Genomic DNA, 57,671 nt, shown 5'->3' on the forward strand with positions numbered 1-57,671 from the left:
AAAGCAAAATACACAACACCATAATATCATCCCCGACACAAGTAAACACCCGCAACATCCACGTCCTGATCGAAGAAGCTGGCCAGGCTGACCGTGGCACCTTCGTGATCAACCCTGAAGGCCAGATCAAAATCGTTGAACTGAACGATGGCGGCGTTGGCCGTGACGCTTCCGAGCTGCTGCGCAAGATCAAGGCTGCTCAATACGTTGCTGCTCACCCAGGCGAAGTTTGCCCGGCCAAGTGGAAAGAAGGCGAGGCCACTCTGGCTCCGTCCCTGGACCTGGTCGGCAAGATCTGAGTCTGTGAGACACGCAACACAGGGCGGGACTCCGCACCTACTTCAGTAAGCTGCACCGCCCATTGAAAAAGCCCGGGCGAGATTCGCTCGGGCTTTTTTTCGCCTCGAATAAAGACACAGGAGATCGCCCGTATGTTGGACGCCAATCTTAAAGCCCAGTTGAAATCGTACCTGGAACGGGTTACCCAGCCGATCGAGATCGTTGCTTCCCTCGACGACGGTGCGAAATCCCGGGAAATGCTTGACCTGCTGAAAGACGTTGCCAGTCTTTCGAGCCAAATTACCCTGATCGACAGCGGCACCGATGCGCGTAAACCGTCGTTCTCGATCAATCGCCCGGGTGCCGACATCAGCCTGCGTTTCGCCGGCATCCCGATGGGCCACGAATTCACCTCGCTGGTGCTGGCCCTGTTGCAAGTCGGCGGCCACCCATCGAAAGCCAGTGCTGAAGTGATCGAACAGATCCGCTCGCTCAAAGGTGAGTTCAGCTTCGAAACCTACTTCTCGCTGTCGTGCCAGAACTGCCCGGACGTGGTCCAGGCGCTGAACCTGATGGCCGTGCTAAACCCGAACATCCGTCACGTCGCCATCGACGGCGCGCTGTTCCAGGACGAAGTCAACGATCGCAAGATCATGGCCGTGCCGAGCATCTACCTCAACGGTGAGAACTTTGGCCAGGGCCGCATGGGCCTGGAAGAAATCCTCGCCAAACTCGACACCGGCGCCAGCGAGCGTCAGGCCGAGAAAATCAGCGCCAAAGACGCTTTTGACGTGCTGGTGGTCGGCGGTGGCCCGGCCGGTGCTTCGGCCGCGATCTATGCCGCCCGTAAAGGCATCCGCACCGGTGTCGCGGCCGAGCGCTTCGGCGGTCAGGTGCTGGACACCATGGCCATCGAAAACTTCATTTCCGTGCAGGAAACCGAAGGCCCGAAACTGGCGACTGCGCTGGAAGAACACGTCAAGCAGTACGACGTCGATATCATGAACCTGCAACGCGCCGACAAGCTGATCCCGGGCAAGAACGGCGAACTGCACGAGGTCCACTTCGCCAGTGGCGCGACGCTGAAAGCCAAGAGCGTGATTCTGGCGACCGGCGCGCGCTGGCGTGAAATGAACGTGCCGGGCGAACAGGAATACCGCAACAAGGGCGTGGCGTACTGCCCGCACTGTGACGGTCCGCTGTTCAAAGGCAAGCGTGTGGCGGTGATCGGCGGCGGTAACTCCGGCGTTGAAGCGGCCATCGACCTGGCCGGTATCGTCTCCCACGTGACCCTGCTGGAGTTCGACGTGCAACTGCGTGCCGACGCGGTACTGCAACGCAAGCTGCACAGCCTGCCGAACGTCACCGTGATCACCAGTGCACAAACCACTGAAGTCACCGGCAATGGCGAGAAGGTCAACGGCCTGCGTTACAAGGATCGTAAGACTGACGAACTGCGCAGCGTCGAGCTGGAAGGGATCTTCGTGCAGATCGGTCTGCTGCCAAACACCGACTGGCTCAAAGGCACCATCGAGCTGTCGCCACGTGGTGAGATCATCGTCGACAACCGTGGCGAGACGTCGATCCCGGGGATCTTCGCGGCCGGTGACGTGACCACTGTGCCGTACAAGCAGATCGTGATTGCGGTGGGCGAGGGCGCCAAGGCTTCCCTCAGCGCGTTCGATCACTTGATCCGTACTTCGGCGCCGGCGTAAACGTCAGTCGCTGAAACGAAAAAACCCATGAGCGATCATGGGTTTTTTTATGGGTGAAGCAAAAGATCGCAGCCTGCGGCAGCTCCTACAGGAAATGTGTAGGAGCTGGCAAAGCCTGCGATCTTTTTACAGCGGCGCAGGCTGGATGATTTCAACCCAGTAGCCATCCGGGTCCTTGATGAAGGCCAGGCTTTTCATGCGGCCGTCGCTCAGGCGCTTCTGGAAATCACAACCCAGCTCTTCAAATCGCGCGCACGCGGCAACGATGTCCGGCACCGAGATGCAGATGTGGCCGAAACCACGCGGGTCGGTGTTGCCGTTGTGATAGGCGAACTCGGCGTCGTTTTCGGTGCCGTGATTGTGAGTCAGCTCGAGGATGCCGGGAATCGACTTCATCCATTCGGTGCGGGCAGCGGCGTCGGCCGGGATCTGCGACTTGTCGACCAGCGCGAGGAAGTACAGGCTGAATTCGGCTTCCGGGAAATCACGCTTCTCCACCAGCGAGAAACCCAAGACGCGGGTGTAGAAGTCCAGCGACTGGGTGATGTCCTTCACACGCAGCATGGTGTGGTTGAAGACGAAGTTGCGGGTTGCGCTGTCTGGCGTGGCGGTGACGCCGGGGAAAGTGTTCAGTTCGTGCAGGCTCATAGGCCCTCCGTAACAATGGGGCGAGTGAATGGGCGCAATGATACGCATGCGGGGCGGCATCGCCAAACCGAATGCGCGGCTTGCTCTGTGGGCGGCCGAGCCTCAGACTTTAATGCTCAATCTGTGGGTGGCTCTGGTAATGATCCGACCGTTCAAAGCGCTGTTCGTTTGCCTTTTCTCGTCGCTGCTTGCCGCCCCGGTTTTGGCGGATCCGCCGAGCATCACCTGGCCTGCGGGTTGGGAGGTGGAGGTATTGCCCGAAACATCCCCTGAGGTTTCGCGTCAGCGTGCAGTGAAAAACGACGCTGACGGCAATCAGGTCATGGTGATGGAGTTGACCATGACGCAGGTGGAAACCGGTCATCAGGTCAATGTGCAGGGCGTTCTGCTGGAAATGCGCAAGTCGATTCAAAAGGACTTCTTCCAGAGCGGCTATCAAAGTGTTTGCAACAAAGTCCACCCGGCGAAGCTCGGCTCCTCGGACGCGCAGGAAACCACCTGCACGATCACTGAAAATGGCCGTCATGTGTTGTCGCAAACATTGGTCGCCGCGGTCGAGGCCGATAAAGCGTATGTACTTTCTTACGCGGGTCAGGCTGAGGTTTATAAGGCCAGCGCTGACGAAATTGTCGCCGTGAGAAACAGTGTGAAACTTTAAACGTCTGTTCGCAGCCCGGCAGGATTAGATACCCGAAGGCATTAAGCACAAAGTTTAGCGCTGGTTACCGCAGCAACATTCCGGTGCAAATTGTTTAGCCGCACGGCTTGTGGGTGTTAAAGCGGATTGATAACTAGCGCGGGGGAAATCGTTGCTTTTGTTAGATATTGTCCAAAAAAAAGCCCTGCATAAAGCAGGGCTGGTTTGTTGACGCAAGATTAACCGCGCAACCAGGAATCAACGGTGGCAGCACCGTACTGTTCCTTCCAGGCTTTCAAGCCACGGTGGTTGCCGCCCTTGGTTTCGATCAGTTCGCCAGTGTGCGGGTTCTGATAAACCTTGACCACGCGAGCGCGGCGGGTTTTCGGTGCGGCAGGCGCCTGCAGGCCGGATTTGGACGGGTTCGGATCGAGGATTGCGATGATGTCTTTCAGGCCTTTGCCGTAGGTTTTCATCAGCCCCTGGAGCTTTTCTTCGAATTCGATTTCTTTCTTGAGCCCGGCATCGTTCTTCAGCGATTCCAACTGCTTGAGCTGTTCCTGATGGGCATTTTCAGCTGCACGAAATTCAGCGAGTCTGGACAATATCTTTACTCCAATAGTGTGTTTGGCTGATACCAACCGCAAACAAAGCTATAAGCCAAGAGCCTTGAAGCGACTCGGTGATAATGGCTCACCTGCCAATCTTGCACAGGCTGAAAAAATTGTAGTAGTTAATGCGCCAAGAGTAAATCCTGATGTTGTCGTCATGTAACAACGGTGGTCTTTTGTATCAATTTGGTGCGTTGAATCGCAGCGCCAGGCTTAATTCTTTTTAGTTAATGATGACTTAATGCGTGGATGAAATCGGCGCCAGGCATGGGTTTTCCAAACAGATAGCCCTGCAGGAAGTTGACATGGTGCGCGGTCAGATAGTCGGCCTGCGCCTGGGTTTCTACACCTTCGGCAACAATACCCAGATCAAGCTTGGCCGAAAGTTCGATAATCGTGTCCAGAATGTGTCGCGACAATGCGTCAATACCGATCATCGCCACAAAGCTCTGGTCGATCTTGAGAAAGTCGACATTGAATTTTCGCAGGTAACCCAGGCTGGAATGCCCGGTGCCGAAGTCGTCGATGGCGATCATCACCCCCAGCCTGTGCAGTTGCTCGAACAACTGAAGAGTGACGTCGGTCGGCTCGATCAGTTCACGCTCGGTCAACTCCAGCACCAGGCTGATACTGTCGGGCGCGAACGCGGCAAGAAACTCGCGGCAGTCTTCAACCAGTTGCAGATCGTGACAATGACTGGCGGTGATGTTGATGCCAAGGTGGAACGGTTTGTCGAAGCCCGCAGACAGCGGGCCGAGCAGGGCGGCGGTCTGTTGCATCAAAGAGCGGGTCATCGGCACGATCAGCCCCGAGTGTTCGGCAAAGGGGATGAACAGATCCGGCCGTACCAGGCCTTCCTTGGGGTGATTCCAGCGCATCAACACTTCGGTGCCGGACCATTTCCTGCTGTCGCCATGCACCACCGGCTGGAAGTAAGGGATGAACTCACCAGCTTCCAGTGCGCGCAGCATTTCATGGCTGGGGGAGGTGGAGCGCCGCTGCAGGATATGGCCGATAGCGCCCGAGATCACCCCGAAAAACACCAGCAGGCTGAACAGCGGCGGATATTCATCGGCCATGTAGCGCCAGGTTTCGCCGTGCGGGAAACCTGCAGCGACACTAAAGGCATAACGCGAAGACACCAGCATGCTTTGCGCCACGGGCAACGGCGGCAGGGCGCCCTGATGCACTTTGCCATCGGCGGACAGCCAGTTGTCGCCGACCTGCAACAACAGCAACGTCTGCCGGCCGATCAGGCGCAGGACGTTACTCAGGTGATAGCCATCGAGTGTGGTCAGCGCGCCGCCGCGACCTGCGCTGAGCCGATATACCAGCAACGCAGTGTTGGGCGTGACGGGGTTGCCGTTCATCAACCACAGCTTGCCCTGGGTGTAGTCGCCCGGGTTCACGGCTTCCTTGTACTCCCCGAACAGCGAACTGCAATAGAGGTTGTTGTCCCACACCAGATTGGTCGAGCGCACGAAAGGGCGGCGCGTCACTTGCTCACGCAACGCCAGTGTGGCGCTGTCGCAGGGCTGGCCGGCCAGTGGCAGCAGTTCGCTGGCGGCCTGAGCGGTGTTGTCGAGCATCAATTCGAACTGGCGCAACGCTTCATCGGCGGTGTTCTGCGTGCTTTGCTGCAGGGTGCGCTCGGCCTGCATATACAGAATTCCTGTGCCTAGAAGCACCGGCAACACGCCGCAAAGCAGAGTCACAATCATCCGCACGCTACGTTTGCGGCGGGGTCTGACGGTCAAGGGCATGGACGCATCCTGTTGCGAAGGAGTGAAACTCTCGAATGCAGGCCTGGCAACGGCGCGCCTGTGAAAACAGCGGAGTCAAAACGCATGATAGATGGCCGTTGGCGCTTGTGCAGCTTACGAGCTGTTGATCGGTGGGGGAGTGCGAAACAGGCTCAGTGCTTTACCTGTGCAACAAAGCTCTTGCACCGATGCGAAAAAGGCGGATTTTATAGAGAGGGCAGACAACCCTATTTACGCTGTGTAGAATCGGGTTACGCATACAATAATAATCGTCTTCTGGCAGCAGAAGCCTCGCCCGCAAGAGCCTTGGGTCGACAATGAAGATATTCGGGTTTCAACTGATCTACGGTGACTTCCTCGCCCGCAGTGTGCGAGGCATCTCCTGCGCACCGCCCCGCAGCCTCAGCATTACTGACAAATAACTTTGGTTAATTGATAAGAATGATGAGGCGTCACCATGACAGATTTATACGAAAACCCAATGGGCCTGATGGGCTTTGAGTTCATCGAGTTCGCATCGCCGACTCCTGGCACCCTGGAGCCGATCTTCGAGATCATGGGCTTCACCAAAGTCGCGACCCACCGTTCGAAGAACGTGCACCTGTACCGTCAGGGCGCGATCAATCTGATCCTCAACAACGAACCCAACAGCGTCGCTTCGTACTTCGCCGCCGAACACGGCCCGTCGGTGTGCGGCATGGCGTTCCGCGTCAAGGATTCGCAAAAGGCCTACAGCCGCGCGCTGGAACTCGGCGCCCAGCCGATCCACATCGAAACCGGTCCGATGGAACTGAACCTGCCGGCGATCAAAGGCATCGGCGGTGCGCCGCTGTACCTGATCGACCGTTTCGGTGAAGGCAGCTCGATCTACGACATCGACTTCGTGTTCATCGAAGGCGTTGACCGCAACCCGGTCGGTGCCGGCCTGAAGATCATCGACCACCTGACCCATAACGTGTATCGCGGTCGTATGGCCTACTGGGCCAACTTCTACGAGAAGCTGTTCAACTTCCGCGAGATCCGCTACTTCGACATCAAGGGCGAATACACCGGCCTGACCTCGAAAGCGATGACCGCACCGGACGGCATGATCCGTATCCCGCTGAACGAAGAGTCGTCCAAGGGCGCCGGGCAGATCGAAGAGTTCCTGATGCAGTTCAACGGCGAGGGCATCCAGCACGTGGCGTTCCTCACCGACGACCTGATCAAGACCTGGGATCAGTTGAAGAAGATCGGCATGCGCTTCATGACCGCGCCGCCGGACACCTACTACGAAATGCTCGAAGGCCGCCTGCCGAACCACGGCGAGCCGGTTGATCAGCTGCAATCGCGTGGCATCCTGCTCGACGGCTCGTCGAACCCGGACGACAAGCGCCTGCTGCTGCAGATCTTCTCGGAAACCCTGATGGGCCCGGTGTTCTTCGAATTCATCCAGCGTAAAGGCGATGATGGGTTCGGCGAGGGTAACTTCAAGGCACTGTTCGAATCGATCGAGCGTGATCAGGTGCGTCGTGGTGTGCTGACCACCGAGTAAGCGATAAAAAAGCCTGGCTTATGCCAGGCTTTTTCAAAATCAAAAGATCAAAAGATCAAACGATCGCAGCCTGCGGCAGCTCCTACATTTGGAATGAGTTTTCCTGTAGGAGCTGCCGAAGGCTGCGATCTTTTGCATTCAGGAGCGGCGTTGCCGCATCAGGTGCTTGAAGCCTTCAAACACCAGTACCACCACCGCCAGCCAGATCGGAATATAAGTCAGCCACTCTCCCGCCTTGATACTTTCCCCCAGCAACAGCGCCACACCGAGCAACAACACCGGTTCCACATAACTGAGCAAACCAAACAGGCTGAACGGCAGCAAGCGACTGGCAATGATGTACACCACCAGCGCCGAAGCACTGATCAGGCCGAGCAGCGGAATCAGCCACAGCAACCCCGGGTACTGATCGAATACGGCAAAGCCTTGTTCGCCACCGCGCACAAACCAGTACGCCACCGGCAGCATCAGGGTCATGTCGACCCACAGCCCGCCGAGGTTGTCGGTCTTCAGGCGTTTGCGCAGCACGAAGTACAGCGGATACCCGATGACGACCACCAGCGTCGCCCAGGAGAAGCCGCCGACCTGATACAGCTCGTTCGCCACGCCCAGAATGGCAAAGAACACCGCGATTTTCTGCAGATACGACAGGCTGTCGCCGTAGACGATGCGCCCGGTCAGTACCATCGCCAGTGGCAACAGGAAATAGCCCAGCGACACGTCGAGGCTGTAGCCATTGAGTGGCGCCCACATGAACAGCCACAACTGCACGCCGAGCAACGCCGCCGAAACAATCAGGCCGCCGATCAGCTTCGGATAGCCCGCGACCTTGCGCAACAATTCCAGCACCCGCCGCCATTCCCCGGAGACCAGCATGAACACGGTCATGCACGGCACGGTCAGCAGCATCCGCCAGCCAAAGATTTCCACGCCGCTCAACGGGGTGAGCAGCGAGGTGTAGTAATACATGACGGCAAACAGCACCGAGGCTGAAACCGATAGAGCGATACCTTTAGACAAACTGTCCTCGCGGGTGGGTGATCAAACAGGGCGCGCAGGATACGTGGTTTTTGTGCTGAATATTGGCCGAGTGCTCAATATTTCCCACACATCTTGAAGATAAGCACAAAACCTGTGACTGTGACTCAGCTCGCGAAGAGGGGCCAGACTCGCAATCTTTGGTGACGGGGCCAACGCTTTCGCGGGCAAGCCCGCTCCCACAGTGAATTGGTGTCGAATACAAGGTTTGCATCCGGCGACAATCCCCTGTGGGAGCGGGCTTGCTCGCGAAGCGCTTAGCCCTGATGCGGTTTACGGCCCGACACAAAATGGCTCACATCGTTGAAACCCGGCGTCGACGCATGCCCCGGTGTCACCAGCGAGTCGATAAACGCTTCATCTTCCGAGGTGATCTGCACCGCCTGCGCCTTGGTGTAGGCATCCCACTGCTGTTCGGTACGCGGCCCGACAATCGCCGAGGTCACCGCGCTGTTGTTGAGCACCCAGGCAATCGCGAACTCGACAATCCCGACCCCACGCCCTTGCGTGTACTGCTGAATCTGCTGGGCGATACGCAGCGATTCCACCCGCCATTCGGTTTCCAGAATGCGTTTGTCCTGACGTCCGGCGCGGCTGTTGGCGTCCGGGGTCACGTCCGGTGCGTACTTGCCGCTGAGCACGCCACGGGCCAGCGGGCTGTAAGGCACCACGCCGAGGCCATAGGTTTGCGCGGCGCTGATCTGCTCGGTCTCGGCCTGGCGGTTGACGATGTTGTACAGCGGCTGACTGATCACCGGGCGATCGACACCCAACTGGTCAGCGATGCGGATCACCTCGGCAATGCGCCAGCCGCGATAGTTCGACAGGCCCCAGTAACGAATCTTGCCCTGGCGAATCAGATCGCCAATCGCCGACACCGTGACTTCCAGCGGCGTGTTGTGGTCTTCGCGATGCAGGTAATAGATGTCGAGGTAGTCGGTGCCGAGGCGCGTCAGGCTGGCCTCCAGACCATTGAAGATGTGCTTGCGGCTCAAACCGCTGCGGTTCGGCACGCCGTCCACCGGACCGAAACCGACCTTGGTCGCCAGCACCCATTCATGTCGATGGCGGGCAATCGCCTCGCCGACGATTTCTTCCGAGCGGCCGTTGGTGTAGACGTCGGCGGTGTCGATGAAATTGATGCCCTGATCCCAGGCCTTGTCGATGATGCGCAGCGAATCCTCGGCGCTGGTCTGCTCGCCAAACATCATCGTGCCGAGGGTAAGGGTGGACACCTGCAACCCCGAGTGCCCCAGTGTGCGATAGCTCATGCCGAAATCCTTTTGTCGGTGGGAAAACTCCAATCAAATACCAGAAGCGTCCGACCCGGCAAAGTGAATTATCGGCTGAGCGCTGCGCAACGCGTCTGCAAAAACGCCTGCAACACCCGAACGCGTTCCGACACCTGCACCCGATGCGGGCAAAGCAGATTGAACGGCACGCTCTCGCCCTGCCAGTCATCGAACAGGGTCAGCAAGCGTCCGGCGTAGACGTCATCGGCAACATCCAGCCAGGCTTTGTAAGTGATGCCGTGCCCGGCCAGCGCCCAGCGTCGCGCGACTTCGCCATCATCGCTGAAGTAGTCGCCGTGGACTTCTACCTCCAGCGTTTCGTCTGCGCGACTGAAGCGCCAAGTGTTGTAGGGGCGTCCGTTGCGCAGATAGAGCAGGGCACTGTGCTCGCATAATTCGCCGGGGTGTTGCGGGGTGCCATGGCGGGCCAGATAGTCCGGGCTGGCGCAGGCTACCCGTCGATGCTCGGGCAGAATCGGCAACGCCACCAGCGTCGAATCACTGGGCACGCCAAAGCGCAGCGCGACATCCACGGTTTCGCGGAACAGGTCGGCATGCCGATCATTGAGCAGCAATTGCAGTTGAATATTCGGATGTTCGCGCTTGAAATCATCAAGCCACGGCAACAACACATTGCGCCCGAAATCCGACGGCGCCGCCAGTTGCAGCACGCCGTTGAGGCCTTCGCCGTGTTGCTTGAGCGCCTGCTCGCCTTCGGCCAGTGCGGACAGGGCGATGCGCACGCTGTCGAGATAGCGCCGACCTTCTTCGGTCAGGCGCATGCTGCGGGTGGAGCGCGCGAGCAAGCGGATGCCGAGGCGGGTTTCCAGACGCTTCAGCGCGATGCTGGCGGCGGCCGGTGTCAGTTCCAGCGCACGGGCAGCGGCGGAGATGCTGCCGGAATCGGCCACGCGGACGAAGATCTCCAGATCGAGAATCGAGCTCATTGGTAAAAATCCTTTAAAGATCCTGGCGTTTTTGCGGGATTTTTACCTGATTGGCAATAGCTGACGCTGTAATCAATCAGCAAAAAAAGATCGCAGCCTGCGGCAGCTCCTACACGGAAATACGTGTTTCCCTGTAGGAGCTGCCGCAGGCTGCGATCTTTTGATCTTAAAGCGTGATGATTAAGCCCGCAGCGTCCGCGTCATGCGCAACGCCAGCAAGCTGCCGCCAACGATTACACCCGCCAGCAAATACAGCGCCGCATCGGTCGAGCCGGTGCTGTCCTTGACCCAACCCACCAGATAGGGGCTGAGGAAACCGGCCATCTGCCCCATCGAGTTGATCAACGCCAGACCTCCGGCCGCCGCGCCCGCGCTCAACAGGGCGGTTGGTACAGGCCAGAACATCGGCAGACCGGTCAGCGCACCCATGGTCGCAATGGTCAGGCCGAGAATGGCGATGGCCGGGTTGGCGGCGAAGTTCACCGCGATCAGCAGGCCGAGCGCGCCCATCAGCATCGGCACAACTAAATGCCAGCGACGTTCTTTGCGCAAGTCCGCCGAACGTCCGACCAGCAGCATGAACACCGCCGCCAGCAGATAGGGGATCGCACTCAACCAGCCGATCACCAGGTTGTCGCTGAAACCGAGGTTCTTGATGATCGACGGCAGCCAGAAGTTGATCGCGTATACGCCGCTCTGGATACAGAAGTAGATCAGGCCGAAGGCCCAGATCGCCGGATTCTTGAACACCGCCAGCAGCGAATCGGATCCGGTTTTCGGTTTGTTCGCCAGGTCTTCGGCCTGATCCGCTTCGAGTACCGCACGTTCATGCGCAGTCAGCCACTTGGCATTGGCGAAGCTGTCGCTGAGCAGGAAGTAGGCGAGCACGCCGAGGATCACGGTCGGAATGCCTTGCAGCAGGAACATCCACTGCCAGCCGGCCAGACCGCCCTGGCCGGCGGCGAAGTGATTGAGGATCCAGCCGGAGAACGGGCTGCCAAGCAGACCGGAGACCGGGATCGCCGACATGAACAGCGCCATGATCCGTCCACGGCGGAACGTCGGGAACCACTGCGAGAGGTACAGCACCACGCCCGGGAAGAACCCGGCTTCGGCGGCGCCGGTGAACAGGCGCAGGGTGTAGAACTGGGTTGGCGTGGTGACGAACAACAGGCAGGTCGACAGCGTGCCCCAGGTGATCATCATCAGCGCGATCCAGCGTCGCGGGCCGAATCGGGTCAGGGCCAGGTTGCTCGGTACGCCGCACAGCACGTAGCCGATGAAGAAGATCCCGGCACCGAGGCCGTACACGGTTTCGCTGAACTTCAGCGCGTCGAGCATCTGCAGTTTGGCGAAGCCAACATTGACCCGGTCGAGGTAGTTGAACAGGTAGCAGATGAAAATGAAGGGAATCAAACGCAGGGTGATGCGTTTGTAGACGGCGTTTTTATCGGCGTCGATGGTCTGGGTAGCTGCGGCGCTCTGCGACATAGCGGCTCTCTCTTTATTATGATTTTTTGCGATGCACAGGTTAACGTGCATCGCCCTGAGAGTCTCGGTCACTGGTGGCCGGATTGTCTTTGTGCCTGAGCACAGGGTTTACCGCCAGACCCTGTGCGGGTGAACAACCGTCCGCTGCCGTTTCTTAAGGATTTTGCCGATCATGTTCGAACTCGATCACGACCTCGCTCAGGATATCGTCGACCGGGCCATGGCCATTTTGCCCTACAACGTCAACGTCATGGACAGCCAGGGTCTGATCCTTGGCAGTGGCGAACCGGAGCGCATCAACACCCGTCACGAAGGCGCACAACTGGTGCTGGCCAACGGGCGGGTGGTGGAGATCGACGCGCAAACTGCGGTGCATCTGAAGGGCGTGCAACCGGGGATCAACCTGCCGCTGCTGCTCGATCAGCGCCTGATCGGTGTGCTTGGCATTACCGGCGAGCCGGAGCAATTGCGCACCTACGCCGAACTGGTGCGCATGACTGCCGAAATGCTCGTCGGTCAGCGCAACCAGCAGGCCGAGCAGCAATGGCGGCGCCAGCGTTGCGATGACCTGCTGGCGTTGCTGTTGAGCGACGCGGGGGACTCGCCGCGACTTGTCGATGAAGCGCAGCAGCTGGGACTCAAACCGCAGCTGACACGGGTGCCGTACCTGTTCGAACTGGGGCTGGAGCATGGGCCGGGGCAAACCGTCGAGGCGTTGAGTGCGTGGTTGACCTCACGCTACCCGGACAGCTGGTGTGTGAGTTCTTCCAAGTCATCGCTGCTGTGGTGCAGGCCGGCGGGTCAGACGGTCGAGCATGATCGTTTGCTGGAAAAACTCGATGGTCTCGGCTGGAACATTCTGCGTATCGCTGTCGGCGGGCAAGCGGATGGTCTGCTCGGGCTGCGCCGCTGTTACCAGCGGGTCGGCGATCTGCTGGCTTATGGCCGGGACGTGTTGCCGCAGTCGCGCCTGCTGACGCTCAATCGCTATCGTCTGCCGGTGATGCTCTGGCGCCATCGCAACGATGATGCGCTGGATGAACTGCTTAAACCGTTGCGCAAGGTGATCGCCAAGGACGGCAACGGCCAGTTGCTCGCGACCCTGCGCAGTTGGTGTGAACATGATGGCCAGAGCCAGGCGTGTGCCGATGCGCTGGGCATTCATCGCAACAGCCTGCGCTACCGGATGGAGCGGATTGCCGAGATCAGTGGGGTTGATCCGCTGAAGCTCGACGGGATGCTGGCGTTGTACCTTGGGGTGCAGCTGCTTCCTCAGACTGATCCGGGCTGAGCGTATGTTTTCTGAGACGCCATCGCGAGCAGGCTCACTCCTACACTTGAAATGCGTTCCCCTGTAGGAGTGAGCCTGCTCGCGATAGGGCCAGAACATTCGGCATCAAGCCCAAGGCTTTTGTAGAAATGAACAATAATCGCCAACCGCGCTTGTGCAGCGGACAGGCGTCAATGCGCATGCCGACTGGCAGCATGAGGAGCATTGGAACTGGAGAATTCGCATGAAAATCGTCATCGCCCCCGATTCGTTCAAGGACAGCCTGAGTGCCCAAGGCGTTGCCGAGGCCATTGCGCTGGGACTGGCGCAAGTCTGGCCGCAAGCAACACTGGTCAAATGCCCGATGGCCGACGGCGGCGAGGGTACGGTGGAGTCGATTCTTGCCGCCTGCGAAGGTGAACTGCGGCGCAACCGGGTGCGCGGGCCGCTGGGTACGCCGGTCGATGCGTCGTGGGGCTGGCTGCCACACAATCACACCGCGATCATCGAAATGGCCGAGGCCAGCGGTTTGCAACTGGTCTCACCGGGGCAGCGCGATGCGTGCATCACCAGTACCTTCGGTACCGGCGAGCTGATTCGCGCCGCGCTGGATGCCGGCGCGCAACGGGTGATTCTGGCGATTGGCGGCAGCGCCACCAACGATGGCGGCGCCGGCGCGATGCAGGCGCTCGGGGTGAAATTGCTCGATGCGCAAGGCCAGGCACTGGTGCCGGGCGGCCTGGCACTGGCGCAACTGGCGCGGCTGGACCTGAGCGAACTTGATCCGCGTCTGGGCCAGGTGCGTTTCGACATCGCCGCCGACGTCAACAATCCGCTGTGCGGCCCGCACGGTGCCTCAGCGATTTTCGGCCCGCAAAAAGGCGCGTCACCGGCGCAGGTGCAGCAACTGGATCAGGCGCTGGGACACTTCGCCGACCTCTGCGCGCAAGCGTTGCGCAAGGATGTTCGCGATGAACCGGGCAGTGGTGCAGCGGGCGGGCTGGGCTTTGCGGCGAAGGCGTTTCTCGGCGCGCAATTTCAGGCCGGTGTCGAGGTGGTTGCCGAACTGGTGGGCCTGGCCGAAGCGGTCAACGGCGCGGATCTGCTGATCACTGGCGAAGGGCGCTTCGACGCGCAGACCTTGCGCGGCAAGACGCCGTTCGGCGTGGCACGCGTGGCCAAGCAACACGGCGTACCGGTGATCGTCATTGCCGGAACACTGGGCGAGGGTTATCAGGAACTCTATGAACACGGCATTGATGCGGCATTCGCCGTGACCAGCGGGCCGATGACCCTCGAACAGGCCTGCGCCGAAGCCCCACGCCTGTTGCGCGAACGCGCGACGGACATCGCCCGGGTCTGGCAGATGGCCAAACTCAATAACTGACTCCCTGAACATATTGTGGTGAGGGGATTTATCCCCGATGGGCTGCGAAGCAGCCCTCAAACTTTGGCAAAAAAAACGGTCTTCAGATTTTGCGACTGCTTCGCAGCCGATCGGGGATAAATCCCCTCGCCACAGGGGGTTAGTGTCAAGGTGTTTCAGTGCTGAAACACCTTGAAAAATATTTTCGCTTTACACCAAATCTTCCTAAAGCCCAGCCGATACAGAGGTCAGGCGCACACAGAATCCCTCCAATAGTGGCGCCACACCGAGCCCGTTCCACAGGCCGGTGATGACGGCAAGGACGCTCGCAGTTACCTCTACCCGAGAGTCCAACCATGTCCTTGCGTAATCTGAACATCGCGCCCCGTGCTTTCCTCGGTTTTGCCTTTATCGCCTTGTTGGTGATCGTTCTTGGCGTGTTCGCCGTCAACCGCATGACGACCATCCGCCAGGCCTCCATCGACATGGAGACCAATCAACTGCCCAGCGTTGCCTACCTTGGCAAAGTGACGGAAAACGTGCTGCGCCTGCGGATTCTCTCGTTCCGTGTGCTGGTCAACCGCGAGCCATCGGCGTTGCAGGATGCCCAGGGGCGGATCAACGAGTTGGTGGACAAAGTGCGCAGCGCCCAGGCCAGTTATGCCGCCTTGCCCGCCGGTGGTGAAGAACTGGCGCAATACAAGGCGTTCGCCGCGACACTGGACAACTACCTGCAAGCGCAAAACCAGATGATGGAGCTGTCGCGCCAGGACAAGGTCGAGGAGATGCGCACCCTGATCAACACGCGAATCAAGGACGGCACCGACCAGATGGGCGAGCAGCTCAACAAACTGATCGCGATCAACGCCGCGGACGCGAAAACCGCCTCCACTCAGGCCGGCGAACATTACGACAGCGCCATCACCGGCATCGTCATCGTTGCCGTCGTCGCGGCACTCGCCACGGTATTGCTGGCCTTGTTGCTCACGCGCAGCATCGTCACGCCACTGAACCGAGCAGTAGCAGCAGCGCAAACCATTGCCGATGGCAACCTGAGCAAGACCATCGACGTCGACGGCAAGGACGAACCGGCACGCTTGCTTCAAGCACTCGCCGCCATGCAGAGCAACCTGCGCAAAACCATCGAGCAGATCACCGGCTCCGCCACCCAGTTGGGCGCTGCGGCCGAAGAACTGAGCGCGGTCACCGAAGAAGCCTCCCGTGGCCTGCAACAACAGAATAACGAGATTGAACAGGCTGCCACCGCCGTCAACGAAATGACCGCCGCTGTGGAAGAAGTGGCGCGCAATGCGGTGTCGACGTCCGAAGCCTCGAACCAGTCGACTCAGGCTGCCCGCGAAGGTCGCGATCAAGTGGTGAAAACCGTCGACGCGATCCAGACCATGACCCATGACGTGCAGAACACTGCGCAAATGATTGAAGGCCTCGCCGCGCAGGGCCGCGACATCGGCAAGGTACTCGACGTGATTCGCGCCATCGCCGAGCAGACCAACCTGCTGGCGCTCAACGCGGCGATCGAAGCGGCGCGTGCCGGGGAAGCCGGGCGTGGGTTTGCGGTGGTGGCGGACGAAGTGCGCGCCTTGGCGCATCGCACTGCGCAATCGACCCAGGAAATCGAAAAAATGGTCGCCGGCATCCAGAACGGCACCGGCGAAGCGGTTTCCTCGATGCAGCAAAGCAATCAGCGCACCCAGACCACCCTGGAAATGGCCCGTGCCGCCGGCGTGGCATTGGAACAGATCACCCAGTCGATCCATCAGATCAACGAACGCAATCTGGTGATCGCCAGCGCCTCGGAAGAACAGGCGCAGGTTTCCCGTGAAGTCGACCGCAACCTGGTCAACATCCGTGACCTGGCCACGCAATCGGCCGCCGGGGCTAACCAGACCAGCGCCGCGACCCATGAACTTTCGCGCCTGGCGGTGGATTTGAATGCCATGGTGGCGCGGTTTGTGATTTGACCTAGGGTGAAGGCTGGAGACCGCGCAATCAGGAGACGTACATGCGCTATTCAGCCTTGACCCAACGAATCGCCGGGGAGGGAGCAGCGGCTTGGCAGATTCACGACCGAGCGCTGGAGTTGCGCGCCGAGGGTGTCGATATCCTGCTGCTGAGCGTGGGCGATCCGGATTTCGACACGCCGCTGCCGATCATTCACGGCGCCATCGACAGCCTGTTGGCCGGCGATACCCATTATTCCGAAGTACGTGGCCGCTTGGCGCTGCGTAAGTTGATCGCCGCCCGCCACCAGCGGCGCAGCGGTCAGGTGGTGGATGCCGAGCACGTGATCGTGCTGCCGGGCGCGCAATGCGCGGTGTATTCGGTCGCGCAATGCCTGCTTGATCCGGGGGACGAGGTGATCGTCGCCGAGCCGATGTACGTGACCTATGAGGGCGTGTTCGGCGCTTGCGGGGCGACCGTAGTGCCGGTGCCGGTCAGGCCACAAAATGGTTTTCGCGTTGATCCCGCCGATGTCGCGGCGCGGATCACGCCGAAAACCCGCGCCATGTTGCTCAACAGCCCCAATAATCCTTCCGGCGCGAGCCTGTCTCTGCTGATCTGGCAAGAGCTGGCGGCGCTGTGTGTGCACCACGATTTGTGGCTGATCAGCGACGAGGTCTACAGCGATCTGCTCTACGAGGGCGAGCACATCAGCCCGGCGAGTCTGCCGGGCATGGCCGAGCGTACGGCGACTATTAACAGTCTGTCGAAATCCCATGCCATGACTGGCTGGCGCATTGGCTGGTCGATCGGCCCGAAAGCCTTGGCCGAGCATTTGGTGAACCTGTCGTTGAGCATGCTGTTCGGTCTGCCTGATTTCGTGCAGAAAGCCGCACAAGTGGCGCTGGAAAATGATCTGCCGGAAGTGACGCAGATGCGCGAGGAATACCGTTTGCGCCGCGATCTGGTGTGCGAACGCTTGCGCGGCTGCCCGGGGCTGCAGCCGATCCGCCCGGATGGCGGGATGTTCGTGATGGTCGATGTGCGCCAGACCGGGTATGGCGCGCAGGCGTTTGCCGAGCGGTTATTGGCAGGATATGGCGTATCGGTGCTGGCTGGCGAAGCGTTCGGGCCGAGTGCGGCGGGGCACATTCGCATCGGGCTGGTGCTGGACCGGGTGAAACTGGCGGATGCCTGTGCGCGGATTGCGTTGTGTGCGGTGCAGCTGTTGCAGGCGCGTAGTGCCTGAGCGATGTGTATTGCCTGTCCCGGCCTCATCGCGAGCAGGCTCACTCCTACAATTGAAATGCATTCCCCTGTAGGAGTGAGCCTGCTCGCGATGACCATCGGACAGGCACTGAAGATTTCAGCCCTGCCAAGCCGCCGGATTCACCAGATTTACCGGCTTCTCCCCAGCCAAAGCCGCCAGCAGATTGTCCACCGCACACCTTGCCATCGCCTCGCGGGTCTCATGCGTCGCCGAACCCATGTGCGGCGTCGCCACCACATTGTTCAGCTGCAACAGCGGTGAATCATGATTCAACGGTTCACGCTCGAACACATCCAGGCCCGCCGCGCGAATCCGCTGGTGGCGCAGCGTGTCGATCAGCGCCGCCTCATTCACCACTTTGCCCCGTGAAATATTGATGAAAATGCTCTCGGGGCGCATCAACGCAAACTGCTCGGCGCCGATCAAACCTTCGGTCTGCGCAGTCAGCGGCAAGGTCAGGCAGATGAAATCAGCCTCTTGCAGCAGCGCCTCAAGGCTGCGGTACTGCGCGTCAAAACGCGCCTCGACCGCCGGTTTGCGCGACTGGCTGTGATAAATCACCGGCATGCCAAAACCGAAATGTCCGCGCTGCGCCAACGCTTCGCCGATGCGGCCCATGCCGATAATGCCCAGGGTCTTGCCATGCACATCGGTGCCGAAATGCGTCGGGCCGATGTTGCGATGCCACTGGCCGCTGCGCACCATATTCGCCAGTTCTACCACGCGCCGGGCCGTGGCGAGGATCAGCGCGAAACCGGTGTCGGCGGTGGTTTCGGTGAGCACGTCCGGGGTGTTGCTGAGGAGGATCTTGCGCCGCGTCAGGTAGTCGATGTCGTAGTTGTCGACGCCCACCGAAACACTGGCGATGGCCTCAAGCTGCGGCGCCAGATCGAGCAACGCGGCGTCGAGTTTCAGGCTGGCACCGAGCAAACCATGGGCGCCGGGCAGGGCGTCGCGCAGCTTCATCAGGCCATCGGCGTCGAGGCTTTCGATCAGCGTCACTTCACACTGTTGTTGCAGGCGCGTCATCAGCGCCGGCGAGAGTTTCTTGTACAGCACGACTTGTTTTTTCATGGGCAAAAATCTCTTCAGGAATGCGCCGGCACGGGACGCGTGGCAACGGCTTTGGCCACGACGCGGTCACTGGCGCCAGGCTTGAGAAAAATCGTCAGCACCACCGACAGCAGCAACGCGCCGCTCATCAGCAGGTACGATGCGCCGGGCGAACCGGTGGAGCTGTTCAGATAACCGACCAGATACGAGCCGCCGAACGAACCGAGCGCGCCCATGCTGTTGATCAGCGCCATGGCACCGCCGGCGACGTTGGCCGGCAGGATCTCCGGAACGATGGCGAAGAACGGACCGTAAGGCGCGTACATGCAGGCGCCGGCGATCACCAGCAGCGTGTACGACCACCAGAAATGTTCCGCGCCCAAGGCGTAGGAGCCGTAAAACGCGATGGAGGCGATCAGCAGCGGTGGCCAGACGAAGCGTTTGCGCTTCTGCAGTTTGTCCGAGCCCCACGACACCGCCAGCATGCCGATCACCGCCGCCAGATACGGCAGCGCCGACAGCCAACCGGCCTCGATCATGTCCATTTGCGCGCCGGCCTTGAGGATCGACGGCAGCCACAGCACAAAGCCGTAGACGCCGATGCTCCAGCAGAAAAATTGCAGCGCCAGAATGATCACCTTCGGCGAGCGGAACGCTTCGGCGTAGTTCTTCACTGCTTTGATCCCGACCTGTTCGGCGGCGAGAGCGCTTTCCAGATCGTGCTTTTCCTGGTCGCTCAGCCACTTGGCCTGAGCCGGACGGTCGTCAGCCAGTTTCCACCAGATAAACGCCCAGATCACCGCCGGCAAGCCTTCGATGATGAACATCCAGCGCCAGCTGAAGTGCTGCACCAGATACCCTGAGACCACCGACATCCACAGCATCGTTACCGGGTTGCCGAGGATCAGAAAGGTATTGGCCCGCGAGCGTTCGGCACGGGTGAACCAGTGGCACAGGTAGACCAGCATCGCCGGCATCACTGCTGCTTCGACCACGCCGAGCATGAAGCGGATCACGATCAGCCAGTAGGCGTTGGACACCACCCCGGTCAGGGTGGCGAGAGCGCCCCAGAAAATCAGGCTGAAGAAGATCAGCTTCTTCACGCTGTGCTTTTGCGCGTAGATCGCCCCCGGCACCTGGAAGAAAAAGTAGCCGAGGAAAAACAGCGCGCCGAGCAATGACGACAGGCCCGGGGTGATCATCAGGTCGGCGGCCATGCCGGATGCAGCGGCAAAGCCGTAATTGGCGCGGTCCAGATACGCCAGGCTGTAGGTGATGAACACGATCGGCATGATGTACCACCAGCGGCGGGCGGCGAGGGTTGCGGTTTTCATGGTGTTGCTCCTGAGCTTGTTGTTTTTGTCGCAGCAGGTTCAATTAGCGGGTTGTCTTGGCGGGCCTCATCGCGAGCAGGCTCACTCCTACAAGGGTTATGTGTTCGCCGCTGCACTTATGACTGGCGGAGATCCAATGTAGGAGTGAGCCTGCTCGCGATCAGCGGCCTCGAATTCAGCGATCAGCTCGGACCGGGTCGGCAACCCCTCCATATCCCCGCGACTCTGCACCGCCCGACTGCCAATCCAGTTCGCGCGGTGCACCGCCTCGGCAAAACTCTGATGTTCCAGCAGGGCACTGATCATGCCGACGGCAAATCCGTCGCCCGCACCCACGGTGTCGACCACCTCGGCCACCGGCACCCCGGCGACAAACCCCTGATCCAGATGTGTGCGGTAATACGCGCCTTGCGGCCCGAGCTTGATCGCCACGGCTTCAGCGCCCTGATCGAGGTAAAACGCCGCGATGTCCGCCGGGTCTTCAAACCCGGTCAACAGCCGACCTTCGCTCAAGCCCGGCAGCACCCAGTGGGCGAAGGCGGCGAGGCGGTTGATCTCACGGATCATCTCTTTCTCGCTGGCCCACAGGCTCGGGCGCAAGTTCGGGTCGAACGAGACGCTGCGCCCGGCATGGCGCATGCGCGTCATCAGCTCGAACGACATCTCCCGGGCGGTCGCCGACAACGCCGGTGGAATCCCGGTGGCGTGCAGATGACGGGCACTGAGCAGGGTGTCGCTGATCGACTGCACGGACAGGTGACTGGCCGCCGAGCCACGGCGGAAATACTCGACCTGCGGATCGCTGCCATCGTCAGTACGTGACTTGAACTGAAAACCGGTCGGATGCGCGCTGTCGACGGCGACGTGACTGCAATCCAGACCTTCCCTGGCCAGCGTTTCCACCACAAAGCGTCCGAGCGAATCGGCGCCAACGCGGCTCAGCCACGCCACCTTGAAACCCAGACGCGACAGGCCGATCGCGACGTTGCTGTCGGCGCCGGCAATGCGCTTGTGAAAGTGCTCGACCGCGGCCAGATCACCGCTCTGCTCGGCGACCAGCATCGCCATGGTTTCGCCGAACGACAGAATATCGATGTCAGACATGGGCAGGCTCCAGACGCGATTGGCCGAGGTGGGCGAGGGCGGCGACGTGTTCGCGGGTCAACTGCACCAGGTCATCGCCTTGCAATGGGTATTCGGCGGCGCGCATAACGCCTTGGGCCATGTGCCGCAGCAGTTGTTCCCACAGATGCAGATCGCTGACGGCGGGCGGCACCGCCACCAGTTTGCCGTCGGCGCGGCGGGCCACAGCCTTGCAGTGCACGTAACCGACATGGCGGCCGAGCAGGCGTGCGGCGTTGCTGGCGGATTGGTCCTGCCACTGCCAGTTGCCGATGTCGAAAGTCATCTTGATCGGCAGGTTGTGTTGCTCGACGGCCGCGAAAAAGCGCTGAAAGGGTTCGATGCGCCCGCCATGCAGGGTCTGGTCGTTTTCCACCAGCAGTTGCACCGGACTGTCGTTGAGCAGTTGCTGCAGCACCTGCAGATCACAGTTGTCGGTGAAGTAACCGAGCGAGACTTTCAGCCATTTCGAACCGAATGCCTGTGCATGTTGCAGTGCGCTGATCAGTTCGGGATTGGGCCGCGCCTGACCGGCGAGCCACAGTTCGCTGGGTGAGGAGTAGATGCTTTGCAAGCCCTGCGCCTGGGTGGCGGCACTCAGTTGCGCCGGCACTTCGCGGGTCAGCAACTCTTCGCGCCACTCGATGCGATCAGCGCCGGCGGCGGCCAGCACGTCGATGAAAAAGTCCTGCCCGCGTTGGCGCACAAGCTCGGCGCCGTAGCTGGACAGACTGATGGAAACGGCGGGTTTATTCATTGTTGTTTACCTCTGAAACCGGTTTCATTTTTGTTCAAAAAAAATCTCATGGATCTTTGTCGGGCGTTCGGGCGCCATCGCGAGCAGGCTCACTCCTACAGGGGGAGCGCAATCCAAATGTAGGAGTGAGCCTGCTCGCGATGGCGCCATAACAGTCACCGCAAAGATCCCTGGGTAGAACCCCGCTCAACCAGCACCGGCGCAAAATCCACCCTGCGCGTTCTCTCGACATCCCCCCGCAGACGCCTGAGCAAACACTCGAACGCCCGCGCGCCAATTGCTTCAGTCGGCTGGGCGAGGGCGCTGATCCCACTGCCCACCAACGGGTACCAATCCAGATCATCCAGGGCAATCAGCCCGACATCCTCGAACAACCGGCAACCGATCTCGCGCAAGGCCAGGGTGCAGGCCAGCGCCGCCACGCCGTTGGCGCAGAACAACGCTTTCGGGCCATTCGCCGGTTGCTTTAAAAAGCGTTGAAGTTGAGTCGCGAGTTCAGCGCCGGTTTCCAGTACCGCGCCGGTCAACCCGGAACGCTGGGCAATATGCGCCTGAAAACTGTTGACCCGCTCGATCCGCGAGCTGGTGCCGTCATGGGGTTCGGAGACCAATAAAATGTCGCGGTAGCCACGCTGTTCAAGGTGCGTCAGCGCCATTTCTACCGCATGCGGGTTGTCCAGTCCGACCATGTCGCTGTCGAGGCCATCGACCTTGCGATCGACCAGCACCAGCGGCATTTCCCGTTGCAGTTGATGCAATTCGTCACGGTGATGGCCGAGGGTGTTCACGATCAGCCCTTCGATGTTGTACGAGCGCAGCAATGCGAGGTGCTGGCGTTCCTGCTCGTCATCGCGGTCGGTGTTGCACACCACCAGGCTGTAGCCGTGCGCGCGGCAGGCAGTTTCCACCCCGTGCATCACGGCAATTGAATAAGGGTTGCGGATATCGGCCACCAGCATGCCGATCAGACGTGTGCGCCCGCGTTTCAGGCCTCGGGCCATTTGATTGGGGCGGTAGCCGAGTTCGGTGATCGCCTGCTCGATGCGCAAGGCGATGGCATCTGAGAGCAGGGCGCGGTCATCGCCAATGAAGCGCGAGACGCTGGCCTTGGATACACCGGCGCGTTCGGCAACGTCGAGCATGGTCACGCGGCTGCGCTGGGCGGCGGAGAAATCGTTCATCGGGCGATCTTCTTGTTTTGAATGAGCAAACGGTGTCATTGCCTGACAATGAAACCGGTTTCAGAGAACTACATCTGCTGAGTTCCCGTCAAGTTTTTCCAGACGATCAAGACCCGCTGTAGCGCTCTATAACCGACGAACGGTCGAAAAACCTGTCAGATATGACAGTAGGCGGGGAAACCTGATGCGCGTCTAATTTCACCAAGGCGGACGTATCGCACTTTCAGGAAATAGCCATGTCGTCATTCAAAAACAGCGGAACCATCGGCGTGTTGGCCATGCCCTTGTCGATCGTGGGAGTGGGTGCTGATGGTGTACTTCCTCCAACGGCCTCCACCGATGGCGCCCAGTTGCTGATTTCTCTGTGGCCAGACACTTCGATTAAACCGGGCAACAGTGATCTGTTGGAAATCTGGGTAACCGAACCGGGTGCCACCGTTGAAGAGTTGTTCTACAGCAATGCTTTTCCGGTTCCGGTTGCGGCGGGTTATCCCGGGGAATTTTTGTTACCGGCAAAATATTTACAGCGAGACGGCGATATTGTTCTGCGATACCGGGTCACGTTGGGTGATAACGGAAATGAAGATACATCAAACGCGCAGACTTTCACTGTTCGCCGTCCGGTCCCGGAAAATCTCGCTGCGCCGACATTTCCCCATGCCACATGGTTGGGATATCTCAATTGCAATACGACTCCAAAGTTGTGGGAGGAAGTATGGATTGATGTCAAGGCTCAACCAGGTCGCTTCATGGCCAATGATGAATGTGTTCTGGAATGGCAGGGGTTCGAAGCTATTAATGGAAGAAATCCGATCCCGTCAACCAAGCTGGAAATCAACAAAACATTAACTCAGGCAGAAGCAGACGACGGGCCACTTTTCATACTCGGAAGCGATAAATACGAGCGCTATATAAAGCCGATGCAAAGCAATGCATCAGCAACGGCACGGTACACGCTTTACCGAAATGGCATCGCCCTGGGTCGCTCGCCGTTTGAATTGGTGAAAATTGACCGATTTCTTCCAGGTTCCAACTTTCCTTGCGGTCCGGCATCGGTCGCAGGCTTAGATGCAAATGACAAAGATGCCTTGGCGTTAAATGAAATCGACACTGCTGAAGCGTTAGTCCCAGAAACTTGCAGATTGCCGTCGCACGCTTCTTCGTTGGGCAACAACGTTGATAGTTCAATGAAACACTCACCGATGGAGTTATCAAAAATGAATATGCAGTTTAATGATGCTGGCATTCTGGCTTTAACACCGGTTATCGAGGGCCAACTGCCGGATGGGCGGTTAACTTACAAACAACTCAAAGAAGACCAGCGTCTGACAGTCACGCTCGCGACCGTTCCTGACCAAGGACCTGAAGGTGCGCAAAGAATCGATTTACATGTGGTTCCGAAAGGGACGCCAATCAGTGAGTTCGATCCGACGTACGTCGTTGTGAGCAAGTTGCGAGCCGACCAGCCTGGGGGGGATTGGAGCTACCCGATCGTGTTCGATACGCCAGTCACCAGCTTTATTGAGCGATTTAGTTCAACGGGCGAATACACCGAATACGAAGCTGCGGTGGTCATTTTTGATATCTACGAAAACACGGATACTTCTGCACCGCATGCCATTGTGCTGGTCGACCTCACTGCACCGTATCAGCGCCAACCGGGCGGTCCGAATGGTACGGGCAATCGCCCACCTCTGCTGACATTGGGCGCCACTGTACCCGCGATCATCAATGATGCCTGGTTGAACGACCCTGCCAATGCCGGCGGATTGAACCTGGAAATTCCTCATGCTTACCAGAAGTTCGAACCGGGTCTGGATCAGTGCTACTTCTGTATCTCTCAACTGACAACTTTTACGTTGATGTTGGGTGAAACGCCTGCGTTCGACGGTCCTTTACCCGCCGATGGGATTATCAATATCCCCTTGAGTTTTTTGAGCGGGTTGACAGAGGGAACTTACTATTACTCCTACAACCTGACAGACGCTCCAGGCAATATCAGTAACAACGCAGCGATTACCACACTGTTCCAGCGGGTTATCACCCCAGCCCCGATTCTTGCGGCACCGCGAATTCCGGTCACGGGTGCCGATGGACGTATTTCGATCAATCTGACTACGGTGAATCCACCTCCATCGAAAGCCATCATGGAAATCGATTTTCCAGTCAACTCGATCCCGGGCGACCGCATCATTCCGTACCTGATGTCCGACGCCGGAATATTTCCGCTGCCGGAACAGACAATCCCGCCGGCAGGAACCCCTGGGCCGCTGCTTTTCGATCTGGATTACGATGCGCTCGCCGAGGTTTTCGGCGACGTCAACAATGCAGACGAGGTGGAGTTCGAGTACTTTTATGAACTGAGTCGTCCAACCATTGCGACGAACCCGGTATCACCTTCTGCATTCGGTTTGATCGATTTCGCTTACGCAGGGCCTGAGCAGCCGAATCTGCCTGATCTGGAAAACCCCAATATTCCTAATGTGGTGGTACAGGGCGCAGGTACACCCGCTCCACTCCCCAACACCCTGACCCCAGCGCAAGCCGGTTTGAATGCAGTGATGAACTGGCCGATCTGGACTGACCCCAACCGGCCTGTCACCGGGCGAGAAATCGTCAAGTTCTATTATCAGGGCAAACAGGTCGGCGAACCGGTGCCGGTACGGGTCGGAGATACAACGGTCAGAACCGATTTGCCATGGACGACAATCCTTGCTGAAGGCAACGGCACCGGAGCGAGTGCCAGAGAAGCCTATATCACCGTGGAATACCCTGGCAGTCCGAACGTGATGAAGCAGCTAGTCACCACCAAGGTCAACGTGACAGCGATTGTCATCAACTTGCCTGCCCCGCAAATCGTGGTCTCTGCTTTCCGTGGACCTACCGGCACACTGGTTCCGGAACGTATCACCACCACTATCAACTGCCCGAGTTTCAACCACCCGAGCGTGGTGAACGGTCCGATGCCGCCTTACTTGCCGCGCCAGCTGCGAATTCGTGTGCGGCGTGATGCCAACATTCCGACCGGTGCGGTGGTGAATCTGGAATTTGAAGGTCGGACCACAAATGCAGTGGGGGCGCCGGCTATTCCTAATACACGCATCACCCGTTCGGCACCGATGCCAGCGACAGGCGATCTGGAGTTCAGGCTGACAGAGTACTCACCGCAAATCCGTGCAATTCAATTGCCAAGCCCGAATGGCAGCACTCGGCCGGCCGGCAGATTTGCGCGCATAGCCTATACGGTCAACGGCGTAACTGCCGAGGCTACCGTGCCTGTTCAGTTGCTCAATGCCAGCCTGGTGTATTGCGATGAAGAACGTGCGGAGGTTTCTCCGTAATACATACATCAAGTGACACTTCTTGTTGATGAGGGAAAGTTTCTGTCCTTCATCAGCAAGAAGCGAACTTGTGTACGTTCAGATGCGGAGATTCGTACGTATTAAAAGGACAAGTCCTACTAGTCTGAGGACTTGTCCTACATATCGTTGAAAGGTTAGTCCGTAGTCTGGCGGCCCTTATCTGTCCGGCTTGCGAGTGTTCTCGAGTCGGTCACTCGTTCCCCTGGAATGCATTCGAGTAGGACTCAACCATGACGCCAAAGCCGGTATTCAACTTTTCCAGAACTCAACTCAGTATGTGGGCGCTATCCATCATTCCCGCATTACTGAACTCTTCCATGATCCAGGCGGCCAGCGTGCCGGCTGGTTCTACTCAAACGATCGACGCCAGTACGCCAGTGGACGTCTGGCAGGTGCAGACCAACGCCACGCTGACGGGTTCGGGGGCAACTACCCTGGGAATTACAAGTGCGACCGGGGCATTGGTCAATCTGAGTAACTCGACAGTCAACGCGACAGGTGCGGGCGGGCTGCAGAACGGTATTGCCCTGAACAACGCTACGGCAACCCTGAACAACTCCAGCGTCACCAGTTTGAACGGGATTGGCATTTCGGCCGTGCGCAGTATTTCCAGTGTCGGCGGCTCTACGGTAAATCTGAGCAGCAACACGACTGTCAGAGGTCTGCAAGGCGGGATTGCCGGCAACCGTTTCAGTGAATTGAACGTGCAGGGATCTACCGTGGAAGGCACCGGTGCCAACAGTTTCGGGATCCGCCTGCTCGAGGGCTCCCTGTCGGCGACTGCCGGCAGCAGCATCACCGGTGGCCTCAATGGCCTGACCGTTGGCACCGACACACTGGTATCGACGGTGATTCCATCGAGCATCGTCCTGGACAATTCCCGTATCGAAGGCAAGACCGGCTCGGCGATCGTCGTGGGTATCAACGCGCCGAACTTTCCGACCGTCGCGAACATCTCGGTGCGCAATGGATCCAGCCTGATTGGCGGCAACGGTACGCTGCTCGAGGTCCGCACGGGCGCTTCGGCCGAGCTGCTGGTCGACGACAGTCGCCTCACCGGTAACGTCGTAGTCGGAGCAGGTGGTTCGGCGAACGTCACACTCCAGAACAAAGCGACATTGACCGGTAATTTGCAGGGTGTCACCAGCGCAACCCTGAACAATCAGGCACACATGTTCGGCGATGTTCTGGGGGCTTCGCGGGTGTCGATCGACAATGCTTCATCGCTCACCGGCAATCTTGAGCGTGTCGCCACTGTTTCGCTGAATAACCAGAGTTTGATGAAGGGTGACATCACTGCCGCGCCTGAGAGCTTGTCTACGGTGACACTTGATAACTCGGCGGCTCTAGTGGGCCAGGTCACTGATGTGAACAACTTCTCCATCAATAATCAGGCGCTCTGGCAGATGACGGGCAGCCAGTCGGTGAGCAATCTGGAGCTGAACAATGGCGGCAAGGTCCAGCTCGGCGCTTATCAGCTCAACGTCTCCAATCTCAGCGGCAGCGGCACTTTCGGGATCGACACAGACTTCGGTACGGGTACCACCGGTCTACTGAACCTCACCGGCAATGCTGTCGGGAGTCATCAGTTAGTGGTCGCCAGTAGCGGTTCGGATCCGGTCAGCGATGCACAGATCAAAGTGGTTCAGACGGTCGGTGGTACGGCTCAATTCGGATTGCCCACAGGGTTTGTCGACGCAGGGGCTTTTACCTATCGACTGGTCAAGGAGGGTGAGGACTGGTATCTGCGCCCGGACAAGGAAGTGGTGAGTACGCCGACCCGCTCGGTCATGGCGATATTTGGTACGGCGCCGACCGTTATCTACGGTGAAATGGCCTCTCTGACCAACCGCATGGGTGAATTGCGCACGAACAGTTCGCCAACCGGCGGGTGGATTCGATCGTATGGCAATCGCTTCAGCATCAGCAACAACGCCTACGGTGATGGCTACAGTCAGAGCCAGTACGGCCTGGCGATGGGGTTTGACACCCCGGTGCAGATTGCCGGTGAACGTGTATTGCTGGGTACTTTCATTGGTTACAGCAAGTCTGATCTGGATTTGAGCCGCGGCAGTTCGGGGGAAATCGGCAGCACTTCGCTCGGGGTTTACGGCACCTGGCTTGGTGACAGTGGCTACTACCTGGATACCGTTGCCAAACTCAACCGTTTCCGCAATGAAGCCAAGGTTTCGATGAGCGATGGTTCACGCACCGACGGCAGTTTCAACAACCTTGGGGTCAGTGCATCGGTGGAGTTTGGCAAACATATCGATCTTGCGGACGGCTATTACGTGGAGCCCTTCACCCAGTGGCAGGCGGCGTCGGTGCAAGGCAAGGATTTCAGCCTGGACAACGGCTTGAGCGCTGACGCCGATACCACTCGCTCGCTCCTGGGCAAGGCAGGTGTGACGTTGGGACGTGGCATGACCCTGGCCAATGGCAGCGTTCTGCAACCGCATATCCGCGCTGCCGTGGTGCAGGAATTTGCGAAGAACAATGAAGTTCGGGTCAATGACAACAAGTTCAACAATGACTTGTCAGGCACGCGTTTCGAAGTTGGAACCGGGGTGGCCTGGACCTTGAATGACCGCTGGCAGTTACATGCTGAGGTCGATACCAGTAAAGGGGATAACGTGACCAAGGACTTTGGCGCCAATATAGGCGCTCATTACAAATTCTGATCTGTAAGTTTCGCGCATAAAAAAAGGAAGCTGATGCTTCCTTTTTTTATGCGATGCGTTAGCCGGCTTTCAAGACCTGAAAACTGCCTTTGAGAACAAAGGTTTTTTCTTCAGTGTCGGGCAACTCAAGATTGACATTGAAGCGGCCCTTGATGTTTTTGTCATCGTTCGCGGGCTCGATCTCAATCTCTCCCGAGACAGCTTCGTAAATTTTTCCATCACTGTTTTTAAAGCTGAAGGCCACATCGGCGCTACTTTTTATCTGGTATGTTTTCACGGCCAGTGCCGCAGGAAGTACAAAAGAAAGCTCGCGGGTGCTTGTGCTGGTTGCACGAGTGTTTTTATCACTGCGCTGGATGGCGGTGACACTCAGTGCATCAAGTTTCTTCAGGCCTGCTTTTACTTTGTTGATCAGTCGGGCGTTGGCAACAAATGGCGGTACTTCCAGTTCGGTATTGGCAAACGCTTCGGCGTTCACATAGTTGCCTTCGGCGAAACTGGTTCGTTTGATCACAGCATTCATGGGTTTGGTCTCCGTTACTTTGAGTAAGGTATCCAAAGGCCGTGTATGACCCTAATCCTGGATAGCCTATGAGAGCCTGCTTTCAGGGGGGCTGTAAACTGTCAGAGTTGACAGTTTACAAAGGGCATTTTCAAGCGACAATTTTGCATTGAACCCAGGGTGCCGCCTGGAATGGTCAGATCAGCCGAACAGCCCGGCGGCAATGTTGATCGAGAAGCCCAGAATCGCCGTATTGAATACAAAACCGATCAACGATTGCGCCAGTACGATCTTGCGAATGTCGCGGGTGGCGACGCCGACATCGGCGGTCTGTACCGCGACGCCGATGGTGAACGAGAAGTACAGGAAGTCCCAATAATTGGGCGTGGTCAGGCCTTCGGCAAAGCGCAGGGCGGGTTCCTTGCCGTCCCAGGTGTAGAAAAGACGCGCGTAGTGCACGCAGAAAATGACGCCGATCAGCAGCCATGAGCCCACGACCGTGAAAGCGGTGAACGCGTAATGCAGAAGTTTGTGATGGGTATCCAGATCCTTGGTGCCGGCCAGCTCCAGAGTGATGGCGGCCAGGCTGGCCAACGCCGCGATACACACCACGAACAGTACCAGTCCGGCGTTTTCGTCCTCGACGACGGCGATGCGTTTGACGTCTGGCGCTTTGGCGCGAACGGTCAGCCAGAACATCAGGATCAGGTAGGTCCAGACGCCGGCGTTCCAGCCGATGAGGATTTTGCTGACGATGGAGTCGGCAGGGACCAGCAGGCCGGTGGCCAGGCCGACCAGAGCGGCGGCGGACAGGCGAGGGTGGGTGCGGGCGAGGAAGCGCATGGGGACTCACTGTGATGATCAATCCCTGCACCTTAGCGCACGCGACCGTGCTTTTGTAGGAGCTGCCGAAGGCTGCGATCTTTTGATCTGAAACAAAATCAAAAGATCGCAGCCTTCGGCAGCTCCTACAGTCGGATCAGTGGTGTTTGGTAAAGCGTTGTACGAGCTTCATGACCACCACGAAGAACAACGGGACGAAGATGACCGCCAGGGTGGCGGTGATCATCCCGCCGATCACCCCGGTACCGATCGCCTGCTGGCTCGCCGAGCTGGCGCCGGTGGCGATGGCCAGCGGCACTACGCCGAGGATGAACGCCAGCGAGGTCATGATGATCGGCCGCAGACGCAGGCGCGCGGCCTGCAACGTCGCGTCGATCAGGTCATGGCCTTCGTCATACAGGCTCTTGGCGAACTCGATGATCAGGATCGCGTTCTTCGCCGACAGCCCGATGATGGTGATCAGCCCGACCTTGAAGAACACATCGTTGGGCATCCCGCGCAGGGTCACGGCCAGCACGGCGCCAAGCACGCCGAGCGGCACCACCAGCAGCACCGAAGTCGGGATCGACCAGCTTTCGTACAACGCCGCCAGACACAGGAACACGATCAGCAGCGACAGGCCGAGCAGGATCGGCGCCTGACTGCCGGACAAGCGTTCCTGCAGCGACAGACCGGTCCATTCCTGACCCAGCCCCTTCGGCCCTTGGGCGACCAGTCGTTCAATCTCTGCCATGGCCTCGCCGGTGCTGTGCCCGGGCGCCGGTTCGCCGGAAATCGCAATCGCCGGGTAACCGTTATAACGGGTTAACTGCGCCGGGCCTTGGGTCCATTTCGCCTGAACGAACGCCGACAGCGGCACCATGTGCCCGGCGTTGTTGCGCACGTGCATTTTCAACAGGTCATCAACCTGGCTGCGCTGATCGCCTTCGGCCTGTACCACGACCCGCTGCATCCGCCCCTGATTGGGGAAGTCGTTGATGTAGGAAGAGCCCACGGCGGTAGACAACACGTTGCCGATGTCGGCGAACGACACGCCCAGTGCGTTGGCCTGCTTGCGGTCGACTTCCAGCTGCACCTGCGGCGCTTCGGCGAGCGCGCTCTCGCGCACGTTCATCAGCACCGGGCTTTTTTCTGCGGCGGCGAGCAGTTCGGTACGCGCCTGCATCAACGTGGCATGGCCGAGGCCGCCGCGATCCTGCAAACGGAACTCGAAACCACTGGACGTACCGAGGCCGTCTACAGGCGGTGGCAGCACCGAGAACGCCATGGCGTCCTTGATCTGGCTGAGGGCGATGTTGGCGCGGTCGGCAATCGAGCCGGCCGAATCTTCGCTGCTGCGTTGCGACCAATCCTTCAGCGTAGAAAAGGCCAGTGCCGCATTCTGCCCGCTGCCGGAGAAGCTGAAGCCGAGAATCACCACGCTGTCGCTGATACCGGGCTCGCCGGCGTTATGCGCTTCAAGTTGCTCGGCGACCTGCACCGTTCGGTTCTTGGTGGCACCCGGTGGCAGTTGAATGTCGGTGATGGTGTAACCCTGGTCCTCAACCGGCAGGAACGAGGAGGGCAGGCGTGCAAAGCACAGGCCCATGCCGAGCAGCAGCACGCCGTAGATCAGCAGATAGCGCCCGCTGCGCTTGAGTGCGTAACCGACCCAGCCTTGATAGCGATCGGTCAGTCGCTCGAAGCGGCGGTTGAACCAGCCGAAGAAACCGCTCTTTTCGTGATGCTCGCCTTTGGCAATCGGCTTGAGCAGCGTGGCGCACAAGGCTGGTGTCAGAGTCAGGGCGAGGAATGCCGAGAACAGGATCGAGGTCGCCATCGACAGCGAGAACTGCCGGTAAATCACCCCGACCGAACCCTGCATGAACGCCATCGGGATGAACACCGCCACCAGCACCAGCGTGATGCCGATGATTGCCCCGGTGATCTGCGTCATGGCCTTGCGTGTCGCCTCTTTCGGCGACAAACCCTCGGTCGCCATGATCCGCTCGACGTTTTCCACCACGACAATGGCGTCGTCCACCAGAATGCCGATGGCCAGCACCATGCCGAACATGGTCAGCACGTTGATCGAGAAACCCAGCGCGAGCATGGTGGCGAAGGTGCCCATCAGGGCCACCGGCACCACCAGCGTCGGGATCAGCGTGTAGCGGATGTTCTGCAGAAACAGGAACATCACCGCAAACACCAGCAGCATGGCCTCGCCGAGGGTGTAGACGACTTTGGTGATCGAGACTTTGACGAACGGCGAGGTGTCGTACGGAATCTTGTATTCGACGCCGGCCGGGAAGTAGCGCGACAGCTCGTCCATTTTCGCCCGGATCAAAGTGGCGGTCGCCAGGGCATTGGCCCCCGGCGCCAGTTGCACGCCGACGGCGGTCGAGGGTTTGCCGTTCAGGCGCGTGCCGAACTGGTATTCCTGACTGCCGATCTCGACCCGTGCGACATCCTTGATGCGCACGGTGGAGCCGTCGGGATTGGCCTTGAGCACGATGTCGGCGAATTCTTCCGGGGTCGACAGCTGGCCCTTGACCAGAATGGTCGCGGTGATTTCCTGCGAAGACGGATTGGGCAAGTCGCCAATGCTGCCCGCCGAGACCTGGGCGTTTTGCGCAACGATGGCGGCGTTGACGTCGGCCGGGGTCAGGTTGAAGCCAATCAGCTTCTGCGGGTCGATCCAGATCCGCATCGCCCGCTCGGCGCCATACAACTGAGCCTTGCCGACACCGTCGATGCGTTTGATTTCGTTCATCACGTTGCGCGCCAGATAATCACTGAGCGCCACATCATCGAGTTTGCCGTCGCTGGAAGTCAGGGTGATCAGCAACAGAAACCCGGCAGAGACTTTCTCCACCTGCAAGCCTTGCTGATTGACCGCTTGCGGCAGGCGCGACTCGACCACTTTGAGGCGGTTCTGTACATCGACCTGAGCCAGTTCCGGGTTGGTGCCCGGCTGGAACGTGGCCTTGATCGTCGCGCTGCCGAGGCTGCTCTGCGATTCGAAGTACAGCAGGTGATCGGCGCCGTTGAGCTCTTCTTCGATCAGGCTGACCACACTTTCATCGACGGTCTGCGCCGAGGCGCCGGGGTATACCGCGTAGATTTCGATCTGCGGCGGGGCGACGTCGGGGTACTGCGCCACTGGCAGTTGCGGGATGGCCAGCGCACCGGCCAACAGGATGAACAGGGCGACGACCCAGGCGAACACCGGGCGATCGATAAAAAACTGCGGCATATAAAAGCGTCCTGCTTACTGACCAGAGGTCTGGGCAAGTGGAAGAGGGGTGTCGTCGATCTGCACTTTTTCGCCGGGGCGGGCGTGTTGCAGGCCTTCGATGACAATGCGGTCGCCGGGCTTGAGGCCGCCGGTGACGATCCACCGGTCGTTCTGCACCGCGCCCAGTTGCACCGGCTGCTGGGCCACGCGCATCTGCTCGTCGACGGTCAGCACCTGGGCGATACCCGCGCTGTCACGTTGTACCGCACGTTGCGGTACGGTGATGCCGTGCTGGATGGTCGCTTGTTGCAGGCGGACGCGGATGAAGCTGCCCGGCAGCAGGTCGAGGTCCGGATTGGGGAACTCGCTGCGCAAAATGATCTGGCCGGTGCCCGGGTCAACGGTGATGTCGCTGAACAGCAATTTGCCCGGCAGCGGATAGAGACTGCCGTCATCCTGAATCAGCGTGGCCTTGACCTGATCCTGACCGACTTCCTGCAATTGCCCGGAACGGAAGGCGCGGCGCAGTTCGTTGAGTTCACGGGTCGACTGGGTGAGGTCGGCGTAGATCGGGTTGAGCTGCTGGATCAGCGCCAGCGGCGTGGTTTCGTTCTGCCCGACCAGCGCACCTTCGGTGACCAGGGCCCGGCCGACACGTCCGGAAATCGGCGCGGTGACGGTGGCGTAGCCGAGGTTCAGCTTCGCGCGCTCCACGGCGGCTTTATTGGCCGCGACGTCGGCGGCGGTTTGCCGGGCGTTGGCGCGGGCGTTGTCGTAGTCCTGGGCGCTGATGGCCTTGTCGTCGATCAACTGCGCGTAGCGTTGCTCCTGCAACTTCGCCTGGAACGCATTGGCTTCGGCCTTGCGCAGCGCGGCTTCAGCGCTGTCCAGGTCGGCCTTGAACGGCGCCGGGTCGATGCGAAACAGCACATCACCCTTTTTCACGTCGCTGCCTTCGCGAAAGGTGCGTTGCAGCACCACACCGGCCACCCGGGCACGCACTTCGGCGATCCGTGGCGCAGCGATGCGCCCGCTCAGTTCGCTGCTGATCGACAGGGGGCGGGCCTCGATGGTCTCGATGCGCACGGTGGCCGGCGGCGCTTCCTCTTCGGCCTTCGAGGACGAATCACAGGCGCCGAGCAACAGCGCAACGGCGATCAGGCCGAGCCCGGCCAGCAGATTTTTCGACATGTACCACCCCCAATATTGAAGCCCGCATCCTAAGGCCTGACGCCGAGGGTAGCGGTGAAGTTTTGTAGGCGCTGTGTGAAATTGTGTAAGGGTTTTACTCAGGGACGGGTGAGGACGTATATCCTTTACGCCTTGAAATTTATTGCGACAGATAAACCGCCATCGCGAGCAGGCTCACTCCTACATTGGAACTGTGTCAGACACGCACCTTGTAGGAGTGAGCCTGCTCGCGATGAGGCCCAAACAGTCGCCACAGCACTTTCCTGGAACACCCCATGCCCAACATCCTCCTGGTCGAAGACGACACCGCCCTCGCCGAACTGATTTCCAGCTACCTGGAGCGCAACGGCTACTCCGTCAGCGTGATCGGCCGTGGTGACCACGTGCGCGAACGGGCACGGATCAATCCGCCGGATCTGGTGATCCTCGACCTGATGCTGCCGGGCCTCGACGGCCTGCAAGTCTGCCGCTTGCTGCGGGCCGATTCGGCGACGCTGCCGATCCTGATGCTGACCGCCCGCGACGACAGTCACGATCAGGTACTGGGCCTGGAAATGGGCGCCGACGATTACGTCACCAAACCCTGCGAGCCAAGGGTTCTGCTGGCCCGGGTGCGGACTTTGCTGCGGCGCAGCAGCCTCGGTGAGCCCTTGACCGTCAATGACCGGATTGTCATGGGCAATCTGTGCATCGACTTGTCCGAGCGCACCGTGACCTGGCGCGAGCAACCGGTGGAGCTGTCCAGCGGCGAATACAATTTGCTGGTGGTGCTGGCCCGGCATGCCGGGGAGGTGCTGAGCCGCGATCAGATCCTGCAGCGCTTGCGCGGCATCGAGTTCAACGGCACTGATCGCTCGGTGGACGTGGCGATTTCCAAGCTGCGGCGCAAGTTCGACGACCACGCCGGCGAGGCGCGCAAGATCAAGACCGTGTGGGGCAAGGGCTACCTGTTCAGCCGTTCCGAGTGGGAATGCTGAGCTGATGTTCAGAATCCTGTTCCGCCTGTATCTGGTGACGATCGTCTCCTACAGCGCGGCGATCTATCTGGTGCCGGATCTGGTGGTCATGGCGTTCCGCGAGCGCTTCATCACCTACAACCTCGACTATTCGCGTGGCCTGCAATCGCTGATCACTCGCCAGTTTCGCGCGGTGCCGCAGGATCAGTGGCCGGCGTTGGCGCAGTCGATGGACAAGGATTTCCAGCCGTTGCACATCGCTCTGGCGCGCATTGACGACGCCGGGTTCAGCGCCCCCGAACAGGCGCGTCTGCGCGCTGGGGAAAACGTGGTGCGCATTGGCGATTGGGGCTGGCGCACGTTGGCGGTCACGCCGCTGAACGATGATGTCGCCGTGCAAATGGTGGTGCCGCCGGATCCGCTGGACGTCAATTTGTTGTACTGGAGCATCAACGTGCTGATCGGCGCGAGCATGCTCGCTTGCCTGTTGTTGTGGATTCGCCCGCACTGGCGCGATCTGGAACGCCTCAAGGTCGCGGCCGAACGCTTCGGCAAGGGCCACTTGAGCGAGCGCACGCAACTGCCTGCCAGTTCCAACATCGGTAGCCTGGCCAACGTGTTCGACACCATGGCCGGCGACATCGAGGACCTGCTCAACCAGCAGCGTGACTTGCTCAATGCGGTGTCCCACGAATTGCGCACGCCGCTGACCCGGCTGGATTTCGGCCTGGCGCTGGCGCTGTCCGATGACTTGCCGGCGACCAGCCGCGAACGCCTGCAAGGGCTGGTGGCGCACATTCGTGAACTGGATGAGCTGGTGCTGGAGTTGCTGTCTTACAGCCGCTTGCAGAATCCGGCGCAATTACCGGAACAGGTCGAGGTGTCGCTGGACGAGTTCATCGACAGCATTCTGGGCAGCGTCGATGAAGAACTGGAATCACCGGACATCGTCATCGACGTGTTGCTGCATGGCCAACTCGAGCGTTTTTCGCTGGATCCGCGCCTGACTGCTCGGGCGATCCAGAATCTGCTGCGCAATGCCATGCGCTATTGCGAAAAGCGCATTCAGATTGGTGTGCAGGTCAGCCCCGATGGCTGCGGCATCTGGGTCGACGACGATGGCATCGGCATCCCGGATGACGAGCGCGAGCGGATTTTCGAACCGTTCTATCGCCTTGATCGCAGCCGTGACCGCGCCACCGGTGGCTTCGGTCTGGGCCTGGCGATAAGCCGCCGAGCGCTGGAGGCGCAAGGCGGGACGCTGACGGTAGAAAGCTCGCCGTTGGGTGGGGCGCGGTTCCGGTTGTGGTTGCCTACTACTGCCTGAATAAAGTGAGGAAAAAACTGTGGCGAGGGAGCTTGCTCCCGCTGGGCTGCGAAGCGGCCCTAGGCAATCTGTAGCCAGGCGTCATTTGCCGTTTTTGCGACGGCTTCGCCGCCGAGCGGGAGCAAGCTCCCTCGCCACAAGGATGCGGTTGCTGTGTCAGATGAGTTGGTGCGATTGAATCAGGCCAATCCTGGCCGTCTGCACTCTGACAGTAGAAAGCTCACCGTTGGGTGGGGCGCGATTCAGGTAGTGGATGCCGACCCTGGCTTGACCCGAAAACCTGTGGGAGCGGGCTTGCTCGCGAAGGCGGAGCATCAGTCGACATAGATTTATCTGATACACCGCTTTCGCGAGCAAGCCCGCTCCCACAGGGGTTTTAGGCTGGTCAGTGGTTGCCCACCGCCAGTTGAGCATCAAACCCCTGTAGGAGCTGTCGAGTGAAACGAGGCTGCGATCTGTTGATTCTGATTTTTGAACGCAACAGCAAAAAATCGCAGCGTGCCGCAGCTCCTACAAGGGAACGTGTTGGTCAGATGAGTTGGTGCGATTGAATCAGGCCAACTCCGGCTGTGTGCATTCGTTCCATCGCCGCCGCCAGTGAGCCATCCATATCAATGGCGCGACAGGCATCCAGCAGCACAATCGTATTGAACCCCGCCGCCCGCGCATCCAGCGCCGAGAACATCACGCAGAAATCCAATGCCAGACCGACCATGTACACCGTGTCGATTCCGCGTTCTTTCAGGTAACCGGCCAGCCCCGTGGTGGTGCGCCGGTCCGCTTCGAGAAACGCTGAATAGCTGTCGATGTCCGGGTTGCAGCCCTTGCGGATGATCAGTTGCGCATGCGGCAGGTGCAATTCGGCGTGAAACTCGGCCCCGGCAGTGCCTTGCACGCAATGATCCGGCCAGAGTTTCTGCTCGCCGTAGGGCAACTGAATCACCTCGTACGGTTTGCGCCCGGGATGGCTGGAGGCAAACGACGCGTGGCCGCTTGGGTGCCAGTCCTGGGCAATGATCACCTGTTTGAACAGATCGCCGAGACGATTGATCAGCGGTACGATCAGATCGCCCTCGGGGACGGCCAGTTGGCCACCGGGGGTGAAGTCGTTCTGAACGTCGATGACCAGCAGGGCAGTGCGGGGTGAAATCTGCATCGGTGGTTCTTCCTCGGATAATCACGCGCTCAGCATAGTAGCCGCGGCAATCATGCGCTCAACCGTTCGATCAGGCGCCTGGCGAAGTCTTCCAGCTCCGGCGCCGGGTTGTGTCCGATCAACATCCACGCGTGCTCGCCTTCGGTCCAGTACACCACGTTCATTTCATGCCGCCGTTCGTGCGCCAGTGGCTGGCTGCCGCTGTTGGAGCGGATCACGCACAGGGCCAGCGGTCCGTGCCTGGCGTCCAGATAGGTCAGTTGCGCAATTGGCACGCCGTCGTACTCGAGCAATTGTGCACGTTTGAGTTCGGCGCCCGGCAGCTTCAGCATTGCGGCAGACAGGTTCAGGCCGAGTCGCGCATCCACCGTACGCAATTGCGCCCGTTGGCTGGCTTCGTCGCTCGGCAAGTGATCGAGCGTCTGCGGCACATACAGCGCCATATAGTCGCCGACCAAGGCGCGCCAGTTATGCGCTTGCTGTGACTGCCAGGCGATGAACAGACGATCGGCCAATACGCCGCCAGCCAGCAGACTCGCGGCGGCTGCGCCGATGAACCAGCGTCGGCTCAGGCCCGGGCGCTGGGGGGCGGGGATGGCGTCGAGGCGCGCCTGCAAACGCTCCAGTGGCGCCTGTTGCGCCAGTTCGTCATAAGCCTCCTTGTACGGCAAGCTGCTGCGTTCGAGCCATTGCACGCGCAGGCTGAGCATCGGGTCGTCGGCAATCGCGCTGTCGAGCTGGCTGCGATACGCGGGGTCCAGTTCATCATCAAGGTAGGCCACCAGTTGTTCGTCGGAGGGCTTGTTCATGGGCGGTCACCTCCGGTGGTTTTCGGCACGGCTTGCAGGGGCGGATATTCAGCCAGTTTCAGGCGTGCGGTGGCCAGACGGCTCATCACCGTACCGATCGGCACTTGCAGGATCTCGGCGACTTCGCGGTAGGACAGGCCTTCGACGTAGGCCAGATAAACGGTTTCGCGCTGGGTTTCCGGCAGGGCGTCAACCCGCCGGATCACCTGCGCCGCCATCACGTGCGTCTGCGCGGCGTACTCGCCGTCGAAGGCCAGTTGTCCGTCGGCATCGACCTGACCTGCGCCCTGACGCACCCGGCGCGAGCGCACTTCGTTGAGCCAGATCGAATGCAGGATGCTCAGCAGCCAGCGATCCATGCGCGTGCCGGCGACATATTGCCCGGCACGCTCCAACGCCCGTACGCACGTGGCCTGCACCAGATCCTCGGCCACGTGCCGATTGCGCGACAGCAACAGACCGTAGCGCCACAGTCGCGCCAGATGCTGTCCGAGTTCCGCTCTGAATGCCTGATCGCTGACGATGATGGCGTTCCTTTATCTATTTCAGGTTTTCGATGAATCGTTGATGGCTTCTGCCAGGTCCTGGTACTCCTCGCAGGACGTGCCGCAAATCGTTTTGATCTGCTGCAACTGCTCTTGCGCCAAGTCGACGCGCCCTTTGATCACATAGGCCTCGCCGAGGTATTCACGCACTTGCGCGTAATGCGGATCGAGCTTTACCGATTGCAGGTAATAGCCGATGCCCTCATCGGTGCGCCCCAGTTTTCGCGTGGCGTAACCGCGATAGTTGAGGGCTTTGGCGGTGTTCGGTTGTTTCAAGGTGTCAAGCAGGGCCAGGGCTTCTTCGTATCGACCGTCCTTGGCCAATCTGTAGGCGTAATCGGTCCGATCGGCATCCGGCACGGCGCTGCTGGTCTGCATCACGCATTTCTGCGATTTGCTGTCCCAGACCTGGCCTTTGGGGCAATTGGGCTTCTGCACGGGGGCGTCTTCATCACCGTTGGCAAACGCCATCGACGTGGATAACGCGGCTACCAGCAGCAACGGGGCGGCGAACATAACGGAACGGATAGTCATGGGCAAGGCTCCACAGAGGGTTATGTTTCACTTTGAACACCACAGCACGGAATTTTATTCATTGCTTTGTCAGGCTCTGTTCAAGGTACGCGCAAATCGCGGCGTTATGCTCAGGAACGCCAGCCGTCCATCCAGTGCTTTGCCATGACCCAGCGCTGACACACGAGGAACTGCCATGAAAGATCAGGTCCATCATTCCGCTGCCGCCGGCTACAAGACTGCCGCCGACACCTACGTCAAGGGTCGCCCCGACTATCCGCCGCAGGTCAGCCAGTGGTTGACCCAGACGTTGGGCCTGGACAGTCACAAGACCGTCATCGATCTGGGGGCCGGCACCGGCAAGTTCACTGGACGGCTGGCGGCCACGGATGCGCAGGTAATCGCCGTGGAGCCGGTGGCGCAGATGCTGGAAAAACTCTCCGCCGCCTGGCCGCAGGTGCTGGCGGTGAGCGGCACCGCCACGGATCTGCCATTGCCCGACGCGTCGGTGGATGCGGTGGTCTGCGCGCAGGCGTTTCACTGGTTCGCCACGGCCGAAGCCCTGAGCGAAATTGCCCGGGTGCTCAAGCCCGGCGGCAGGCTCGGGCTGATCTGGAATCTGCGCGATACGCAGGTCAGTTGGGTGCCGAAACTCGATGCGATCGTCAATGCGCTGGAGGGGGACACGCCGCGTTATTACACCGGCCAGTGGCGCCAGGCGTTTCCGCATCCGGCGTTTGGCGCGCTGCAGTTGCAGCAGTTTCATCATGGACATACCGGTTCGCCGGAGGATGTGATTTTCAATCGGGTGCGCTCCACCAGTTTCATCGCGGCATTGCCGCAGGCGCAGCGGGACAAGGTCGATGAGCAGATCCGAGCGTTGATTGCCGCGGAGCCTGCGTTGCGTGGGCGGCATGTGCTGACCGTGCCTTATGAGACGGCGGCGTATGTGGCGGTGAAGGGCGGTTAGACCGGCGGTGACTTCATCGCCAGCAGGCTGGCTCCCACAGGGGCAAGTGGGTGTCATCAATCCATGTAGGAGCTGCCGAAGGCTGCGATCTTTTGATCTTGAAATTCAAAAGATCGCAGCCTTCGGCAGCTCCTACAGAGATCAAGGCGCGGCAAAAATCTCCTTGTTGGAGTCAGTCCCGCATTTGGCCGAACCGCCATCGTGATGCCTTGTTATAGTTCGGGCCTCATTTTCTGCCCGGTAAAGGATCACTGCCATGACTCAATACACCGCCTTCAGCGTCGAACTGGCCGACAACATCGCGCATGTGCAGATCAATCGTCCGGAAAAGATCAACTCGATGAACGCCGCGTTCTGGAGCGAGATCGTCGAGATTTTCCAGTGGATCGACGACACCGACGAAGTGCGGGTGGTGGTCCTGAGCGGTAACGGCAAACACTTTTCCTCGGGCATCGACCTGATGATGCTCGCTGGCGTCGCCAATGAACTGGGCAAGGACGTCGGCCGTAACGCGCGCCTGCTGCGGCGCAAGATCCTTACCCTGCAAGCCTCGTTCAACGCCGTCGACAATTGCCGCAAACCAGTGCTTGCGGCCATTCAGGGCTATTGCCTCGGTGGCGCCATCGACCTGATCGCCGCCTGCGACATGCGTTACGCCGCCGAGGACGCGCAGTTCTCGATCAAGGAAATCGACATTGGCATGGCCGCCGACGTGGGCACGTTGCAACGGTTGCCACGGATCATCGGTGACGGCATGCTGCGTGAACTGGCTTACACCGGGCGCACCTTCGGCGCAGAAGAAGCGCGCAGCATCGGCCTGGTCAATCGTGTTTACGCCGACAAGGAGCTGCTGCTCGAAGGCGTGATGGACATTGCCCGCGACATCGCCGGCAAATCGCCCATCGCGGTCACCGGCACCAAGGAAATGATCAGCTACATGCGCGACCACCGGATCGACGACGGGCTCGAATACGTTGCCACCTGGAACGCCGCCATGTTGCAATCCACCGACTTGCGCGTGGCCATGGCCGCCCATATGAGTAAACAGAAACCCGAATTTCTGGATTGAGAAACCATGACAGCTCGCTGGATCACTGCAGTACTGGACACCGATCAACCCGGCGGCTGGGCCGTGGCGCGCAGCCCCGAAGGCTTTCTGTTCGATGACAACGGCGCGTTGTTCCCGCGGGAATGGCTCAAGCGTCAGGACTTGTCGATCCTCACCGAACACGGCATCGGCCACCTCGATGGCGAGCCGGTGTATCTGTTGGAGTTGCGCAGTTCCAGCGAGGTGCCGGGCTGCAACTGGAAAGGCCTGCGGGCGTTCATGCTCGAAGGCGATCACACCGTCTATAAAGTGCTGGGCTATGCCGCGCAGATCGGCACCTGGGCCCGTGAGCATCGGTTTTGCGGCAACTGCGGGCAGGCGATGACGCAGGTGCCGGGCGAACGGGCGATGTATTGCCAGCCGTGCGACTTGCGCAGCTATCCACGGATTTCGCCGAGCATGATCGTGCTGGTCACCCGTGGTGACGAGATCCTGCTGGCGCGCTCACCGCGTTTCGTCACCGGGGTCTACAGCACGCTGGCGGGCTTCGCCGAGCCGGGCGAGTCAGCCGAAGACTGCCTGATTCGCGAAGTGCGCGAAGAGGTCAGCATCGAGGTGAAGAACATTCAGTACATGGGCAGCCAGTGCTGGCCGTTCCCGCATTCGATGATGCTGGGTTTCCATGCCGAATATGCGGGTGGCGAGATCATCTGTCAGGAAGACGAGATCGAAGACGCCCAGTGGTTCAACGTGCACGATTTGCCGCCGTTACCGGCGTCAAAATCGATTGCCCGTTACCTGATCGACGTCTACGTGGCGCGCCGCTTAGGCCACGCTGAACCAGTGTTGCCAGGCTAGGCGCACGGTCAGGCCCAGTACCACGGTGATGAACACCGGACGAATGAACTTGGCGCCGCCGCTGATCGCGGTGCGCGCCCCGAAGAATGCGCCGACCATCACCGACAGGCCCATGCTCAGGCCGATGATCCAGTCCACCTGCCCGGAAAACACGAACACCGACAGCGCGGCAATGTTGCTGACGAAGTTCATGCTCCGTGCCACCCCGCTGGCCTTGACCAGGTCAATCGGGTAGAGCAGCAGGCTGCTGACGGTCCAGAACGCGCCAGTGCCGGGGCCGGCCACGCCGTCGTAGAAACCGAGGCTGAAGCCTTGAGTCGATTGCCATTTCTTCTTGATCGGCGCGTCACTGTCCAGCGGCGCTTTGGGCGTGCCGCCGAACAACAGATACAGGCCACAGGCGAAGACGATCACCGGCAGCATCTTGTTCAGCCATTCCGCCGGCAGGTAGTGCGCGACGACAGCGCCGGTCAGCGCGCCGACCAGGGTGCCGACGATCGCGTGCATCCACTGCCGGGGGTGAAACAGTTTGCGTCGATAGAAGGTGAAACTGGCGGTGGCCGAGCCGAAGGTCGAACTGAGTTTGTTGGTGCCCAGCACCAGGTGCGGCGGCAGGCCGGCGGTAAGCAGTGCCGGGGTGGTCAACAGTCCGCCGCCGCCGGCGATGGCGTCGATGAAACCGGCAATGAAAGCGACAAGGGCCAGAACGGCCAGGGTGGTAAGGTCAACGCTGAGTTCGAAAGGCATGGAATCGGCTTATTCGGCAGGGCGCAGAGGGGCTGCGGGGAAGGGCTGACATGTTACTCATTTCCAAGTGTTGCGGCGACCCGTAAAGCCTCATCGCTGGCAAGCCAGCTCCCACAGGTTTTCGGTATGTTCGCAACATTTGTGTTCACTAGAGATTCCTGTGGGAGCTGGCTTGCCAGCGATGAGGCCAGCTCAAACACGGCCTTATTCAACTGTTGCCCACCCAACACCTCGGCAACAAATCACCCTCCAATAATGCAATTCCATCAGCCTCAAGCCCAATTAAACCGGGCCTCTGGAGGCTGGCACGCTTGCTGCTCTGACCCATTGACCTTCCCAATGTCCCGAGGACACGCCGATGAGCAAGCAAGCCGTGAAATTCGCCTACTGGGTGCCGAACGTCAGTGGCGGTCTGGTGGTCAGCAAGATCGAGCAGCGCACCGACTGGGGTATCGACTACAACCGCAAACTGGCGCAACTCGCCGAGGCGGCGGGGTTCGAGTATGCCCTGACGCAAATCCGTTTTACCGCCGGTTACGGTGCCGAGTTCCAGCATGAGTCGGTGGCGTTCAGTCATGCGCTGCTGGCGGCTACTACCAAGCTGAAGGTGATCGCGGCGATTTTGCCGGGACCTTGGCAACCGGCGCTGGCGGCCAAGCAGATGGCGACGATTGATCAGCTCACCAACGGCCGGATTGCGGTGAATATCGTCAGCGGCTGGTTCAAAGGCGAGTTTCAGGCAATCGGCGAGCACTGGCTGGAACACGACGAGCGTTATCGGCGTTCCGAGGAATTCATCCGCTCGCTGCGCGGGATCTGGAGTCAGGACAACTTCACTTTTCGCGGCGACTTTTACCGCTTCGACAACTACAGCCTCAAACCGAAACCGCTGGGCCGCCCCGAGATCTTCCAGGGCGGCAGTTCACGCGCGGCACGCGATATGGCCGCACGGGTCTCGGACTGGTATTTCACCAACGGCAACAGCGTCGAGGGGATCAAGGCTCAGGTCGATGACATCCGGGCGAAAGCGGCGGCCAACAATCATTCAGTGAAGATCGGCGTCAACGCTTTCGTCATCGCCCGCGACACCGAAGAAGAGGCCCGCGCCGTGTTGGCGCAGATCATCGAACAGGCTGACCCGGAAGCGGTGAACGCCTTTGGCGACGCGGCGAAGCAGGCGGGCAGGGCGTCACCGGAGGGTGAGGGCAACTGGGCAAAATCGACGTTCGAGGATCTGGTGCAGTACAACGATGGCTTCAAGACCAACCTGATCGGCACGCCGCTGCAGATTGCCGAGCGGATTGTGGCGTTGAAATCGGTAGGGGTGGATCTGGTGTTGGCGGGGTTCCTGCACTTTCAGGAGGAGGTGGAGTATTTCGGCAAGAAGGTGTTGCCGCTGGTGCGGGAGCTGGAGGCTGAAAAGACTGCCGCCGTCGCCTGAACCACAAACCCGATGTGGGAGCGGGCTTGCTCGCGAAAGCGGTGTGCCAGTTACATGAATATTGACTGACACGACGCCTTCGCGAGCAAGCCCGCTCCCACATTTTCGATCTATGTGAACTTAGAGGCCCAGATCGGAAAGCCCCGGATGATGATCCGGACGCCGTCCCAGCGGCCAGTGGAACTTGCGCTCGCTTTCCTTGATCGGCAGGTCGTTGATGCAGGCATAGCGCTGGAACATCAGCCCGTGCTCATCGAACTCCCAATTCTCATTGCCATAAGAGCGGAACCAGTTGCCCGAATCGTCATGCCATTCATAGGCGTAGCGCACGGCAATCCGCGTGTCGGAGTAGGCCCAGAGTTCTTTGATCAAGCGGTAATCGAGTTCCTTGGCCCATTTACGGGTCAGGAAGGCCTTGGCTTCTTCGCGGTTGTGGGCGAACTCGGCGCGGTTACGCCATTGGGTGTCGAGGGTGTAGGCCAGCGATACCTTTTCGGGATCGCGGGAATTCCAGCCATCCTCGGCCAGACGAACTTTTTCGATCGCCGATTCGCGATTGAACGGCGGTAGCGGTGGACGCACTTGGGCAGCAGTCGACATGTTCAGTCTCCCGGACTAATTAACGATTAAACAACGGTCAGGCTTATTTAAGGCGTTACAGGTCCAATAACTTACGCGCCATGCATTGCGCATTATCAGCGGCACTGTGATCACCCATCACAAGCGCTACGGTAATGGCGCCGTCAATCAAGATCAGCAACTGTCTGGCCAGACGCTGCGGATCTTCGACGCCATGTTCGGTACACAGCTCGCACAGGTAGTCGAGCAGCTTCTGTTTGTGGTCTTTGGCGACCTGGCGCACCGGGTCCTCGGGATCACCGGTTTCGCCACTGGTATTGATGAAGGCGCAGCCGCGGAAGCCTTCCGAGGCGAACCAGCTTTTGAGCACGGTAAACAGGTTGAGCAGGCGCTCGGCCGGGGTTTCGGCCTGATCCACAGCGCTGCGGTACCAGTGCATCCAGCGCACGTCGCGGCGTTGCAAGGCGGCGACGGTCAACTCCTCCTTGTTGGCGAAGTAGCGGTAGATGCTCTTTCTGGAGACGCCAGCGGTTTTCACCAGAAGATCCATGCCGGTGGCCGAGATGCCACTTTTGTAGATCAACTTTTCGGTGACATCCAGAATGATGTCGCGGGTCGAGGTGTCAGTGATTTCGTTCATGTGGCGAACAGTAGAACGATCGTTCTCCTTTCGCAAGTTGTTTTTAAGGTCAAAAGATCGCAGCCTGCGGCAGCTCCTACAGGGATCAGTGTAGGAGCTGCCGCAGGCTGCGATCTTTTGATCTCTTTACAGACCCTCACAAGACCCGAACCGGTTGATGGTGTAAGCTCTCGGGTTCTTCGGATTCGACCCATTGCGAGCCCTATGCCGTTGCTTTTCAAACGCTCTTTGCTGCCCAAACTGCGCAGCTTTCCGCTGACTGCCGAGGCCGTGACCATTCTGTCCGGCGCCGCCGAGTTCCGTCGTTGCCTGCTGGAGAAAATCGCCGAGGCGACCCGGCGCATCTACATCGTTGCGCTGTATCTGCAGCACGACGAGGCCGGTCAGGAAATCCTCGATGCCTTGCACGCCGCCAAGCTCAAGCGCCCGGAGCTGGAAGTCGTCGTGGTCGTCGACTGGCTGCGCGCCCAGCGCGGGCTGATTGGTGCCGGCAAACAGCCGGGCAATTCGGCGTGGTATCAGGAAATGACCCGCACGCACCAGAGTGAAGTGCCGGTCTATGGCGTGCCGGTGCAGACCCGCGAACTGTTCGGCGTCCTGCATCTGAAAGGCTTCGTGATCGACGATTGCGTGGTCTACAGCGGGGCCAGCCTGAACAACGTCTACCTGCACAAGTTCGACAAGTACCGTTTCGACCGCTACCACGTGCTGCACAGCCGCGAACTGGCGGATTCGATGCACCATCTGGTCAAGCACGGCCTGATCGAATCCAAGGCTGTGCATCGCCTCGACCTGCCGAACCTGCCGACCACCCGCAGCCTGCGCAACGACATTGGCGATCTGCGCAGCCGTCTCAAATATGCCGCGTACGACACCAGTGCCGGCAGCACGGCGCACACCGGCCTGTCGGTGAGTCCGTTGCTCGGCGTGGGCAAGAACAACCCGTTGAACCGGGTGATTGTCGAACTGATCGCCAGTGCGCAACAGCAGCTGACGATTTGCACCCCGTACTTCAACCTGCCGCTGCCGATCATCCGCGAGGTCAACCGCGCGCTGGCCCGTGGGGTGAAGATCGACATCGTGGTTGGCGACAAGACGGCCAACGATTTCTACATTCCGCCGAGCGAACCGTTCAAGGTGATTGCGGCGTTGCCGTATCTGTACGAAATCAGCCTGCGACGCTTTGCCAAGCGGCATCAGCGCAATATCGACAGCGGCCAGTTGAACCTGCATCTGTGGCGTGACGGCGACAACAGCTATCACCTCAAAGGCATGTGGGTCGACCAGCGCTATACACTGCTGACCGGCAACAACCTCAATCCACGGGCGTTCCGCCTCGACCTGGAAAATGCGCTGCTGATTGATGATCCGCAGGGCGAGTGGCTGGCGCCACGGGCGAAGGAGCAGGAGGAGATTTTCCGCAACACCACGCGGATTGCCAGCTTCCAGAACCTGGAGACACTGCCGGAGTACCCGGCGGGGGTGGCGAAGTTTCTCAAGCGGGTGAGTCGGGTGCGGATCGAGCGGTTGCTCTACCGGATTTTGTAACCCTTCAGATTATTCGGTTCGGCTTCGACCGCTTTCGCGAGCAAGCCCGCTCCCACAGGGGGCTGTGTTGACCACAAACAAGGTGATCGACACAGGCCTAGTGTGGGAGCGGGCTTGCTCGCGAAGGGGCCGGATCAGGCGCTACAAAAACTCAGTTCAGACCCAGCTTGCCACGCAACGTGGACAGGTCTTCAGCCAAGGTATTGACCGGGCCAACCAGCGCCTTGCGATCGTTATCCTTCACCTTGTCATACGTCTCGAAACCACCGTCCTTGGTCTTGTACTTGGCGAGGATCTTGTCCACGGTGGCGAAGTTCTTGTCGACTTTGGCGACGAACGCCTTGTCCTGTTTCTCGATCTGCGGACGGAACAGGTCGACGATTTTCTTCGCGCCGTCGATGTTGCCCTGGAAGTCGTACAGGTCAGTGTGGCTGTAGCGGTCTTCTTCACCGGAGATCTTGGTCGCAGCAACTTCTTCCAGCAGCGCGGCGGCACCACCGACGACTTTCTCCGGCGGGAAGGTCAGGCCGGCGACGCGGGTTTGCAGGTCTTTGACGTCGCTGTCGAGCTTGTCCGCCAGGGCGGTCAGGCCTTCGGTGGTCTTTTCCGAGAACAGCGAATATTCGATGCGATGGAAACCGGTGAAGTCTTCAGCCTTCACGCCTTTTTCGTGGTCGTCGACGCGGGAGTCGATGGATGCATCGAGGTCACTGAACAGCTCGGCAATCGGCTCGATCGACTCGTAGTAGACGCGGGTCGGTGCGTAGAGTTTTTGCGCGGTGGCCAGATCACCTTTCTTCACCGCATCGGTGAATTGTTTGGTGTGGCTGCCCAGTTCATCCAGTTGCTCGGTGACGTAGATCTTGTAGTCCGACACCGGGCCGACCAGATCCAGTGGCGCCGTCGCGGCGAACGCCGAAAACGGGGTGTTGAGCAAACCGAGGGTCAGCAGTAACGCGAGTGGCGACTTTTTCATGGAGCGGCTCCGAGGGTTTTTATGGTTATGCAGCTGTTTTGGGTTGTGTGGCGTTGAGCAGCGAGCGACCGATGAAATCCTTGTCGCCGGTGACACCTGGAAGGGTGAAGAAATAACCGCCGCCGACCGGTTTGAGGTATTCCTCAAGCGGCTCGCCGTTGAGCCGGGTCTGCACGGTGATAAAGCCTTTTTCCAGATCGGCCTGATAGCAGATGAACAGCAGCCCCATGTCGAGCTGGCCGTTCTTGTTCACGCCGTTGGAGTAGTTGAACGGCCGACGCAGGATCAGGTTGGCCTGACTCGCAGCGGTGCGCGGGTTGGCCAGGCGAATGTGTGCGTCGAGCTTGGTCAGCTTGCCCTCCGGGTCCTTGCTGTAATCCGGGACTTCGGTTTCATGGTTAGCGCCCATCGGTGCGCCCGTGGTCTTGACCCGACCGATGATGCTTTCCTGTTCCTGCAGCGGCGTACGATCCCAGCGCTCGACGAAATTGCGGATGATCCGCACCGCTTGATAGCTGCCGTGGGCCGCCCAGGCCGGCTCATCGCTGCCCGGTTGCACCCAGACAAGCTTGTCCATCGCCTTGGCATCGTTGGAATCGGGGTTCGCCGAGCCGTCACGGAAACCGAGGAAGTTGCGCGCCGATTGCGCCGGCACCCCCGGTTTGGCCGGGGCTTGCGGCGGCACGCTGCCTTCCTGCTTCCAGCGCACCAGCAGCAGGTCCGGCAGGTTCTTGACGATGTCGCGCAGGGCGTGAATGTTGGTGTCGGCGGTGTTCGAGCAGAACTGCAGGCTCAAGTCGCCGTGGCAGCAATCAGCCTCCAGCGCATCGTTGGGGAAACCGACCATGCGTTGCAGGCGCTTGGGTTTGGCGTCGGCCAGACCGAAGCGCTCGTCGAACAGCGACTCGCCCACCGAGACGGTGATGGTCAGGTTGTCCGGGGTCACCACCGGGCCGAGGATGCCGGAATCCGGTGGCGGCAGTTTCGGGTCGATCTGTGCCACCGGGCCGCCCTTCATCAGGAACGCGATGCGCTCGTTGAGGGTGCGGAACAGCCGCTCGAGGTCTTCGCGATCGCTGGCCAGTACGTCGAACGAAACAAACATGCCGGAGGCCGGGCGCGGGGTGACGATGCCGGTCTGGTGTACGCCATGAAAGTCATGACGGTCTTCGGTCTTGTCACTGCTCGGCGCTTCAGTGACTTGCGCCGGTGCGGCGGCCATCGCCGGGCAGCTCAGGGCCGAACCGGCCAGGGCGACGCCAGCGACGCCCATGCCCATCAGCAGGCGGCGACGTTGCACATCGAGGTTTTGCAAATCTTTCATCGGTATTCGTCTTCTACTTACAGGCCGGAAAGGCCGAGGGCGGGATCGATGCCATCCAGAGCGTCAGCCAGGGCCTGAGCCTTGTCGGCGATCTGTTTGCGTTGTTCGCCGCTGACCGTGTCGTAAGTGGCGTAGCCGTCCTTGACCTTGAAGCTGTTCAGTACGCTGTCGAAATCGCTCAGCGCCGCGTCGATTTTCGGCAACAGATCCGGCGCCGACTTGGTCAGCATCGGCCGCAGCAGCTCGACCACTTTGTGCGCGGTTTCCAGGTTGCTCGCAAAGCCGTTGAGGTCGCCGTGGCTGTAGCGTTCCTCTTCACCGCTGGCGGCACGCACGTCGGCCAGGGTGTTGAGGTTGCGCACCACGATGCTCACCAGTTGCTCCGGCGGCAGCGATTGCGCCAGCAGTTGTTGTTTGAGCGTGGTGACGTCGGCCAGCAGGCGCTCGGCCACCGGGTCCAAACTGTCGAGGCTGCGTTGCTGGAACAGCGCGTATTCGACGCGGTGGAAGCCAACGAACGCTGGATCCTGTTCGCGTTTTTCAAAGTAATCGGCGCGGGCATTGATGCTGTTGTCCAGTTCGGCCAGACGTTGCGCGGCCGGGGCCAGGCGCTGGTAAGCGGCACGGGCCGGCAGGTACAGCGCTTGCGCCTGGGCCAGGTCGCCGCCGGCAATTGCCTGATTCAGCGCGGTCACGGCTTTGATCAGCGCGCTGCCTTGCGTCGCCAGATACACGCGGAACTCCGACAGCGGCCCGACGAAGGCGACCATCGACGGCTTGGCCTTCGCAGCCGCGTCGGAAGCTGCGGTCGGCGTTACGTGCAGCACGCCACGCGGATTGCTCAGCAGACCGCAAGTAATCGCGTAATCGCCGGGTTGCAGGTTGGCGTTGATCACCTGGCTCAGGCCGGGGGCGATGTTCTCGCGCTCTTCGATTACCAGCACGCCGTCGAGGATTTCCCATTCCACCGCCCGGTCGGAGCGGTTGACGATGCGGAAACTGGCGCGACCGGCGGGAACCGTCAGCTCGTTCGGCTCGCAACTGTGCGCGTTGATGTTCACCACCACTTCGTCATGGTTGTGCTGCCGTTTGGCCGCGGCCATTTTCGAGGCGTAGTAGAACAAGCCACCGGCGGCGATCATCACGACCACCGAACCGGCCACCGCCCAGCGCAAGGCGCGGGGAGGGGAGGCCTGGGGAGTATTAGGCTTTGACATGGATGCCCTTATTGGCTGGAAACGGAATTCGATTTGCGCGCTGCTTTAGCGCTGGCGGCCGGCGCGGCGGGATAGAAAAACATCACCAGCGCCAGCACCAGATAGATCAGATAAGCGCCGAGGGTGCTGACGGTCGGCGCATCCTGATAACCGAACATGCCGGCCAGCACCGAGCCCAGCGGGCCATCCATCGGCAGCGTGGCGCTAAAGTCGAACAGCACGGTTTGCAGGTGATTCCACAGACCGGCTTCATGCAGCGCCTGCACCGAGTTGGCGAGAATCCCGGCGGCGACCACCAGAATGAACAGGCCGGTCCACTTGAAGAACGCCGACAGGTTCAGGCGCATGCTGCCGCTGTAGATCAGGAAACCGACGATGATCGCCAGTACCAGGCCGAGCAGGGCACCGATCGGCGCGCCCGGGCCTTCGCTCTGCTGGAATACCGCGAGCAGGAAGAACACGGTTTCCAGACCTTCACGGGCCACAGCGAAGAACACCATGGCGATCAGTGCGATCACCTGATGCTTTGACGAAGTCAGGGCGTGATCAAGCGAGGCCTGCAACGAATGCTTGATCGAACGCGCGACCTTGCGCATCCAGAACACCATCGAACTGAGAATGCCCACCGCGACCAGTCCGACAATGCCTTCGAACAACTCCTGCTGTTTCTGCGGGAATTCAGCGCTGACCAGCTCCAGGCCACCGCCGACCAGCAGCGCCAGGGCAGCGGCGAGAAACACGCCGATCCACACCGCAGGCATCCACTGGCCACGGCCGGTCTGTTGCAGGTAGCTGGCGATGATGCCAACGATCAGCGCGGCTTCGATGCCTTCGCGCAGCATGATCAGAAAGGGAACGAGCATTCAGGCAACCACGAGTTTTTAGATAGGTGCCTAAGTTGTAACATAATGACACTCATTCCCAAATGGGGATGCTTGACATTTACCTGAACAATCGCTGAACGGCACCTATCTTGGCCTTGCTCAGATCCCATTGTGGGAGCGGGCTTGCTCGCGAAGGCGGCACATCAGTCGATAAGGATGCTGCTGACACATCGCCTTCGCGAGCAAGCCCGCTCCCACAGGGTATTCGTGCTCAATTCACATCCTGCGTTAAGATGCCCCTCACTCGAAAACAACAAGGCCTGCCTCGCTCCATGTCGGAAAAAGACACCATCGCCGTGCAACTGGTGCGTGAAGCGCTGCTGCAAAGTTGTGCCCCGGGCGTGGCCACGGATGAAGTCTTGAACAAGGTCGGGATTGCTCCGGCCCTGCTGCACAGCGAACAGGGCCGGGTGCCCGCCTCGCAATACGCCAAGCTCTGGCGTTTGCTGGCGCGGCGCGGTGATGACGAGTTCTTTGGCATGGACCCACGCAAGCTCAAGTCCGGCAGCCTGGAATTCCTCTGTCGCAGCGCCATGGCGCAGCCGACGCTGGCCGCCGGTTTGGACAGCGGCCTGAACTTCCTTTCCTTGATGCTGGAAAAAATCCCCGCGCAACTGCTGCATCAGCAAAGCCTGGCGGAAATCGTCCTGATCGAAGACGACCCCGAACCGCGCCGCGCCTTCACCTATTTCACCTACTGGATGATCGTCCATGGCGTAGCCTGCTGGCTGGCGGGGCGGCGGATTCCGATTCTGGCAATCGAACTGCGCTGTGCCGAGCCGGATTTCTGCGATGACTACCGGGTGATGTTCTCGGAAAACCTGCGCTTCGAGCGTCCGCGCACGCGAATGATCTTCGCTGCTGACTGTCTCGACCTGCCGATCAAGCGTACGGCCGAAGAACTGAAGCGTTTTCTGGCCCATGCGCCAGCGAACATTCTGGTGAAGTACCGCGACCCGCAAAGCCTCGCCAGCCGGATCAAGCAGGACCTGCGCCAGTTGCCCGCCGAACAGTGGCCGGAGACAGAAGCATTGGCGCAACAACTGTGCATGTCCGCCTCGACCTTGCGCCGGCGTTTGTCGGAGGAGGGGCAGACCTACCAGGGGCTCAAGGACAGCGTGCGCAAGGAGCTGGCAATTACCTGGCTGGCCGAGCCGTCGATCAGCTTCGTTGAAATCGCCACGCGGCTGGGGTTTGCCGATGCGAGTTCGTTCTACAAGGCGTTTCGCAAATGGTCGGGGTCCAATCCTGGGCATTACCGCACGCTGATCCTTAACGAAGCTGTCTGATCCGGATTGTCAGTCGCCTGATCGGGCCTCTTCGGGAGCAAGCCCCCTCCCACATTTGAAATGCATTCTTCCTGTGATTGCAGCCTCCATGCTTCACAGGTAGGGCATTCTTTGAAATGCAGTCTTCTGTGATTGCAGCTTTCACAGTGATCCCCCCACTTGAAATGCAATTCCCTTGTGGGAGGGGGCTTGCTCCCGAAGGCGCCAGTCCAGGCGGCACATCTATCGAATCTTGGCCAAACCAGTCAGCCACTTTGATGGCTTTGACCATTGCCGCAACCGCGCCGCAGCGCGACTATCCCTGTGTTGTTTACGGTTCCCAGCCTAATAAAAACACAGAGGGATTCTGGCAATGCGCGATTACTTGTCTGCCACCGAACAGTTCAACTATCAGCACACCGTGGACGCTGCGCTCAGCGGCACGCTGGAGGCGCTTAACGCCTGCGTCGAATGTTGCGACCGCCATGCACTGCCGGGGCGCATTGCGTTGTTCTGGGAGGGCCGCGACGGCACGAGTGCCACGTACACCTTCAGCGAGCTGCAAGACCAAGCCACGCGTTTCGCCAATTTCCTTCTCGAACAAGGTGTGCAGAAGGGCGACAAGGTCGCCGGTCTGCTGCCGCGTAATATCGAATTGCTCATCACCGTGTTCGCCACCTGGCGCATTGGCGCGGTGTATCAGCCGCTGTTCACCGCATTCGGCCCCAAGGCCATCGAACATCGGCTGAACAGCTCCGGCGCCAAAGTGGTGGTTACCGATGCGGTCAACCGGCCGAAACTCGCGGAAGTTACGGATTGCCCGACCATCGTCACCGTCGGCGGCGCCAAAGGTCAGGGCATCGTCCGTGGCGATTTCAGTTTCTGGGCTGAGCTGGCCAACGGGTCCAATGTCTGCGAACCGGTGTTGCTGACGGGCGAAGACCCGTTCCTGCTGATGTTCACCTCGGGCACCACCGGCCCGTCGAAAGCGCTGTCGGTGCCGCTCAAGGCGATCGTCGCGTTCCAGAGCTACACCCGCGACGCGGTGGATCTGCGCCCCGAAGATTCTTTCTGGAACGTCGCCGATCCGGGCTGGGCCTATGGCATCTATTTCGGCGTCACCGGCCCTCTGTCGATGGGGCACCCGATCACCTTTTACGATGGCCCGTTCACCCTCGAAAGCACCTGCCGGGTGATCAACAAATACGCCATCACCAATCTCACCGGCTCGCCGACCGCGTACCGCTTGCTGATTGCCGGTGGTAACGAGTTCGCCAAGTCGATCAAGGGCAAACTGCGCATCGTCAGCAGCGCCGGCGAACCGCTCAACCCGGAAGTGATCCGCTGGTTCGCCGACAACCTCGGCGTGGTGATTCACGACCATTACGGCCAGACCGAACTGGGCATGGTCCTGTGCAACCACCACGGTCTGGAGCACCCGATCCACCTCGGCGCCGCCGGTTTCGCCTCGCCGGGCCATCGCATCGTGGTCCTCGACGAAAGTTACAACGAACTCGGCGTCGGCCAGCCGGGCATCCTCGCCATCGACCGCACACAGTCGCCGATGTGCTGGTTCGGCGGTTACCAAGGTGTGCCGACCAAAGCCTTCGTCGGTGATTACTACCTCAGCGGCGACACCGTGGAATGGAACCCGGACGGCAGCATCAGCTTCGTCGGCCGCAGTGATGACGTGATCACCACTTCCGGCTACCGCGTCGGCCCGTTCGACGTCGAAAGCGCGCTGATCGAGCACCCTGCGGTAGTCGAAGCGGCCGTGGTCGGCAAGCCTGATCCGGAGCGCACCGAACTGGTCAAAGCCTTCGTCGTGCTCAACCCGCAATACCGCGCCGAACCGGCGCTGGCCGAAGAGTTGCGGCAACACGTGCGCAAGCGTCTGGCCGCGCATTCGTACCCGCGTGAAATCGAATTTGTCAGCGAATTGCCGAAAACCCCAAGCGGCAAATTGCAGCGCTTTATCTTGCGCAACCAGGAAATCGCCAAGGCTCAAGAGGCTGCGGCGCACATCGTTTCAGCTTGAATCAGGAAGTACAGTCATGCAGATCGAGAACAAGGTTTTTATCGTCACCGGCGGCGCCTCCGGCCTGGGTGCGGCCACCGCTGAATTGCTGGTGAGTGCCGGCGCCAAAGTGATGCTGGTGGACATGAACGCCGAAGCGCTAGCCGCGCAGGCGCAGCGCCTCGGCGCGCAAAGTGTTGTCGCCGATATCAGCAACGAAGCCGCCGCTGAAGCCGCGGTGCAGGCGACAGTCAGAGCCTTCGGCAGCCTCAACGGTCTGGTCAATTGCGCCGGCATCGTCCGTGGCGAGAAGATTCTCGGCAAGAACGGCCCACATGTGCTGACCAGTTTTGCCCAGGTGATCAATGTCAACCTGATCGGCAGTTTCAATATGCTGCGTCTGGCTGCCGCGGCCATCGCCGAAAGCGAAGCGAATGCCGACGGCGAGCGCGGGGTGATCATCAACACCGCCTCGGTCGCAGCGTTCGACGGCCAGATCGGCCAGGCCGCGTATTCCGCCTCCAAGGGCGCGATTGCCAGTCTGACGCTGCCGGCCGCCCGTGAACTGGCGCGCTTCGGCATCCGCGTGATGACCATCGCCCCGGGCATTTTCGAAACCCCGATGATGGCCGGCATGACCCCGGAAGTGCGCGAGTCGCTGGCCGCCGGCGTGCCTTTCCCGCCGCGTCTCGGGAAACCTGCCGAGTACGCCGCGCTGGTTCGGCATATCATCGAAAACAGCATGCTCAACGGTGAGGTGATCCGTCTCGACGGCGCCTTGCGCATGGCCGCCAAGTAAGGAGGATTTGTCATGAGCCTTTCCAACGATCCGATTGTCATCGTCAGCGCCGTCCGCACCCCGATGGGCGGTTTTCAGGGCGAGCTGAAAAGCCTCACCGCGCCGCAACTCGGCGCCGCCGCGATCAAGGCCGCAGTTGAACGCGCCGGGGTCGCCAGCGACGCGGTTGATGAAGTGTTGTTCGGTTGCGTATTGCCCGCCGGTCTCGGTCAGGCCCCAGCCCGTCAGGCGGCATTGGGCGCCGGGCTGGATAAATCGACGCGCTGCACCACCGTCAACAAAATGTGCGGCTCGGGCATGGAAACCACCATCCTCGCCCACGACATGTTGCTGGCCGGCAGCGCCGACGTGGTGATCGCCGGCGGCATGGAAAGCATGTCCAACTCGCCATACCTGCTCGACCGTGCCCGCGCCGGTTACCGCATGGGCCATGGCCGGGTGCTCGACTCGATGTTCCTCGACGGCCTCGAAGACGCCTACGACAAGGGCCGCCTGATGGGCACCTTCGCCGAAGACTGCGCCGAAACCAACGACTTCAGCCGTGAAGCCCAGGATGCGTTTGCCATCGCCTCGACCACCCGCGCCCAGCAGGCGATCACGGACGGCAGCTTCAAGGCCGAGATCGTTCCGTTGACCGTGACTGTCGGCAAGGAACAAGTGCTGATCAGCCACGACGAGCAGCCGCCGAAAGCCAAACTGGACAAGGTCGCCTCGCTGAAACCGGCATTCCGCGAAGGCGGCACGGTCACGGCGGCCAACTCCAGTTCGATCTCCGACGGCGCGGCGGCACTGGTGTTGATGCGCCAGTCGCAGGCACAGAAACTCGGGCTCAAGCCGTTGGCGGTGATTCACGGCCACGCGGCGTTTGCCGACACTCCGGGTTTGTTCCCGGTCGCACCGATTGGCGCGATCAAGAAGCTGGTGAAGAAGACTGGTTGGGCGGTGAACGAGGTCGACCTGTTCGAAATCAACGAGGCGTTCGC

Annotated in this window: 47 protein-coding genes and 2 pseudogenes (1 of these 49 running past the window's edge); 22 read left to right on the plus strand and 27 right to left on the minus strand. The window is 60.0% G+C overall.

The genetic code is table 11. The features are described from left to right. Together ACIOUG_RS04020 and ahpF are read left to right on the plus strand one after the other, a co-directional pair. Window positions 1–299: pseudogene (locus ACIOUG_RS04020) on the plus strand (peroxiredoxin); the annotation flags it as partial. 132 nt (window positions 300–431) lie between these two features. Next, a complete protein-coding gene (gene ahpF / locus ACIOUG_RS04025) occupies window positions 432–1,994 on the plus strand; it encodes an alkyl hydroperoxide reductase subunit F (protein ID WP_401062704.1) in 1,563 nt (520 codons plus the stop codon). A gap of 126 nt (window positions 1,995–2,120) precedes the next feature. Here ahpF and gloA read toward each other — a convergent pair whose 3' ends face one another. After that, window positions 2,121–2,642 carry a lactoylglutathione lyase gene (gene gloA / locus ACIOUG_RS04030; RefSeq protein WP_401062706.1) on the minus strand — a complete coding sequence of 174 codons (522 nt, stop codon included), beginning with the start codon at window positions 2,640–2,642 and terminating at the stop codon, window positions 2,121–2,123. Window positions 2,643–2,781: 139 nt separating this feature from the next. Here gloA and ACIOUG_RS04035 point away from each other — a divergent pair, with 139 nt between their 5' ends. Then, window positions 2,782–3,300, plus strand: a complete 519-nt coding sequence (locus ACIOUG_RS04035; RefSeq protein ID WP_401062828.1) for a DUF4946 domain-containing protein — start codon at window positions 2,782–2,784, stop codon at window positions 3,298–3,300. Between the two features lie 218 nt (window positions 3,301–3,518). Here ACIOUG_RS04035 and ACIOUG_RS04040 read toward each other — a convergent pair whose 3' ends face one another. Together ACIOUG_RS04040 and ACIOUG_RS04045 are read right to left on the minus strand one after the other, a co-directional pair. Continuing rightward, window positions 3,519–3,884, minus strand: coding sequence for a histone-like nucleoid-structuring protein, MvaT/MvaU family (locus ACIOUG_RS04040; protein WP_401062708.1), 366 nt, complete (start codon window positions 3,882–3,884; stop codon window positions 3,519–3,521). Between the two features lie 233 nt (window positions 3,885–4,117). Beyond that, entirely contained in the window at window positions 4,118–5,653 is a 1,536-nt protein-coding gene (locus tag ACIOUG_RS04045) for an EAL domain-containing protein (RefSeq protein WP_401062709.1), read from the minus strand. A gap of 457 nt (window positions 5,654–6,110) precedes the next feature. Between ACIOUG_RS04045 and hppD the strand changes: the two genes are divergently transcribed. Beyond that, window positions 6,111–7,187 (plus strand): 4-hydroxyphenylpyruvate dioxygenase, encoded by a 1,077-nt coding sequence (gene hppD / locus ACIOUG_RS04050; RefSeq protein ID WP_401062711.1) that lies wholly within the window; start codon window positions 6,111–6,113, stop codon window positions 7,185–7,187. A gap of 138 nt (window positions 7,188–7,325) precedes the next feature. Here the strand turns inward: hppD and rarD are convergent, their stop codons facing one another. From rarD to ACIOUG_RS04070, 4 genes are all read right to left on the minus strand, one after another. Continuing rightward, window positions 7,326–8,207, minus strand: a complete 882-nt coding sequence (gene rarD, locus ACIOUG_RS04055; protein ID WP_401062713.1) for an EamA family transporter RarD — start codon at window positions 8,205–8,207, stop codon at window positions 7,326–7,328. 275 nt (window positions 8,208–8,482) lie between these two features. Continuing rightward, window positions 8,483–9,496, minus strand: coding sequence for an aldo/keto reductase (locus ACIOUG_RS04060; protein WP_401062715.1), 1,014 nt, complete (start codon window positions 9,494–9,496; stop codon window positions 8,483–8,485). Between the two features lie 68 nt (window positions 9,497–9,564). Continuing rightward, window positions 9,565–10,464, minus strand: coding sequence for a LysR family transcriptional regulator (locus ACIOUG_RS04065; protein ID WP_401062716.1), 900 nt, complete (start codon window positions 10,462–10,464; stop codon window positions 9,565–9,567). Window positions 10,465–10,644: 180 nt separating this feature from the next. Continuing rightward, the gene (locus ACIOUG_RS04070; protein WP_401062717.1) at window positions 10,645–11,955 is read right to left on the minus strand and encodes an MFS transporter; all 1,311 of its coding nucleotides are present in this window, start codon (window positions 11,953–11,955) and stop codon (window positions 10,645–10,647) included. A 172-nt stretch (window positions 11,956–12,127) separates the two neighbouring features. On the opposite strand from ACIOUG_RS04070, the gene ACIOUG_RS04075 reads away from it, so the two are divergent. The 5 genes and pseudogenes from ACIOUG_RS04075 to ACIOUG_RS04095 all read left to right on the plus strand — a co-directional run bounded on the left by ACIOUG_RS04075 (window position 12,128) and on the right by ACIOUG_RS04095 (window position 17,802). After that, complete coding sequence (locus tag ACIOUG_RS04075; RefSeq protein ID WP_401062719.1) at window positions 12,128–13,246, plus strand: sugar diacid recognition domain-containing protein; 1,119 nt, start codon at window positions 12,128–12,130, stop codon at window positions 13,244–13,246. Window positions 13,247–13,469: 223 nt separating this feature from the next. After that, window positions 13,470–14,612 carry a glycerate kinase gene (locus tag ACIOUG_RS04080; protein WP_401062720.1) on the plus strand — a complete coding sequence of 381 codons (1,143 nt, stop codon included), beginning with the start codon at window positions 13,470–13,472 and terminating at the stop codon, window positions 14,610–14,612. Window positions 14,613–14,947: 335 nt separating this feature from the next. Next, a pseudogene (locus ACIOUG_RS04085) lies at window positions 14,948–15,715 on the plus strand (MCP four helix bundle domain-containing protein); the annotation flags it as partial. Continuing rightward, window positions 15,710–16,573 (plus strand): methyl-accepting chemotaxis protein, encoded by an 864-nt coding sequence (locus ACIOUG_RS04090; RefSeq protein WP_401062830.1) that lies wholly within the window; start codon window positions 15,710–15,712, stop codon window positions 16,571–16,573. The pseudogene ACIOUG_RS04085 and the gene ACIOUG_RS04090, both read left to right, overlap by 6 nt. Window positions 16,574–16,614: 41 nt before the next feature. Next, window positions 16,615–17,802 (plus strand): pyridoxal phosphate-dependent aminotransferase, encoded by a 1,188-nt coding sequence (locus tag ACIOUG_RS04095; protein WP_401062722.1) that lies wholly within the window; start codon window positions 16,615–16,617, stop codon window positions 17,800–17,802. Between the two features lie 117 nt (window positions 17,803–17,919). Here ACIOUG_RS04095 and ACIOUG_RS04100 read toward each other — a convergent pair whose 3' ends face one another. The 5 genes from ACIOUG_RS04100 to ACIOUG_RS04120 form a co-directional block, all read right to left on the minus strand. Continuing rightward, on the minus strand, window positions 17,920–18,897 hold the full coding sequence (locus ACIOUG_RS04100) for a 2-hydroxyacid dehydrogenase (protein WP_401062724.1): 978 nt from the start codon (window positions 18,895–18,897) through the stop codon (window positions 17,920–17,922). 14 nt (window positions 18,898–18,911) lie between these two features. Further along, the gene (locus ACIOUG_RS04105; RefSeq protein ID WP_401062726.1) at window positions 18,912–20,210 is read right to left on the minus strand and encodes an MFS transporter; all 1,299 of its coding nucleotides are present in this window, start codon (window positions 20,208–20,210) and stop codon (window positions 18,912–18,914) included. A 96-nt stretch (window positions 20,211–20,306) separates the two neighbouring features. Continuing rightward, window positions 20,307–21,314, minus strand: coding sequence for a sugar kinase (locus ACIOUG_RS04110; RefSeq protein WP_401062728.1), 1,008 nt, complete (start codon window positions 21,312–21,314; stop codon window positions 20,307–20,309). Then, complete coding sequence (locus tag ACIOUG_RS04115; protein ID WP_401062730.1) at window positions 21,307–22,089, minus strand: sugar phosphate isomerase/epimerase family protein; 783 nt, start codon at window positions 22,087–22,089, stop codon at window positions 21,307–21,309. Before ACIOUG_RS04115 ends, ACIOUG_RS04110 begins: the two co-directional genes overlap by 8 nt. A 155-nt stretch (window positions 22,090–22,244) precedes the next feature. Next, the gene (locus ACIOUG_RS04120; RefSeq protein WP_401062731.1) at window positions 22,245–23,270 is read right to left on the minus strand and encodes a LacI family DNA-binding transcriptional regulator; all 1,026 of its coding nucleotides are present in this window, start codon (window positions 23,268–23,270) and stop codon (window positions 22,245–22,247) included. Between the two features lie 236 nt (window positions 23,271–23,506). On the opposite strand from ACIOUG_RS04120, the gene ACIOUG_RS04125 reads away from it, so the two are divergent. Together ACIOUG_RS04125 and ACIOUG_RS04130 are read left to right on the plus strand one after the other, a co-directional pair. Next, window positions 23,507–26,611, plus strand: a complete 3,105-nt coding sequence (locus ACIOUG_RS04125) for a hypothetical protein (RefSeq protein ID WP_401062733.1) — start codon at window positions 23,507–23,509, stop codon at window positions 26,609–26,611. A gap of 251 nt (window positions 26,612–26,862) precedes the next feature. Then, on the plus strand, window positions 26,863–29,313 hold the full coding sequence (locus ACIOUG_RS04130) for an autotransporter outer membrane beta-barrel domain-containing protein (protein WP_401062734.1): 2,451 nt from the start codon (window positions 26,863–26,865) through the stop codon (window positions 29,311–29,313). A gap of 58 nt (window positions 29,314–29,371) precedes the next feature. Here ACIOUG_RS04130 and ACIOUG_RS04135 read toward each other — a convergent pair whose 3' ends face one another. From ACIOUG_RS04135 to ACIOUG_RS04150, 4 genes are all read right to left on the minus strand, one after another. After that, window positions 29,372–29,836, minus strand: a complete 465-nt coding sequence (locus ACIOUG_RS04135) for a DUF6252 family protein (RefSeq protein ID WP_401062736.1) — start codon at window positions 29,834–29,836, stop codon at window positions 29,372–29,374. A gap of 180 nt (window positions 29,837–30,016) precedes the next feature. Beyond that, a complete protein-coding gene (locus tag ACIOUG_RS04140) occupies window positions 30,017–30,658 on the minus strand; it encodes a DUF1345 domain-containing protein (protein ID WP_401062738.1) in 642 nt (213 codons plus the stop codon). A gap of 136 nt (window positions 30,659–30,794) precedes the next feature. Beyond that, window positions 30,795–33,893, minus strand: coding sequence for a multidrug efflux RND transporter permease subunit (locus ACIOUG_RS04145; RefSeq protein ID WP_401062740.1), 3,099 nt, complete (start codon window positions 33,891–33,893; stop codon window positions 30,795–30,797). 15 nt (window positions 33,894–33,908) lie between these two features. Continuing rightward, the gene (locus ACIOUG_RS04150) at window positions 33,909–35,066 is read right to left on the minus strand and encodes an efflux RND transporter periplasmic adaptor subunit (protein WP_401062742.1); all 1,158 of its coding nucleotides are present in this window, start codon (window positions 35,064–35,066) and stop codon (window positions 33,909–33,911) included. A 275-nt stretch (window positions 35,067–35,341) separates the two neighbouring features. Between ACIOUG_RS04150 and ACIOUG_RS04155 the strand changes: the two genes are divergently transcribed. Next, window positions 35,342–36,043 (plus strand): response regulator transcription factor, encoded by a 702-nt coding sequence (locus ACIOUG_RS04155; protein WP_097089685.1) that lies wholly within the window; start codon window positions 35,342–35,344, stop codon window positions 36,041–36,043. A 4-nt stretch (window positions 36,044–36,047) separates the two neighbouring features. Further along, window positions 36,048–37,349, plus strand: coding sequence for an ATP-binding protein (locus ACIOUG_RS04160; protein WP_401062743.1), 1,302 nt, complete (start codon window positions 36,048–36,050; stop codon window positions 37,347–37,349). Window positions 37,350–37,878: 529 nt separating this feature from the next. Here ACIOUG_RS04160 and pncA read toward each other — a convergent pair. The 4 genes from pncA to ACIOUG_RS04180 all read right to left on the minus strand — a co-directional run bounded on the left by pncA (window position 37,879) and on the right by ACIOUG_RS04180 (window position 40,393). Then, window positions 37,879–38,505, minus strand: a complete 627-nt coding sequence (pncA, locus tag ACIOUG_RS04165) for a bifunctional nicotinamidase/pyrazinamidase (RefSeq protein WP_401062745.1) — start codon at window positions 38,503–38,505, stop codon at window positions 37,879–37,881. 50 nt (window positions 38,506–38,555) lie between these two features. After that, window positions 38,556–39,314, minus strand: coding sequence for an anti-sigma factor family protein (locus ACIOUG_RS04170; protein ID WP_401062746.1), 759 nt, complete (start codon window positions 39,312–39,314; stop codon window positions 38,556–38,558). Further along, entirely contained in the window at window positions 39,311–39,769 is a 459-nt protein-coding gene (locus tag ACIOUG_RS04175) for a sigma-70 family RNA polymerase sigma factor (protein ID WP_401062748.1), read from the minus strand. The genes ACIOUG_RS04170 and ACIOUG_RS04175 overlap by 4 nt, the downstream gene beginning before the upstream one ends. Before the next feature lie 90 nt (window positions 39,770–39,859). After that, complete coding sequence (locus ACIOUG_RS04180; protein WP_401062750.1) at window positions 39,860–40,393, minus strand: tetratricopeptide repeat protein; 534 nt, start codon at window positions 40,391–40,393, stop codon at window positions 39,860–39,862. A 175-nt stretch (window positions 40,394–40,568) separates the two neighbouring features. On the opposite strand from ACIOUG_RS04180, the gene ACIOUG_RS04185 reads away from it, so the two are divergent. The 3 genes from ACIOUG_RS04185 to nudC all read left to right on the plus strand — a co-directional run bounded on the left by ACIOUG_RS04185 (window position 40,569) and on the right by nudC (window position 43,248). Beyond that, window positions 40,569–41,342 (plus strand): methyltransferase domain-containing protein, encoded by a 774-nt coding sequence (locus ACIOUG_RS04185; RefSeq protein WP_401062752.1) that lies wholly within the window; start codon window positions 40,569–40,571, stop codon window positions 41,340–41,342. Window positions 41,343–41,598: 256 nt separating this feature from the next. Further along, window positions 41,599–42,411 carry a crotonase/enoyl-CoA hydratase family protein gene (locus ACIOUG_RS04190; protein ID WP_367084572.1) on the plus strand — a complete coding sequence of 271 codons (813 nt, stop codon included), beginning with the start codon at window positions 41,599–41,601 and terminating at the stop codon, window positions 42,409–42,411. A 6-nt stretch (window positions 42,412–42,417) separates the two neighbouring features. Continuing rightward, window positions 42,418–43,248, plus strand: a complete 831-nt coding sequence (nudC, locus tag ACIOUG_RS04195) for an NAD(+) diphosphatase (RefSeq protein WP_401062754.1) — start codon at window positions 42,418–42,420, stop codon at window positions 43,246–43,248. Here the strand turns inward: nudC and ACIOUG_RS04200 are convergent. After that, window positions 43,216–43,995: a TSUP family transporter gene (locus ACIOUG_RS04200; RefSeq protein ID WP_007951261.1), complete on the minus strand. Its 780-nt coding sequence runs from the start codon at window positions 43,993–43,995 to the stop codon at window positions 43,216–43,218. The two genes, nudC and ACIOUG_RS04200, sit on opposite strands and share 33 nt — an antisense overlap. 358 nt (window positions 43,996–44,353) lie before the next feature. On the opposite strand from ACIOUG_RS04200, the gene sfnG reads away from it, so the two are divergent. After that, the gene (gene sfnG, locus ACIOUG_RS04205) at window positions 44,354–45,436 is read left to right on the plus strand and encodes a dimethylsulfone monooxygenase SfnG (protein WP_401062757.1); all 1,083 of its coding nucleotides are present in this window, start codon (window positions 44,354–44,356) and stop codon (window positions 45,434–45,436) included. Between the two features lie 120 nt (window positions 45,437–45,556). On the opposite strand, the gene ACIOUG_RS04210 is transcribed toward sfnG, so the two are convergent. Beyond that, the gene (locus ACIOUG_RS04210) at window positions 45,557–46,036 is read right to left on the minus strand and encodes a DUF1348 family protein (RefSeq protein ID WP_401062759.1); all 480 of its coding nucleotides are present in this window, start codon (window positions 46,034–46,036) and stop codon (window positions 45,557–45,559) included. Between the two features lie 55 nt (window positions 46,037–46,091). Next, window positions 46,092–46,655, minus strand: coding sequence for a TetR/AcrR family transcriptional regulator (locus tag ACIOUG_RS04215; protein WP_401062761.1), 564 nt, complete (start codon window positions 46,653–46,655; stop codon window positions 46,092–46,094). A gap of 204 nt (window positions 46,656–46,859) precedes the next feature. Here ACIOUG_RS04215 and pssA point away from each other — a divergent pair, with 204 nt between their 5' ends. Next, entirely contained in the window at window positions 46,860–48,203 is a 1,344-nt protein-coding gene (gene pssA, locus ACIOUG_RS04220) for a CDP-diacylglycerol--serine O-phosphatidyltransferase (RefSeq protein WP_401062763.1), read from the plus strand. A 151-nt stretch (window positions 48,204–48,354) separates the two neighbouring features. Here pssA and efeO (ACIOUG_RS04225) read toward each other — a convergent pair whose 3' ends face one another. The 4 genes from efeO (ACIOUG_RS04225) to efeU are packed head-to-tail and all read right to left on the minus strand — an operon-like array spanning window position 48,355 to window position 52,583. Next, window positions 48,355–49,179 carry an iron uptake system protein EfeO gene (gene efeO, locus ACIOUG_RS04225; protein ID WP_401062765.1) on the minus strand — a complete coding sequence of 275 codons (825 nt, stop codon included), beginning with the start codon at window positions 49,177–49,179 and terminating at the stop codon, window positions 48,355–48,357. Window positions 49,180–49,204: 25 nt separating this feature from the next. After that, window positions 49,205–50,503 (minus strand): iron uptake transporter deferrochelatase/peroxidase subunit, encoded by a 1,299-nt coding sequence (gene efeB, locus ACIOUG_RS04230; protein ID WP_401062767.1) that lies wholly within the window; start codon window positions 50,501–50,503, stop codon window positions 49,205–49,207. Between the two features lie 17 nt (window positions 50,504–50,520). After that, a complete protein-coding gene (efeO, locus tag ACIOUG_RS04235; RefSeq protein ID WP_401062768.1) occupies window positions 50,521–51,720 on the minus strand; it encodes an iron uptake system protein EfeO in 1,200 nt (399 codons plus the stop codon). Window positions 51,721–51,728: 8 nt separating this feature from the next. Then, window positions 51,729–52,583 (minus strand): iron uptake transporter permease EfeU, encoded by an 855-nt coding sequence (efeU, locus tag ACIOUG_RS04240; protein WP_401062770.1) that lies wholly within the window; start codon window positions 52,581–52,583, stop codon window positions 51,729–51,731. Window positions 52,584–52,876: 293 nt separating this feature from the next. Between efeU and ACIOUG_RS04245 the strand changes: the two genes are divergently transcribed. The 4 genes from ACIOUG_RS04245 to ACIOUG_RS04260 form a co-directional block, all read left to right on the plus strand. Beyond that, entirely contained in the window at window positions 52,877–53,893 is a 1,017-nt protein-coding gene (locus ACIOUG_RS04245; RefSeq protein WP_401062772.1) for an AraC family transcriptional regulator, read from the plus strand. Between the two features lie 352 nt (window positions 53,894–54,245). Beyond that, window positions 54,246–55,910 (plus strand): AMP-binding protein, encoded by a 1,665-nt coding sequence (locus ACIOUG_RS04250; protein ID WP_401062774.1) that lies wholly within the window; start codon window positions 54,246–54,248, stop codon window positions 55,908–55,910. 16 nt (window positions 55,911–55,926) lie between these two features. Continuing rightward, the gene (locus ACIOUG_RS04255) at window positions 55,927–56,688 is read left to right on the plus strand and encodes an SDR family NAD(P)-dependent oxidoreductase (protein ID WP_401062776.1); all 762 of its coding nucleotides are present in this window, start codon (window positions 55,927–55,929) and stop codon (window positions 56,686–56,688) included. Between the two features lie 12 nt (window positions 56,689–56,700). Further along, window positions 56,701–57,671, plus strand: the 5' portion of a protein-coding gene (locus ACIOUG_RS04260) for an acetyl-CoA C-acyltransferase (protein ID WP_401062777.1). It continues 223 nt past the right edge of the window; the window shows 971 of its 1,194 coding nt (coding positions 1–971); the start codon lies at window positions 56,701–56,703; its stop codon lies off the right edge, out of view.

It is taken from the genome of Pseudomonas sp. NPDC087803, assembly GCF_044742995.1.
In the GTDB taxonomy this organism is placed as follows: domain Bacteria; phylum Pseudomonadota; class Gammaproteobacteria; order Pseudomonadales; family Pseudomonadaceae; genus Aquipseudomonas.

Excerpts from the sequence above, each read along its gene's own strand:
- ahpF (WP_401062704.1), top strand. The coding sequence starts at position 432 with ATGTTGGACGCCAATCTTAAAGCCCAGTTGAAATCGTACCTGGAACGG.
- gloA (WP_401062706.1), bottom strand. The coding sequence starts at position 2,642 with ATGAGCCTGCACGAACTGAACACTTTCCCCGGCGTCACCGCCACGCCA.
- ACIOUG_RS04035 (WP_401062828.1), top strand. The coding sequence starts at position 2,782 with ATGATCCGACCGTTCAAAGCGCTGTTCGTTTGCCTTTTCTCGTCGCTG.
- ACIOUG_RS04045 (WP_401062709.1), bottom strand. The coding sequence starts at position 5,653 with ATGCCCTTGACCGTCAGACCCCGCCGCAAACGTAGCGTGCGGATGATT.
- hppD (WP_401062711.1), top strand. The coding sequence starts at position 6,111 with ATGACAGATTTATACGAAAACCCAATGGGCCTGATGGGCTTTGAGTTC.
- ACIOUG_RS04060 (WP_401062715.1), bottom strand. The coding sequence starts at position 9,496 with ATGAGCTATCGCACACTGGGGCACTCGGGGTTGCAGGTGTCCACCCTT.
- ACIOUG_RS04065 (WP_401062716.1), bottom strand. The coding sequence starts at position 10,464 with ATGAGCTCGATTCTCGATCTGGAGATCTTCGTCCGCGTGGCCGATTCC.
- ACIOUG_RS04070 (WP_401062717.1), bottom strand. The coding sequence starts at position 11,955 with ATGTCGCAGAGCGCCGCAGCTACCCAGACCATCGACGCCGATAAAAAC.
- ACIOUG_RS04075 (WP_401062719.1), top strand. The coding sequence starts at position 12,128 with ATGTTCGAACTCGATCACGACCTCGCTCAGGATATCGTCGACCGGGCC.
- ACIOUG_RS04080 (WP_401062720.1), top strand. The coding sequence starts at position 13,470 with ATGAAAATCGTCATCGCCCCCGATTCGTTCAAGGACAGCCTGAGTGCC.
- ACIOUG_RS04090 (WP_401062830.1), top strand. The coding sequence starts at position 15,710 with ATGCAGAGCAACCTGCGCAAAACCATCGAGCAGATCACCGGCTCCGCC.
- ACIOUG_RS04095 (WP_401062722.1), top strand. The coding sequence starts at position 16,615 with ATGCGCTATTCAGCCTTGACCCAACGAATCGCCGGGGAGGGAGCAGCG.
- ACIOUG_RS04100 (WP_401062724.1), bottom strand. The coding sequence starts at position 18,897 with ATGAAAAAACAAGTCGTGCTGTACAAGAAACTCTCGCCGGCGCTGATG.
- ACIOUG_RS04105 (WP_401062726.1), bottom strand. The coding sequence starts at position 20,210 with ATGAAAACCGCAACCCTCGCCGCCCGCCGCTGGTGGTACATCATGCCG.
- ACIOUG_RS04110 (WP_401062728.1), bottom strand. The coding sequence starts at position 21,314 with ATGTCTGACATCGATATTCTGTCGTTCGGCGAAACCATGGCGATGCTG.
- ACIOUG_RS04115 (WP_401062730.1), bottom strand. The coding sequence starts at position 22,089 with ATGAATAAACCCGCCGTTTCCATCAGTCTGTCCAGCTACGGCGCCGAG.
- ACIOUG_RS04120 (WP_401062731.1), bottom strand. The coding sequence starts at position 23,270 with ATGAACGATTTCTCCGCCGCCCAGCGCAGCCGCGTGACCATGCTCGAC.
- ACIOUG_RS04125 (WP_401062733.1), top strand. The coding sequence starts at position 23,507 with ATGTCGTCATTCAAAAACAGCGGAACCATCGGCGTGTTGGCCATGCCC.
- ACIOUG_RS04130 (WP_401062734.1), top strand. The coding sequence starts at position 26,863 with ATGACGCCAAAGCCGGTATTCAACTTTTCCAGAACTCAACTCAGTATG.
- ACIOUG_RS04135 (WP_401062736.1), bottom strand. The coding sequence starts at position 29,836 with ATGAATGCTGTGATCAAACGAACCAGTTTCGCCGAAGGCAACTATGTG.
- ACIOUG_RS04140 (WP_401062738.1), bottom strand. The coding sequence starts at position 30,658 with ATGCGCTTCCTCGCCCGCACCCACCCTCGCCTGTCCGCCGCCGCTCTG.
- ACIOUG_RS04145 (WP_401062740.1), bottom strand. The coding sequence starts at position 33,893 with ATGCCGCAGTTTTTTATCGATCGCCCGGTGTTCGCCTGGGTCGTCGCC.
- ACIOUG_RS04150 (WP_401062742.1), bottom strand. The coding sequence starts at position 35,066 with ATGTCGAAAAATCTGCTGGCCGGGCTCGGCCTGATCGCCGTTGCGCTG.
- ACIOUG_RS04155 (WP_097089685.1), top strand. The coding sequence starts at position 35,342 with ATGCCCAACATCCTCCTGGTCGAAGACGACACCGCCCTCGCCGAACTG.
- ACIOUG_RS04160 (WP_401062743.1), top strand. The coding sequence starts at position 36,048 with ATGTTCAGAATCCTGTTCCGCCTGTATCTGGTGACGATCGTCTCCTAC.
- pncA (WP_401062745.1), bottom strand. The coding sequence starts at position 38,505 with ATGCAGATTTCACCCCGCACTGCCCTGCTGGTCATCGACGTTCAGAAC.
- ACIOUG_RS04170 (WP_401062746.1), bottom strand. The coding sequence starts at position 39,314 with ATGAACAAGCCCTCCGACGAACAACTGGTGGCCTACCTTGATGATGAA.
- ACIOUG_RS04180 (WP_401062750.1), bottom strand. The coding sequence starts at position 40,393 with ATGACTATCCGTTCCGTTATGTTCGCCGCCCCGTTGCTGCTGGTAGCC.
- ACIOUG_RS04185 (WP_401062752.1), top strand. The coding sequence starts at position 40,569 with ATGAAAGATCAGGTCCATCATTCCGCTGCCGCCGGCTACAAGACTGCC.
- ACIOUG_RS04190 (WP_367084572.1), top strand. The coding sequence starts at position 41,599 with ATGACTCAATACACCGCCTTCAGCGTCGAACTGGCCGACAACATCGCG.
- nudC (WP_401062754.1), top strand. The coding sequence starts at position 42,418 with ATGACAGCTCGCTGGATCACTGCAGTACTGGACACCGATCAACCCGGC.
- ACIOUG_RS04200 (WP_007951261.1), bottom strand. The coding sequence starts at position 43,995 with ATGCCTTTCGAACTCAGCGTTGACCTTACCACCCTGGCCGTTCTGGCC.
- sfnG (WP_401062757.1), top strand. The coding sequence starts at position 44,354 with ATGAGCAAGCAAGCCGTGAAATTCGCCTACTGGGTGCCGAACGTCAGT.
- ACIOUG_RS04210 (WP_401062759.1), bottom strand. The coding sequence starts at position 46,036 with ATGTCGACTGCTGCCCAAGTGCGTCCACCGCTACCGCCGTTCAATCGC.
- ACIOUG_RS04215 (WP_401062761.1), bottom strand. The coding sequence starts at position 46,655 with ATGAACGAAATCACTGACACCTCGACCCGCGACATCATTCTGGATGTC.
- pssA (WP_401062763.1), top strand. The coding sequence starts at position 46,860 with ATGCCGTTGCTTTTCAAACGCTCTTTGCTGCCCAAACTGCGCAGCTTT.
- efeO (WP_401062765.1), bottom strand. The coding sequence starts at position 49,179 with ATGAAAAAGTCGCCACTCGCGTTACTGCTGACCCTCGGTTTGCTCAAC.
- efeB (WP_401062767.1), bottom strand. The coding sequence starts at position 50,503 with ATGAAAGATTTGCAAAACCTCGATGTGCAACGTCGCCGCCTGCTGATG.
- efeO (WP_401062768.1), bottom strand. The coding sequence starts at position 51,720 with ATGTCAAAGCCTAATACTCCCCAGGCCTCCCCTCCCCGCGCCTTGCGC.
- efeU (WP_401062770.1), bottom strand. The coding sequence starts at position 52,583 with ATGCTCGTTCCCTTTCTGATCATGCTGCGCGAAGGCATCGAAGCCGCG.
- ACIOUG_RS04245 (WP_401062772.1), top strand. The coding sequence starts at position 52,877 with ATGTCGGAAAAAGACACCATCGCCGTGCAACTGGTGCGTGAAGCGCTG.
- ACIOUG_RS04250 (WP_401062774.1), top strand. The coding sequence starts at position 54,246 with ATGCGCGATTACTTGTCTGCCACCGAACAGTTCAACTATCAGCACACC.
- ACIOUG_RS04255 (WP_401062776.1), top strand. The coding sequence starts at position 55,927 with ATGCAGATCGAGAACAAGGTTTTTATCGTCACCGGCGGCGCCTCCGGC.